Origin of the sequence: Williamsia muralis NBRC 105860, assembly GCF_001598915.1 — a bacterium.
GTDB lineage: Bacteria > Actinomycetota > Actinomycetes > Mycobacteriales > Mycobacteriaceae > Williamsia > Williamsia muralis.
The window spans coordinates 57040-100540 of record NZ_BDAP01000009.1 but is presented as its reverse complement, the minus strand read 5'-3'; the positions used below and the strand labels follow the sequence as shown (position 1 = coordinate 100540).

47 protein-coding genes (1 of these 47 cut by a window edge) are annotated in these 43501 nt (G+C 65.0%); 14 read left to right on the top strand and 33 right to left on the bottom strand.

Features of this window, described 5'->3' with window-relative positions; translation table 11 throughout:
* The first annotated feature begins 257 nt into the window (after positions 1 to 257).
* Positions 258 to 1238 (top strand): ABC transporter substrate-binding protein, encoded by a 981-nt coding sequence (locus WIMU1_RS23905; RefSeq protein WP_158599259.1) that lies wholly within the window; start codon positions 258 to 260, stop codon positions 1236 to 1238.
* Between the two features lie 117 nt (positions 1239 to 1355).
* The gene (locus tag WIMU1_RS23900; RefSeq protein WP_062800838.1) at positions 1356 to 1844 is read left to right on the top strand and encodes a beta-class carbonic anhydrase; all 489 of its coding nucleotides are present in this window, start codon (positions 1356 to 1358) and stop codon (positions 1842 to 1844) included.
* 81 nt (positions 1845 to 1925) lie between these two features.
* Here WIMU1_RS23900 and nrdF read toward each other — a convergent pair whose 3' ends face one another.
* The 5 genes from nrdF to WIMU1_RS23875 form a co-directional block, all read right to left on the bottom strand.
* Complete coding sequence (nrdF, locus tag WIMU1_RS23895; RefSeq protein WP_062800837.1) at positions 1926 to 2930, bottom strand: class 1b ribonucleoside-diphosphate reductase subunit beta; 1005 nt, start codon at positions 2928 to 2930, stop codon at positions 1926 to 1928.
* Between the two features lie 64 nt (positions 2931 to 2994).
* Positions 2995 to 5184: a class 1b ribonucleoside-diphosphate reductase subunit alpha gene (gene nrdE, locus WIMU1_RS23890; protein ID WP_062800836.1), complete on the bottom strand. Its 2190-nt coding sequence runs from the start codon at positions 5182 to 5184 to the stop codon at positions 2995 to 2997.
* The gene (gene nrdI, locus WIMU1_RS23885; protein ID WP_062800834.1) at positions 5160 to 5660 is read right to left on the bottom strand and encodes a class Ib ribonucleoside-diphosphate reductase assembly flavoprotein NrdI; all 501 of its coding nucleotides are present in this window, start codon (positions 5658 to 5660) and stop codon (positions 5160 to 5162) included. Before nrdI ends, nrdE begins: the two co-directional genes overlap by 25 nt.
* A gap of 59 nt (positions 5661 to 5719) precedes the next feature.
* Entirely contained in the window at positions 5720 to 5971 is a 252-nt protein-coding gene (locus WIMU1_RS23880) for a redoxin NrdH (protein ID WP_030163979.1), read from the bottom strand.
* Positions 5972 to 6335: 364 nt separating this feature from the next.
* Positions 6336 to 6911, bottom strand: a complete 576-nt coding sequence (locus tag WIMU1_RS23875) for an NADPH-dependent FMN reductase (RefSeq protein ID WP_062800832.1) — start codon at positions 6909 to 6911, stop codon at positions 6336 to 6338.
* A 95-nt stretch (positions 6912 to 7006) separates the two neighbouring features.
* On the opposite strand from WIMU1_RS23875, the gene WIMU1_RS23870 reads away from it, so the two are divergent.
* A complete protein-coding gene (locus WIMU1_RS23870; protein ID WP_371850314.1) occupies positions 7007 to 7756 on the top strand; it encodes a TetR/AcrR family transcriptional regulator in 750 nt (249 codons plus the stop codon).
* A 40-nt stretch (positions 7757 to 7796) separates the two neighbouring features.
* On the opposite strand, the gene eccB is transcribed toward WIMU1_RS23870, so the two are convergent.
* Positions 7797 to 9260, bottom strand: a complete 1464-nt coding sequence (gene eccB / locus WIMU1_RS23865; protein WP_062800831.1) for a type VII secretion protein EccB — start codon at positions 9258 to 9260, stop codon at positions 7797 to 7799.
* Between the two features lie 225 nt (positions 9261 to 9485).
* Between eccB and eccE the strand changes: the two genes are divergently transcribed.
* Positions 9486 to 11078 (top strand): type VII secretion protein EccE, encoded by a 1593-nt coding sequence (eccE, locus tag WIMU1_RS23860; protein WP_158599258.1) that lies wholly within the window; start codon positions 9486 to 9488, stop codon positions 11076 to 11078.
* Between the two features lie 18 nt (positions 11079 to 11096).
* Here eccE and manA read toward each other — a convergent pair whose 3' ends face one another.
* From manA to WIMU1_RS23845, 3 genes are all read right to left on the bottom strand, one after another.
* On the bottom strand, positions 11097 to 12329 hold the full coding sequence (manA, locus tag WIMU1_RS23855) for a mannose-6-phosphate isomerase, class I (RefSeq protein WP_062800827.1): 1233 nt from the start codon (positions 12327 to 12329) through the stop codon (positions 11097 to 11099).
* Entirely contained in the window at positions 12329 to 13453 is a 1125-nt protein-coding gene (locus tag WIMU1_RS23850; protein ID WP_062800825.1) for a hypothetical protein, read from the bottom strand. Before WIMU1_RS23850 ends, manA begins: the two co-directional genes overlap by 1 nt.
* Positions 13454 to 13528: 75 nt before the next feature.
* Positions 13529 to 14941: a phosphomannomutase/phosphoglucomutase gene (locus tag WIMU1_RS23845; protein WP_062800865.1), complete on the bottom strand. Its 1413-nt coding sequence runs from the start codon at positions 14939 to 14941 to the stop codon at positions 13529 to 13531.
* A 173-nt stretch (positions 14942 to 15114) separates the two neighbouring features.
* Between WIMU1_RS23845 and WIMU1_RS23840 the strand changes: the two genes are divergently transcribed.
* Positions 15115 to 16209 carry a phosphatase PAP2 family protein gene (locus WIMU1_RS23840; protein WP_245968956.1) on the top strand — a complete coding sequence of 365 codons (1095 nt, stop codon included), beginning with the start codon at positions 15115 to 15117 and terminating at the stop codon, positions 16207 to 16209.
* On the opposite strand, the gene WIMU1_RS25980 is transcribed toward WIMU1_RS23840, so the two are convergent.
* Positions 16130 to 16570 (bottom strand): DUF3499 domain-containing protein, encoded by a 441-nt coding sequence (locus tag WIMU1_RS25980; protein WP_165842413.1) that lies wholly within the window; start codon positions 16568 to 16570, stop codon positions 16130 to 16132. The genes WIMU1_RS23840 and WIMU1_RS25980 overlap by 80 nt on opposite strands.
* A gap of 74 nt (positions 16571 to 16644) precedes the next feature.
* Between WIMU1_RS25980 and WIMU1_RS23835 the strand changes: the two genes are divergently transcribed.
* Positions 16645 to 17151, top strand: coding sequence for a metallopeptidase family protein (locus tag WIMU1_RS23835; RefSeq protein WP_051406720.1), 507 nt, complete (start codon positions 16645 to 16647; stop codon positions 17149 to 17151).
* 98 nt (positions 17152 to 17249) lie between these two features.
* On the opposite strand, the gene WIMU1_RS23830 is transcribed toward WIMU1_RS23835, so the two are convergent.
* Positions 17250 to 17483: a WhiB family transcriptional regulator gene (locus tag WIMU1_RS23830; protein WP_031333673.1), complete on the bottom strand. Its 234-nt coding sequence runs from the start codon at positions 17481 to 17483 to the stop codon at positions 17250 to 17252.
* A gap of 467 nt (positions 17484 to 17950) precedes the next feature.
* Here WIMU1_RS23830 and cofD point away from each other — a divergent pair, with 467 nt between their 5' ends.
* From cofD to WIMU1_RS23815, 3 genes are read left to right on the top strand one after another with little or no spacing between them, the layout of a single operon-like run.
* On the top strand, positions 17951 to 18952 hold the full coding sequence (cofD, locus tag WIMU1_RS23825; RefSeq protein ID WP_084248532.1) for a 2-phospho-L-lactate transferase: 1002 nt from the start codon (positions 17951 to 17953) through the stop codon (positions 18950 to 18952).
* Positions 18945 to 20288, top strand: coding sequence for a coenzyme F420-0:L-glutamate ligase (locus WIMU1_RS23820; protein WP_062800863.1), 1344 nt, complete (start codon positions 18945 to 18947; stop codon positions 20286 to 20288). The genes cofD and WIMU1_RS23820 overlap by 8 nt, the downstream gene beginning before the upstream one ends.
* The gene (locus WIMU1_RS23815; protein WP_030164022.1) at positions 20285 to 20860 is read left to right on the top strand and encodes an NUDIX hydrolase; all 576 of its coding nucleotides are present in this window, start codon (positions 20285 to 20287) and stop codon (positions 20858 to 20860) included. Before WIMU1_RS23820 ends, WIMU1_RS23815 begins: the two co-directional genes overlap by 4 nt.
* Here WIMU1_RS23815 and glgC read toward each other — a convergent pair.
* On the bottom strand, positions 20857 to 22074 hold the full coding sequence (gene glgC / locus WIMU1_RS23810) for a glucose-1-phosphate adenylyltransferase (RefSeq protein ID WP_023963305.1): 1218 nt from the start codon (positions 22072 to 22074) through the stop codon (positions 20857 to 20859). The genes WIMU1_RS23815 and glgC overlap by 4 nt on opposite strands.
* 153 nt (positions 22075 to 22227) lie before the next feature.
* Here glgC and glgA point away from each other — a divergent pair, with 153 nt between their 5' ends.
* A complete protein-coding gene (gene glgA, locus WIMU1_RS23805) occupies positions 22228 to 23397 on the top strand; it encodes a glycogen synthase (protein ID WP_211339020.1) in 1170 nt (389 codons plus the stop codon).
* On the opposite strand, the gene WIMU1_RS23800 is transcribed toward glgA, so the two are convergent.
* The 11 genes from WIMU1_RS23800 to dapE form a co-directional block, all read right to left on the bottom strand.
* Positions 23370 to 24206, bottom strand: a complete 837-nt coding sequence (locus tag WIMU1_RS23800; protein WP_062800820.1) for a putative RNA methyltransferase — start codon at positions 24204 to 24206, stop codon at positions 23370 to 23372. The genes glgA and WIMU1_RS23800 overlap by 28 nt on opposite strands.
* A gap of 38 nt (positions 24207 to 24244) precedes the next feature.
* Positions 24245 to 24412: a DUF3117 domain-containing protein gene (locus WIMU1_RS25975; protein WP_023963302.1), complete on the bottom strand. Its 168-nt coding sequence runs from the start codon at positions 24410 to 24412 to the stop codon at positions 24245 to 24247.
* 127 nt (positions 24413 to 24539) lie between these two features.
* Entirely contained in the window at positions 24540 to 24860 is a 321-nt protein-coding gene (locus WIMU1_RS23795; protein ID WP_023963301.1) for a DivIVA domain-containing protein, read from the bottom strand.
* Positions 24861 to 24867: 7 nt separating this feature from the next.
* Entirely contained in the window at positions 24868 to 25605 is a 738-nt protein-coding gene (locus WIMU1_RS23790; RefSeq protein ID WP_062800818.1) for an acetoacetate decarboxylase family protein, read from the bottom strand.
* Positions 25602 to 26480 (bottom strand): SDR family oxidoreductase, encoded by an 879-nt coding sequence (locus WIMU1_RS23785; protein ID WP_062800817.1) that lies wholly within the window; start codon positions 26478 to 26480, stop codon positions 25602 to 25604. Before WIMU1_RS23785 ends, WIMU1_RS23790 begins: the two co-directional genes overlap by 4 nt.
* Before the next feature lie 146 nt (positions 26481 to 26626).
* A complete protein-coding gene (locus tag WIMU1_RS23780) occupies positions 26627 to 27643 on the bottom strand; it encodes a glucosyl-3-phosphoglycerate synthase (RefSeq protein WP_023963298.1) in 1017 nt (338 codons plus the stop codon).
* Entirely contained in the window at positions 27640 to 28452 is an 813-nt protein-coding gene (folP, locus tag WIMU1_RS23775; RefSeq protein WP_062800859.1) for a dihydropteroate synthase, read from the bottom strand. The genes WIMU1_RS23780 and folP overlap by 4 nt, the downstream gene beginning before the upstream one ends.
* 106 nt (positions 28453 to 28558) lie before the next feature.
* Positions 28559 to 30280, bottom strand: coding sequence for a long-chain-acyl-CoA synthetase (locus tag WIMU1_RS23770; protein WP_245969241.1), 1722 nt, complete (start codon positions 30278 to 30280; stop codon positions 28559 to 28561).
* A 144-nt stretch (positions 30281 to 30424) separates the two neighbouring features.
* Positions 30425 to 30964, bottom strand: coding sequence for an LOG family protein (locus WIMU1_RS23765; RefSeq protein WP_062800813.1), 540 nt, complete (start codon positions 30962 to 30964; stop codon positions 30425 to 30427).
* Entirely contained in the window at positions 30961 to 31707 is a 747-nt protein-coding gene (locus tag WIMU1_RS23760) for an LOG family protein (protein WP_030164083.1), read from the bottom strand. The genes WIMU1_RS23765 and WIMU1_RS23760 overlap by 4 nt, the downstream gene beginning before the upstream one ends.
* A 48-nt stretch (positions 31708 to 31755) precedes the next feature.
* Complete coding sequence (dapE, locus tag WIMU1_RS23755) at positions 31756 to 32859, bottom strand: succinyl-diaminopimelate desuccinylase (protein ID WP_062800857.1); 1104 nt, start codon at positions 32857 to 32859, stop codon at positions 31756 to 31758.
* A gap of 99 nt (positions 32860 to 32958) precedes the next feature.
* Here dapE and WIMU1_RS23750 point away from each other — a divergent pair, with 99 nt between their 5' ends.
* Complete coding sequence (locus WIMU1_RS23750; RefSeq protein ID WP_030164089.1) at positions 32959 to 33360, top strand: VOC family protein; 402 nt, start codon at positions 32959 to 32961, stop codon at positions 33358 to 33360.
* On the opposite strand, the gene WIMU1_RS23745 is transcribed toward WIMU1_RS23750, so the two are convergent.
* A complete protein-coding gene (locus WIMU1_RS23745) occupies positions 33342 to 34052 on the bottom strand; it encodes a helix-turn-helix domain-containing protein (protein WP_062800811.1) in 711 nt (236 codons plus the stop codon). The two genes, WIMU1_RS23750 and WIMU1_RS23745, sit on opposite strands and share 19 nt — an antisense overlap.
* 47 nt (positions 34053 to 34099) lie before the next feature.
* Here WIMU1_RS23745 and dapD point away from each other — a divergent pair, with 47 nt between their 5' ends.
* Complete coding sequence (dapD, locus tag WIMU1_RS23740) at positions 34100 to 35050, top strand: 2,3,4,5-tetrahydropyridine-2,6-dicarboxylate N-succinyltransferase (protein ID WP_084248526.1); 951 nt, start codon at positions 34100 to 34102, stop codon at positions 35048 to 35050.
* Between the two features lie 317 nt (positions 35051 to 35367).
* Here the strand turns inward: dapD and WIMU1_RS25965 are convergent, their stop codons facing one another.
* The 5 genes from WIMU1_RS25965 to fdxA form a co-directional block, all read right to left on the bottom strand.
* On the bottom strand, positions 35368 to 35616 hold the full coding sequence (locus WIMU1_RS25965) for a hypothetical protein (RefSeq protein WP_081906620.1): 249 nt from the start codon (positions 35614 to 35616) through the stop codon (positions 35368 to 35370).
* On the bottom strand, positions 35613 to 36086 hold the full coding sequence (locus tag WIMU1_RS23735; RefSeq protein WP_062800809.1) for an SCO6045 C-terminal-like domain-containing protein: 474 nt from the start codon (positions 36084 to 36086) through the stop codon (positions 35613 to 35615). The genes WIMU1_RS25965 and WIMU1_RS23735 overlap by 4 nt, the downstream gene beginning before the upstream one ends.
* Positions 36064 to 36948, bottom strand: a complete 885-nt coding sequence (locus tag WIMU1_RS23730; protein WP_084248524.1) for an MbnB/TglH/ChrH family RiPP precursor modification enzyme — start codon at positions 36946 to 36948, stop codon at positions 36064 to 36066. Before WIMU1_RS23730 ends, WIMU1_RS23735 begins: the two co-directional genes overlap by 23 nt.
* A gap of 168 nt (positions 36949 to 37116) precedes the next feature.
* A complete protein-coding gene (gene dapC / locus WIMU1_RS23725) occupies positions 37117 to 38232 on the bottom strand; it encodes a succinyldiaminopimelate transaminase (RefSeq protein WP_062800808.1) in 1116 nt (371 codons plus the stop codon).
* Positions 38233 to 38239: 7 nt separating this feature from the next.
* Positions 38240 to 38566: a ferredoxin gene (gene fdxA, locus WIMU1_RS23720; RefSeq protein WP_023963285.1), complete on the bottom strand. Its 327-nt coding sequence runs from the start codon at positions 38564 to 38566 to the stop codon at positions 38240 to 38242.
* Positions 38567 to 38901: 335 nt separating this feature from the next.
* Between fdxA and WIMU1_RS23715 the strand changes: the two genes are divergently transcribed.
* Complete coding sequence (locus WIMU1_RS23715; RefSeq protein ID WP_033335722.1) at positions 38902 to 39447, top strand: cysteine dioxygenase; 546 nt, start codon at positions 38902 to 38904, stop codon at positions 39445 to 39447.
* Between the two features lie 52 nt (positions 39448 to 39499).
* Positions 39500 to 39898: a rhodanese-like domain-containing protein gene (locus WIMU1_RS23710; protein WP_062800806.1), complete on the top strand. Its 399-nt coding sequence runs from the start codon at positions 39500 to 39502 to the stop codon at positions 39896 to 39898.
* Between the two features lie 7 nt (positions 39899 to 39905).
* On the opposite strand, the gene WIMU1_RS23705 is transcribed toward WIMU1_RS23710, so the two are convergent.
* The 4 genes in view from WIMU1_RS23705 to mshB are tightly spaced (at most 25 nt apart) and all read right to left on the bottom strand, a layout consistent with a single transcriptional unit that may run on beyond the window.
* Positions 39906 to 40658 carry a hypothetical protein gene (locus tag WIMU1_RS23705; protein ID WP_062800805.1) on the bottom strand — a complete coding sequence of 251 codons (753 nt, stop codon included), beginning with the start codon at positions 40656 to 40658 and terminating at the stop codon, positions 39906 to 39908.
* Positions 40655 to 42988, bottom strand: a complete 2334-nt coding sequence (gene cofG / locus WIMU1_RS23700; protein WP_062800803.1) for a 7,8-didemethyl-8-hydroxy-5-deazariboflavin synthase CofG — start codon at positions 42986 to 42988, stop codon at positions 40655 to 40657. Before cofG ends, WIMU1_RS23705 begins: the two co-directional genes overlap by 4 nt.
* A gap of 25 nt (positions 42989 to 43013) precedes the next feature.
* Positions 43014 to 43397, bottom strand: a complete 384-nt coding sequence (locus WIMU1_RS23695; RefSeq protein ID WP_062800801.1) for a hypothetical protein — start codon at positions 43395 to 43397, stop codon at positions 43014 to 43016.
* Positions 43397 to 43501 carry the final stretch of an N-acetyl-1-D-myo-inositol-2-amino-2-deoxy-alpha-D-glucopyranoside deacetylase gene (gene mshB / locus WIMU1_RS23690; RefSeq protein WP_030164121.1) on the bottom strand. Its footprint extends 768 nt past the window's final position, so the window shows 105 of its 873 coding nt (coding positions 769–873); its start codon lies off the right edge, out of view — the gene reads right to left on this strand; it ends in the stop codon at positions 43397 to 43399. Before mshB ends, WIMU1_RS23695 begins: the two co-directional genes overlap by 1 nt.

The following is a 43501-nucleotide window of genomic DNA, read 5'->3' as shown; positions in this document are numbered from 1 at the left end:
CCTGCGTGGCCTCTCGCCTGCGTCAGGTGCGGAAGTGTGTTCCGCGGAGGACGTTGGAGCGACGGCCATGAATGTGCGCTGATGTTGATCCTAGACCCTCATACGGCCCGCAGCCGATCGGGTCCTACGAACTGTCGTAGTCGATCCGGGGGTGGGCAAACGCGGCTTTCGACATCGGTCTCCACCCGGCGGAGCAGTGCTAGTTTGTTCGGGATTCAGCCGTCATCGGGCCGCAACCGAAGAGTGGAAGAGAACCTGTGAGCGAAGTGATCCGTCGCCGTCGCGCCCTGGCGACTCTTGCGCTTGCCGCCCTGGTCAGCGCAGGTGTGAGTGGATGCCTCGACTCGTCCGTCCCCGAGGGCGAAGGGTCGATCGTGAAGACGACGACACGCATCGCCTCGGTCGATCTCGCGGACCCCGATCGCGACAAGAACCAGACATGTCAGACACCTGCGCCGGCCGACTCCGGAGCCCCCGACCCCAGTCGCATCCTGGTCGCGGACCCGAGCCTCCTCGACGCTCTGTGTGCGCTCGGCGTACAGGGCAAAGTGGTCGCATCCACCACTGTCGGCGGCTCACTCCCCTCGTTCATGGGCGCAGCGGTGCAGGACCTTCCCACCGTCGGTGAAAAGAGCCGGCCAGACGTCGCACGGGCGGCCGCGAGCAAACCTGACCTCCTGCTGACGGTCGGCGAATCCCCACTCGACGGTGCCGTGGGCTCGGTCCGGACCGTCCAGATCGATCCGGCGCAGGACTGGCAGGAGCGGTTCTCGGCGGTCGCCGAGGCGGTGGGCCGCGGTGACGCGGGCGAGCAACGACTGCAGGCCTACGAAGACGCCGCCAAGACCACCGGCGACCGACTCGGTGCGCGATACAACCAGGCCTCTCTCGTGCGGTTCGGCAAGGACTCCGAGACGGTGGAGGGCACCGGGGGGTTCGCCGCGAGCGTCCTGACCGACATGGGTGTGCAACGTCCGCCCGGTCAGCGTGAGCCGGAGCCGACGCCGCTAGACGACAAGAACTTCGAGATTGCCGACGGAGATGTCATCTACGTCGGATTCGATGGGCCTGCCGGGCTGGAGCACGGCACCTCGGTCCTCGAGAGCGATCGATGGCGCGACATGGGTGCACCGAGCTGGGGACGCGTGCGCATCGTGGAGGACGAGGTCTGGTTCGGCTCGGGAGGACTGACGGCGGCGAACATAGTGCTCTTCAACGTCGGCAACTCACTGGTGTAAGACTCCCGTTCACCAGGTTCGACGAAGGCGTTCGGCCTGATCATGGCGGCGGACTGCGTTGGAATCTTCGTGGCTGCAACTCTGTCCGCGCGATCATGCACCCATGAGCATGAGTGCATGACCGTCACCGATGACTACCTGGACAACAATCGCGCGTACGCGGCCGACTTCTCCGGTCCCCTGCCCCTTCCACCCAGCAAGCACGTCGCCGTCGTCGCATGCATGGACGCCAGGCTCGATGTCTACGGCATTCTCGGCCTCAATCCCGGTGAGGCACATGTCATCCGCAATGCCGGCGGTGTGATCACGGACGATGAGATCCGGTCACTCGCCATCAGTCAGCGGCTGCTCGGTACCACCGAGATCATCCTGATCCACCACACCGACTGCGGCATGCTGACGTTCACCGACGACGACTTCAAACGAGCCATCCAGGACGAGGTCGGCGTGAAGCCGGCGTGGGCTGCCGAGGCGTTCGGCGACTTGGACGAAGACGTGCGGCAGTCGGTGGCGCGGATCGAGAAGTCCCCGTTCATCACCAAGACGACGTCGTTGCGCGGGTTCGTGTTCGACGTCGCCACCGGGAAACTCAACGAGGTCAGCTGAGCAGATTCGCTCCACCTACGACAAAACGCTCCGGTTGCGGCCGGAGCGTTTTGTCATAAGTGGAGCGAATTCTGGCGTGGGTCAGAACTCCCAGTCTTCGTCTTCGGTGTTGACGGCCTTGCCGATGACGTACGAGCTGCCCGAGCCGGAGAAGAAGTCGTGGTTCTCGTCCGCGTTCGGTGACAGGGCCGACAGGATCGCCGGGTTCACGTCTGTCTCGTCCCGAGGGAACATCGCCTCATAGCCCAGGTTCATGAGCGCCTTGTTGGCGTTGTACCGCAGGAACTTCTTGACGTCTTCGCTCAAGGCGACATCGTCGTAAAGCTCTTCGGTGTAATCGGTTTCGTTGTCGTACAGCTCGAAGAGCAACTCGAAGGTGTAGTCCTTCATCTCCTGACGGCGCTCTGGCGTCTGGGTTTCCAGCGCCCGCTGGTACTTGTAGCCGATGTAGTAACCATGCACCGCTTCGTCACGGATGATCAGCCGGATCAGGTCAGCGGTGTTGGTGAGCTTGGCTCGCGACGACCAGTACATCGGCAGATAGAAGCCGCTGTAGAACAGGAACGACTCGAGCAGCGTGGAGGCCACCTTGCGCTTGAGGGGATCATCGCCGCGGTAGTAGTCCATGACGATGCGCGCCTTGGTCTGCACGTACTGGTTCTCTTCGGACCAGCGGAACGCCTCGTCGATGTCCTTGGTGGAGCACAGGGTGGAGAAGATGGAGCTGTAGCTCTTGGCGTGCACCGACTCCATGAACGCGATGTTGGTGAGCACCGCCTCTTCGTGAGGGGTGGTGGCGTCCGGGATCAGGCTGACGGCGCCGACGGTGCCCTGAATGGTGTCGAGGAGCGTCAGACCGGTGAAAACCCGCATGGTGAGCTGCTTCTCGACCTCGGTGAGGGTGCCCCATGACGGGATGTCGTTGGACACCGGCACCTTTTCCGGTAGCCAGAAGTTACCGGTGAGGCGGTCCCACACCTCGGCATCTTTCTCGTCGGGAACCCGGTTCCAGTTGATCGCCGAGACCCGGCTGACCAGTTTGATCGGTGCTCCGTCGGCCGGCGAATGGCTCTGAGTGGACGTCATCGTTCCTCGCTTACGAGTTCTTCATCATGAAAGTTGTTGTCGGCCAAACACATCGAGACAGCTACTACAGCATGCAGGAGACGCAACCCTCCACCTCGGTGCCCTCGAGAGCCATCTGACGCAGCCGGATGTAATACAGCGTCTTGATTCCCTTGCGCCATGCGTAGATCTGCGCCTTGTTCACGTCGCGAGTGGTCGCGGTGTCCTTGAAGAACAACGTGAGACTCAGCCCCTGGTCCACGTGCTGGGTGGCTGCGGCGTACGTGTCGATGATCTTCTCGTAGCCGATCTCGTACGCGTCCTGGTAGTAGTCCAGGTTGTCGTTGTCCATATAGGGGGCCGGGTAGTAGACGCGCCCGATCTTGCCCTCTTTGCGGATCTCCACCTTGGCGGCAACCGGGTGGATCGAGCTGGTCGAATGGTTGATGTAGCTGATCGAACCCGTCGGCGGAACGGCCTGCAGGTTCTGGTTGTAGATGCCATGCTCCTGCACGGACGCCTTCAGCTCACGCCAGTCGTCCTGCGTGGGGATCGCGATCCCGGCCTGCCCGAACATCTCTCGGACCTTGTCGGTCTCCGGCGCCCAGGTGCGGTCGGTGTACTTGTCGAAGAACTCGCCGGTCGCGTACTTCGACCGCTCGAATCCACCGAACGCCTTACCGCGCTCCTTGGCGATGCGGTTCGATGCGCGCAGCGCGTAGAAGAGCACGGTGTAGAAGTAGATGTTCGTGAAGTCGATACCTTCGGGCGATCCGTAGTAGACCCGCTCCCGCGCCAGGTAGCCGTGCAGGTTCATCTGCCCGAGGCCGATGGCGTGTGATTCGTTGTTGCCCTTCTGGATCGAAGGCACCGACGTGATCGCGGTCTGATCCGACACGGCCGTGAGCCCGCGGATCGCGGTCTCGATGGTGTGCGCGATGTCGGGCGAATCCATCGTCTTGGCGATGTTCAGCGAGCCCAGGTTGCACGAGATGTCCTTGCCGATGTTGGCGTAGGACAGGTCGTCGTTGAACTCCGAGGCCGTGGAGACCTGCAGGATCTCCGAGCACAGGTTGGAGTGGGTGATCTTGCCGTCGATCGGGTTGGCGCGGTTCACCGTGTCCTCGAACATGATGTACGGGTAGCCCGATTCGAACTGTAGCTCGGCCAGCGTCTGGAAGAACTCACGTGCCTTGATCTTGGTCTTGCGAATACGACGGTCTTCGACCATCTCGTGGTACTTCTCGCTGACGTTGATGTCAGCGAACGGCACACCGTAGATGCGCTGCACGTCGTACGGGCTGAACAGGTACATGTCGTCGTTGCGCTTGGCCAGCTCGAAGGTGATGTCAGGGATCACCACACCCAGCGACAGCGTCTTGATGCGGATCTTCTCGTCCGCGTTCTCGCGCTTGGTGTCGAGGAAGCGGTAGATGTCGGGATGGTGCGCATGCAGGTACACCGCGCCCGCACCCTGCCGGGCACCGAGCTGATTGGCGTAGCTGAACGAGTCCTCGAGCAGCTTCATGATGGGGATGACACCCGAGCTCTGGTTCTCGATCTTCTTGATCGGGGCACCGTGCTCGCGAATGTTGCTCAGCAGCAAGGCCACTCCGCCGCCGCGCTTGGAGAGCTGCAGTGCGGAGTTGATCGAGCGCCCGATCGATTCCATGTTGTCTTCGATGCGGAGCAGGAAGCACGACACCGGTTCGCCGCGCTGCTTCTTGCCAGAGTTGAGGAAGGTGGGGGTTGCCGGCTGGAAGCGACCTTCGATGATCTCGTCCACAAGGTGACGGGCCAGCGCGGTGTCACCGTCGGCGAGGGTCAACGCCACCATCGACACTCGATCCTCGAATCGCTCGAGGTAACGCTTACCGTCGAACGTCTTCAGCGTGTACGAGGTGTAGTACTTGAACGCGCCCAAGAAGGTCGGGAACCGGAACTTCTTGCTGTAGGCGTGATCGAAGAGCCCCTTGACGAACTCGCGGTCGTACTTCGCCAAAACCTCTGGCTCGTAATAGTTTTCCTCGACGAGGTACTTGAGCTTCTCTTCCAGGTTGTGGAAGAAGACGGTGTTCTGGTTGACGTGCTGCAGGAAGTACTGGTTGGCCGCTTCGCGGTCCTTCTCGAACTGGATCTTGCCGTCTGCGTCGTACAGGTTCAGCATCGCGTTGAGCGAGTGGTAGTCCATCTCACCCGGGTTGTGCCCCGACGGGTCGGCATGTGCGCCTGACTTGCTTGCCGAGGTCTCTACTGCGGTTGCGGTTGGCGACACTGTGCTGGCTCCTGTGCGAGTTGATCGAGTGTGAATTGATGGAGGCCGGTGCGGACTCGCTCTACGTCTTCGGCGTCGCCCATCAGCTCGAACCGGTACAGGTACGGCACCTGGCATTTGTTCGAGATGATGTTGCCTGCGAGGCAGAACTCTTCACCGAAATTGGTATTCCCTGCCGCGATGACCGCGGTGATCAGCGAACGGTTGTGTTTGTTGTTCAGAAACTTGATGACCTGCTTGGGAACGAATCCGCCGGGCTCTCCTGACGCCTTCCCACCCCCATAGGTGGGGCAGATCATGACGTAGGGCTCATCGACGACGAACGTGCCCTCGGGGTCGAACAGGGGGATCCGGACCGCCCGAAGACCGAGCTTCTCGACAAATCGGTGTGTGTTCTCCGAGACGCTCGAGAAGTACACGATCAGCGGGGGGCCATCGGATCCTGCCTCCGCGGAATGTACGGGAATCTTCCCCAATGTCCCGACCTCCGCGATGGTGCTGACGGTAGAGCTAGAAAATGATGAGACGACGTGGATCAGGCTGCGGCTGCGACGAGCGCCTTGATGCGATCCGGACGGAATCCTGACCAGTGGCTGTCACCGGCGACCACCACGGGCGCCTGCAGGTAACCGAGGGCCATCACGTAGTCGCGGGCCTCGGAATCCTCGGTGATGTCGACGACCTCGTAGTCGAGACCGTTCTTGTCGAGCGCCTTGTAGGTGGCGTTGCACTGCACGCAAGCAGGCTTGGTGTAGACGGTGATCGTTGCGGTGGCCGAAGTAGTCATATCCCAGAACTCCCTGTGTGCGGACCGGTTATCGCTGCCGAAAATGTGCCTCGAGCAGCAAATCGTGTCTTTCGTATCTCGATCTGGCCGGCCTGTCAGTGCTGTTCATAAGAGTCAACCCCGTCGTGCCGTTCAGTGTTCCAAACACTACACCTAGTGTCTGACATTCGGGAGCGACACAACACGTTGCGAATCACATTCATGAAAGTCCCAGGTCGGGAGCTCCGAAAAAATCTGCATCTGGCGTGTCTCGGCGTGTCGTTCGTCACATGTCGCGCCGAACACGAACGGACCGCCGCGGCGAGTCGATCGATCTCGCCACGGCGGTCCGTCAGAGGTGTTGTCGGCTGTGCGAACCCCGCCCTCAGGCGGCGACGGGGGCGTCGACGGCATCGACCAGCACCGTGACAGCGTGCCGCAGCTGATCGACCACCTCGGGCACTTCGGCCACCGGCTTGCCGTCCAGCTTGCCGATGGTGAGGTGCAGTTCGACGTCCTCGACCACCCGGCCTCCGGCGATACCCACCGATCGGCTGGTGTCGTCGTGTGACCACTTCCCGCCGAACTGCGCGAGCGCTGCGCCCAGCACTCCGACCGGCTTACCGGTGAGGGCACCGGCGCCGTACGGCCGTGACAGCCAGTCGATGGCGTTCTTGAGCACGGCCGGAATGGTGCCGTTGTACTCAGGGGTGACGATCAGTACAGCGTCTGCCTCCCCCACGGTCCGGCGCACCCTGGCAACCTCGGCATCAACCGGTTCGATGTCGAGGTCCTCGTTGTAGAACGGCAACAGTTCCAGGCCCGAGTACACGTCCACTGCGACGTCGGCCGGCGCGTTCTCCGCGGCCACGCGCGCCAGCGCACGGTTCACCGACTCGCGTCGCAGGCTCCCGACCAGCACCACGATCTTCGTCGATTCCGTTCTGTTCTCGTTTGTCACTGCTCTTCCTCCAAGATTGATTCGACCTACAAGCGTACTCAACCGGACCATGGTCCGAATAATTCCGTCATCGCAGCACGCGTTACAGTCAAGGTGTGTCAAAGCCCGCACGGCACCCGGCAACCGGGGCGAACTCCGAGCAGTCCAGCGCCACCGGCGCCGAGCTGCCGTTGATCGATGCCCCCAACGCGCCTCGACCGCCCCTTCCCCTCACACTGACCGAACGCCACCCTGCCGCAATCCCCCTGGTCGACGACCAGGAGCCGGAACGGGCCGATGCCGCTCGCAACCGTCAGCTGCTGATGGAAGCCGCGACCCGCCTCATCGAATCGTGCGGCGCGTCGGCGGTCACCATGGACGCGGTCGCACGCGAGGCCGGCGTCGGCAAAGGCACCGTCTTTCGTCGATTCGGTAACCGGTCCGGCCTGATGCTCGCACTCCTCAACCACTCCGAGATCCAGCTGCAACAAGCCTTCCTCACCGGCCCGGCGCCACTGGGACCCGGGGACCCGGGCGAGAAGGTGGACCCGTTGGACCGGTTGATCGCGTTCGGCCGCGCCCGTCTGGCGATGGCAGCGGCGCACCTGGATCTACTGCTCGAAGCCGAGGACACCGGGCCGCAGCGGTTCAGCCATCCCACCCGGACCGTTGTGGTCACCCACACCCGAATGCTGCTGACACAGATGGGTTTTCGCGGCAATCTCGAATTGATGTGCATGGCGGTGCTGGCACCACTGGAAGCGCCTGCCATCCACCACATGCTCCACAACGACCACATGGCCCTCGGTCAGATCGGCGATCGGTGGGAAGAACTCGTGCGGGCGCTCACGCCGCCGCAACGCTGAGTTCGCTGGGCAGCATCGGGGGCATCCCGAATCGATCCGACTAGTTGCCGGGTGGTTCGAATTGCGCACCGGCCAGATTCGGCGCGATGCCATCGTGGGACACCAGTGCGTCGTATTGGTTCAGTGTCGGCCCCACAGCAAGCAGTGAGATGACCGACCACGGGGCCGGCAGCGGATCTCGTCCGAGTCCGATGACATCGGCGGTCGCAGCGTCGGGGACGCCGAAACGAACCCCCGAATCGTTGACGTAGAAAAGGGATTCGGCTCGCGTGCTGTCGGGTTCCGATCCCGTCGCCTGGATGTAGTGTCCCCGTCCGGGGGTGACGAACGCCGCGTCGAGACCCGGGCCGGGACCGTCAGCGCCACTGAGCGGAACCGGCTTGTCGCGTGGCCTCAGCGGCAGGACGGAACCGAGCAGTGTCCGTAGCGACGCCTCGTGGTCGTCCACCGACCGTGACCAGGCCGCACATACGACAGGGTCGGCCGTGGCGTCCGCGAATCGTGGCGGCGCCGTCGGAAAGTCGTCTGTGGGGAGAATGCTGACCGTCTCCACCCCTGTCAGAGCGCCGGGATTGACTGTCGGCACAGTGTCGGCACCCGATCGATCGGCCTGCCGGATGATCTCAGCGGCGACCTCACCGATCCGCTGCACTCCTTGCGCCAGAGCCACATAAAACGTCGCCTCTCCCGACAGTGCTGTCACCTTGAACACCGATCCGACGGGGGTGTCCCGACCGAGAGCCGAAGGGGCACCCCGATTCGAAATGTCGGGCACCGCAATGGGATCGGTCTCCGGGAAGGCATTGAGGACCCCCGAGCTGACCTCGCGCACCTCGGCGTGGTCGAGATCGAGAGCTCGGCGTACCGGCACGCTCTCGGTGTCGACGCGGGATCGGCGCCCGGCACCGATCAAGTGGACCTGCCCCGCGGAGGAGACGAGAACGGCCTCGTCCCCGGGTCCGTCCGCTCCGTCGGCCGAACGGATCTGTTCGCCGAGTACGGGGGCCACGCCTTGCACGGTGGTGGTGACCTGACCGGCCGACGTCGTGTCGCAGACAACCCAGTCCGAACGTTTCGTGTCGGCGGGGCCGGGCAGCGCCGCGGGCGCTCCGGGGATTCCGAGAAGCGGGCCGCGGGCGTATCCCGTCAACTTCTTCTCGCCGACCGACTTCGGGGACTCGTCGCTGCCGGTGATCAAACGCGCCGACGCGAGGTTGAGGACAGGGTGCAGACGGCCGTCCAGGACCACATACATCGCGCCGGCCTTCTTGCTGATGATGATCTGCGACTTACCAACGGAGCCTTGCGGTTTGATCAACCCGTATACCCCGAAGCCGGCGAGCACCAGTATCGCGAGTACCAATCCGACCATGAGCGACCGCAACTGCGACCGCATCGGGTCGTGCAACATCCGCACGTCCCGACGGATCAGCGCATGCTCGAGTCTGCGCAGTAAAAAGCGGTATCCGTTGACCTGAGCCTTCGTCGTCAATTGAGCCGGCATGCCGTCCCCCCATCTCCCCGGCGTGTAGCGTATAGCACCATTGGGCCGGCGGAGACGTAGCGCAGCGGAGCTCGACCAGAGTGACGGAGACGTAGCGCAGCGGAGCTCGACCAGAGCGACGGAGACGTAGCGCAGCTCGACCATATGCAGTAGACGTATCGCAACCGGGGGGATGCGAGCGGGGCTCGGCCATGACGTGCGGTGTTGATGATTCTTGGGGGGATCATGAAGGTAGTGGTCGCGATCGAAGTTCTGATCGCTGGGGCGTTGGTGTTGTCTCACGACGTGGGCGGTCTCTGGTGGGCAGGGATCGCGGCGGCAATCGCGTTGTCCGCGACGCTTGTCGCGCTGCCGGGCCGTATGTCGCTGGCGGAGCGCACCGGTTTGCGACTGGGCCTGTGGCGCAGAAGGCTCATCGGTGCAGCGGAGTCGGACGGTTCGAAACCGGATCAGGCACCGTTCGACATACCCGTATCCGGATCGAATGCGATCGGTGCACGTTGGGACGGAACGGCTCTGGTCACGGTGGTGCGCATCGACACTCCCCCACCCACCTTGAGTTTCCTCGACCCCAGCGGTTGTCGCGGCCTTCCGCCGATCCCCCTGGCTGCCCTCGCCGAATGCGTTCGCCAGTTCGACATCCGCCTGGAGTCGGTGGATGTGATCAGTCACGGGATACGCACTCACGGCACCGGGCCGGTGGCCCAGGTCTACCGGTGCACGCTGGGCCCGTTGCCTGCCACCGCATATCGGTCGGTGCTTGTTGTGCTGCGACTGGACCCGTCGCACTGTCCCGACGCCGTCGCACGTCGGGGTGGTGGTTCCGAAGGCGCTCTACGCACCGCGATGATCGCGACCCGCCGGGTAGCCAACCGGCTTGCGGGACAGGGTTTGTCGGCCAGCATTCTCACGGCGGCGCAGATCACCGCCGCGACCGGCCACCTCGCCCACGGCGCCGACACCGGTGAGGTGCGCGAAGACTGGGATGCGGTGACCTCCGATCGGTTGCGCATGCGTACGTATGCGGTCGATCCCGACCACCTCGACGAGGTCCTCGACGCGGTATGGGCCGTTCCGTCGATCTCCACGACGGTGACGATGCGATTGTCGCCGGCAGGTCCGGGCGAGGTCGCGATGCGGACGCTCGTCCGGTTCAACTCTGCGTCCCTTGATCATTCGGCGATCACCGGGTTGATCGGGTTGCCCGGCCGTCAGCGCACAGCGCTCGCGGCAAGTCTGCCGGTGGGGGCTGCCGCCGAACTACCCCCGATCGGTAGGCAGACGGTGCCGTTCGAATCCCTGTCCGATGTGACCATGTCGGCAACGGGCTGCGGTCAGCTCATCGGGGCGGACCACGCAGGCCGGGCCGTTGCGGTCGACCTGCTGGGTGGTCCCGCGCATCGGGTGTCGATCGCCGGCGGCCTACATCTGGCTCAGCAGGTGTTGTTGCGCGCCATCGCAGTCGGCGCTCGAGTCCTCGTCTACACCGATCATGGCGCCGTCTGGCAACAATTTGTCACCGCCGTCGGGGATCCGGGTCTCCTCGCACTCGCAGGAGGGCGAAACCCCCATGGTCAGTACACCGTGGCGGTCTTTCATGGAGTCGCACCGGCGCCCGTCGATGCTCCGACCGTGATCACCGTGGTTCCTCCCGGCTCACCGGGTGAACCGGCCGACGTCCGGCTGGAACAGAATGAAGCCGCTCCTCAAGACATCTGGGTTGCCACACCCACCGGCAGCGCAATGGTGACGATGGTCGCGACGCCGGATGAGATGGCATTCATCGGCAGTACGCTGCCGGTTCCTTCAAGAGTCTGACCACGTCGAACCGGACGGCTAGTGTCCGGGTACCAACCCTCGGAAGAATGTGGTGTGCGCCGATGCCGCATGCACGATGACGTCAGGATCGTTGTCACCCAGCCACGCCGCCCGACCTTGCGGCACCACCAGATGACCTGATGGACCCCTCAGTTCGATCGAACCCGTTGTACACAGCAGAATCTGCGGACCGGGAACATCGAAGAGGATTGACGACGGCCTGCGTAGACCGGTCCCGTCGAGTTCCACCTTCGACAGTCTGAACTCCGCCGCCGGTGTCTGGTAGATCAGTTCGGAGTTCAAGGTGTGGATCGAGGGAGCGATGTCGCCCGGAGCGACCGGGGTGAAGTCGAGGACGCGCAACAACTCGGGGACATCGACGTGTTTGGGGGTGAGACCACCGCGAAGGACGTTGTCGGAGTTGGCCATCACTTCCACAGCGGTGCCCCAGAGGTAGGCATGGAGATTGCCGGCCGGGAGATACAGGCCTTCCCCCGGCGCGAGCGTGACCCGATTGAGCAGGAGCACAGCGAGAACGCCAGGGTCGAGCGGGTAGTTCTCGCCGATCTCCAGCACGGTGCGGGCCTCGGCCGCGAAGCGGTCCTGCCCGGATTCGAGATACCGGATGGCCCCGGCCAGAACGGCCGGGATGAGAGTGGACAAGGCCGACTCAGGCGAGGTGATCCAGGTGGTGAACAATGCCCGCAGACCCTGCGAGTCCGGTTGGCCGGCAATCATTCCGAGGTGACTGTCCAGCTCGGGAACCTGTAACACGCGCAGCAGGTCGACGGTCTCGCGCACGTCACGGAAGCCGGCCAGGGCGTGGAATTCACTCAGTGCCACGACGAGTTCGGGCTTGTGGTTCTCGTCGCGGTAATTGCGGTCCGGTGCACCCACATCGATGCCACGCTCGTTCTCTCGCGCGAACCCTTCCTTGGCTTGTTGCAGACTGGGGTGGGCCTGCAGTGACAACGGTTCCTCGGCGGCAAGGATCTTCATCAGGAACGGCAGACGCCCGTCGTACCGTTCGGCACAGAGAGTGCCGAGTTCTGCGCGCGGATCGGCGTCGATGACTTCCAAGAGTGTGTTCTCCCGCGCGTCATCACGAACGATCGCGGGCGCTGCCGGGTGGGCCCCGAACCACAACTCGGCCTCCGGATGCGCGCTGGGTGTGGGCATTCCGCGCAGGGCCGCTATCGCAGTACGCGATCCCCAGGCATAGGGACGGACGACACCATCGAGCAGGCGCATCAACGATCCCCGACCAGCCGCAGGTAGGCACCCGCCATGTCAACCCTCAATCCCAAGATCATCAGAGGCACAACATCTTCCAGTCCGCTTGGCGCCGGCCCGTCGGCATGTGTGCCGGGCGCCGGTTGACCGCCGACCGGTGGAGACGCGGGGCCACTGGTCACCACATCGGCATCCGGCAGCACTCCGAGGCGACGACGGATCTGCCACTCGCGATCGGGAGTGGTCAATACTTGTACCCGAACCTGCGGTCCGGCGACCGGGCCGTCGATCTGCGCGTCGTGGAAGATGGGATCGAAGTCGGGCGACAATGCTCCGCCCCCTTTGGCCAGCACCGGTGCCGCCGCCAGCACGTCGCCGAGATCCGTTGCCGTACTGACGATCCCGGCACTGGCGAAGACACTCCTCGACGCATGCACGGCGAGCGCCAGCGCGGCCGGGGTGTCGGCCGCCCATACCGTGGGATGCCCGACCAACCGCGCCGCCAGTTCCTTTGCAGCATTGTGGAACAGCTCGTTGGCGGGGTGGTTACCGGCGGCTTCGGTGTCGAGCTGGTCGGCGAGCGCTTCGAGGTCGGGGTGGCGGCCGGTCACCCGGACCGATTGCAAGCCGGCGAGAACGGCCAGGTAGGCGCATACATAGTGGGTGAAGCGGAAACGCGCAGGCACCGGAACCCGCGGCGACATGTCCAGCACCCGCCCGGCCAGCGCGTCGCGCAGTGGCCCCTCCACGGGTCCGGCGACAACAACCTCGGCCTGCCGGCGTCCGGCACGGGCCGCCGCGTCGGCGAGCCTGGGATCGCCGGCATCGTCACCGGCGATCACGACCACGTCGAGAGGACCCACCCACGACGGCACCGTTTCGGACTTGATCAACGGCACGTCGATATGAGGCGCGGCCAGCGCCAGAACCAGGGCCGCCGCTCGCCCGGCCGGCCCGACGCCACAGACGATCACCACGGCCCGTGGCCGTAGGTGGCCCAGAGGCTCCAGAACTCCTTCGCTGAGGGCCGCTGACACTGCGCGACACTGCGCACCGGCCAGCGCCGAAGCGGGCAGCAGACCGTCGACGTCTGCGTCGAGCAGTGCGGTGACGTCGTCGAGGTCTGGAGCTCCGGTCAGCATGAGACCAGACTAATGGTCCACACCCGTTCGGGAGCGGAAGAATTGCCGTCCGAGCCGCCCCTCACCGCGGTCTGCTCAGCCCCGCACCACCCCGAGGATGCGATCCACCAGCTCGTTCACCCGCTCCGCGGTCGGCGCCTCGACGTTGAGCCGCAGCAGGGGCTCGGTGTTGGAGGCACGCAGATTGAACCAGGACCCATCTGCGAGATCCACGGTGACGCCGTCCATCCGGGTGGTCTCCGTGATCTCGTCACCGAAATCCGCGAGAACGGCCGCAGTACGTGCGACCTGGTCGTCGACCGTTGAGTTGATTTCTCCTGAGCTCTTGTAACGCTCGTAACGCGCCATCATCGCCGACAGCGGCTGATCTGAGGCACCAAGCGCGGCAAGCACGTGCAACGCCGCGAGCAGCCCGGAGTCGGCGTTCCAGAAGTCCTTGAAGTAGTAGTGCGCGGAGTGTTCACCGCCGAACACCGCACCGGTGTCGGCCATCTCCTGCTTGATGAACGAATGCCCAACACGGGTCACCACCGGCGTCCCGCCCAGCTCTGTGACCAGCTCGGGAACCGCGCGTGAAGTGATCAGATTGTGAATCACGATGGCGCCCGGATTCTTTGCGAGCTCGCGTTCGGCCACCAGCGCGGTCACCGCTGACGGCGACACGGGTTCACCCAGCTCATCGACCACGAAACAGCGGTCGGCGTCCCCGTCGAAGGCCAGCCCGATGTCGGCCCCGGTCTCGCGGACATACGCCTGCAGGTCCACCAGGTTCTTCGGATCGAGGGGGTTGGCCTCGTGGTTGGGAAATGTTCCGTCCAGCTCGAAGTAGAGTGAACGCACGGTGAACGCCTCAGATCCGCCGAGGACCACCGGAACTGTGTGACCACCCATGCCATTGCCCGCATCCACGGCGACCGTCAGATGCCGCAGACCGGAAAGATCGACGAGCTTGTGCAGATACGCCGCATAGTCCGCCAACACATCGCGCTCGGTCAGGGTTCCCCTGGTGCTCTCGGGGGCCGCCGTGCCGTCCACCCCGTGCACCAGCTCGCGCGAGATGGTGGCCAGTCCGGTGTCCTGACCGACAGGTTTTGCACCGGCGCGGCACAGTTTGATGCCGTTGTACCGAGCCGGGTTGTGACTCGCGGTGAACATGGCGCCGGGCCGATCCAGGAATCCCGACGCGAAGTACAGCTGGTCGGTGGACGCGAGGCCGATCATCGTGACGTCCAGCCCCTCGGCCAGTGCACCGTCCGCGAAGGCAGCGGCCAGTTCCGGCGACGACTCCCGCATGTCGTGGCCCACCACCAATCCCAACTGGCCCTCGGTGCGCATGAGGCGGCCGAACGAAGCTCCCACGCTCCTGACGAACTCCGAGTCGATCTGTTCGCCGACGAGACCACGTACGTCGTAGGCCTTGATGACGGCGCTGACCAACTCGGGGCTGAACAGCTGTGCGGGACGATCCACGGAATGGCTCCTTCTCATCGGGTGCATGTGCATCCATTGGAACTGGCGAAAAACTGCTCGGTCGACACCGGGGTCGCCGCGCAATCATGACCGAACTGCAGAGCCCCCAAAAAACTGACGCCCCTGTTACATCTTGGTACGCCCGAACCCGATTCGCCGAGTTCGCGGCGGCGCGTCTAATTTCCGAGAGAGTGAACCTGGTCCTCGTCCGTCGCGTGACGGTCACCATCTGGGCCGCCACGATCATCGTGCTCCTGGCCACCAGGACCATGTCGTTCGGCCGATCGTACGTTCTCGTGGCCCTCGCGCTCGGGCTTGCCGCGGCATCCATCGGACGACGGAACATCCTGTCGGTGGTGCGCGACTGGCTGCCGTTCGGTGTGCTGCTGGCGGTCTACGACTCCACTCGCGGTATCGCAGCCTTCCTCGGGATGCCGACCCAGTGGCACCTCGCGGTGGACGCGGACCGGTGGATGTTCCACGTCGTGCCGACCGTGTGGCTGCAAGAACACCTCAAGATGGCCGAGGCGCAGTGGTGGGAGGTGTTCACGAGCTTCGTGTACATGTCCTACTTCATCGTTCCGTACGCGGTCGCCGGCTTCCTGTGGCTCAAAGATCGTCTGCAGTGGCGTCGATTCGTCTTGCGGCTCATCACCATCTTCTTCATCGGGTTGATCGGCTACATCCTGGTGCCTGCCGCACCGCCATGGGCGGCGGCCAAATGCACCCCGGCCGAGGTCGCCGACGGATCGGCGTTCCCGCTCTGCATCACCCAGCCCGTCGAGGACGCCCCCGACGGCGGCCTGCTGGGCCCGGTGCAGCCGAGGCACGACGGCGCACAGCCGTACGTCGAGCGCATCTCCAGTCGCGGTTGGGACGTACTGCACATCGGACCCGTCCGTGAGGTGCTCGAGGTCGGGCAGAAGAAGTCGAACCAGGTGGCCGCGATCCCGTCGCTGCACGCCGGGGTCACCGCACTGCTGGCCATGTTCATGTGGGGCCGCACCCGTGCGTTCGGACGCACGATGTACACCGGATACGCACTGGTGATGGCATTCACGCTGGTGTATTCGGCCGAGCACTACGTGATCGACCTCTTCCTCGGCTGGGGCCTGGCAGCGCTCGTCATGGTTGGTTGCCACTACGGCGAGCGGGCGTGGACGAACCGCAAAGACCGACGGCTACAGGCGGATTCGCAGGCAGCGTTCAGTCGACAGGATCAGGCAGTACTCGAAGGTGCCCGCGGCGACCTGGTCGAGGACGAGGAAGCGGATCGGGTCCGCTGAGCGAACCGTTGCCGCGAGGCACGGGGCGCTCATGGGATCCGATCGACTCGCCGGCACGTACGGGCGACGAGCGGGGCACCAGTCCCCCACCGCCGGCTGCCTCACGAACAGCCTCGGCAAGAGCCGTCAGATCGTCTTCGTCCCGCAGAGGCTGGGCGAACCCGCCCTCACTGCGCAACATCTCCCACCCCCGCGGCACGGTGATCCGGGTGGCGTGCGTGTCACACAGATCCCACGAATGCGGTTCGGCCGAGGTCGCCAGCGGACCGACCACCGCGGTCGAGTCCGAATACACAAAAGTCAGAGTTGCCACCGCCGGATTGGCGCAACCGGGCCTGGAACACTGACGTGGGAGCCTCACGGAGGAAGATTATCCCGACCGACTGGCGGGTCGTAGCAGGACACACCGTCCGCGACTGCCTAGACTTGCGCTCTATGGCTCCCATTCGTCCTCCGCTGGCACGACCGCGGCGCCGGCGAACCTCACGTGGTGTGCCCCGGGTCCGTGATCGGCGGGGCCGCGGACTGCGTTCGACGTTGCTGCCCACCCACGTCCCCGCCTGGACCAGCCGGTCACAGTCGTTCGATGCGGTGGTGCTCGAGGCATTCGCCGAGATCGACGCGCGTTGGCACGCCCGGTTGACCGATCTGGACATCGCGGTGGACGACGTGCCGAGGATGCTTCCGCGCGACCCCGAGACCGTTCAATGGCCGGTGGAGGTGACGGCCGATGGCCCAATACCTCTTGCCCGGCTCATCCCGTCCGGCATGGACTCGCAGGGGCGAGCCACCAAGGCGCGCATATTGTTGTTCCGCCGGCCGCTGGAGAGCAGGGCGAAAAAGGGTGCAGATCTCCTGGACCTCGTGCACGAGGTCCTGGTGCAGCAGGTCGCTGCGCACCTCGGTGTCGACGAGGACACGATCGATCCGCCACCGACCTGAGAGGCGTTGAGCAGACCCACTCTTGCCGAGTCTGTCGACGGCTTCGGAGCAGACGCCCCGAGCTCACAGAGCGGGGGGTGCAGAGAAAAGCGAGAGACCTAGACGATCCCGCGCTTGATACGGCGACGTTCGCGCTCTGACAGGCCGCCCCAGATTCCGAAGCGTTCATCTTTGTGCAGCGCGTATTCCAGGCATTCCGGACGTACTTCACAACCCTGGCAAATGCGCTTGGCTTCCCGGGTCGAACCGCCCTTTTCAGGGAAAAAAGCTTCTGGATCGGTCTGTGCGCACAGCGCACGGTCCTGCCACTGGTCTTCGACTGCTTCGAACATATCATCGAATGCCGACGTGACCAGGCTCAGGCGAGGACGTTCAGTTTGGTTGGTTTCGGATGCATTCGATTGCGAATCGACTTGCGGTTCAAGGCTGTTGGTAGCCATGTGTTCCAGAGCCATCGTCCCGCCTCCTCATCTCACTTCGAATTGTGCAGTTGGTCAATCGGATTCGAACAAGTGATCGATCCCCGTGCCCCGCAACAATTCTCGCTGTCAAAACAGGGAATGACACTGATGTGATTAGACACGGGTTTGGGTGTCCAGGTCAAGCGCAGCGGGGAAATTGCTTTATCACCCCTCTGCCCGATTTCGTTGTCTCGACACGGCGAAGAGCGAGGAAAAGTCAGGCGAGGATATCGAATCGCCGCAAAAACCCCCAAATTGCGCGACGTCGCCGTGAGCAACGTTACGTGCACTCGGCTCACTTCGCTGGCACTCTCGGCAAGCGCCTACCCTGGTTCCCTGTGAAGGTGACGGTTCTCGTCGGAGGCGTCGGTGGCGCCCGGTTTCTGCAAGGTGTACGTGAACTCCTGGGACATACCCCGTTCCCGGAGGTTCTCGCGTCCGGTCGCGCCCCGGCCGACCATGAGGTGACGGCAATCGTCAACGTGGGAGACGACGCGTGGATGCACGGGGTCCGGATCTGTCCGGACCTCGACACCTGCATGTACACACTCGGTGACGGCATCGACACCGAGCGCGGCTGGGGCAGACGCGGGGAGACGTGGCACGCCAAGGAGGAACTGGCTGCCTATGGCGCCGACCCCGATTGGTTCGGGCTGGGTGACCGTGACCTGGCGACCCATCTGATCCGCACGCAGATGCTCGATGCGGGTTACCGGCTCAGCGATGTGACCGCAGCGTTGTGCCGACGGTGGGATCCGGGCGTTCGCCTGTTGCCCGCCACCGATGACCGCCACGAGACCCACGTCGTCGTCACCAAGGAAGAGGACGAGAAGGTCGCCATCCACTTCCAGGAATGGTGGGTGCGCCACCGGGCGCAGATCCCGACCCACGGGTTCGCGCAGGTCGGTTCGGACGATGCCAAAGCCGCGCCCGGGGTTCTCGACGCCATCGCCGATGCCGACATCGTCTTGCTGGCACCGTCGAACCCCGTGGTCAGTGTGGGCGCAATCCTCTCGGTCCCCGGCATCCGGGGAGCGTTGCGGACAACCGCCGCACCGGTCGTCGGCATCTCCCCCATCATCGGGGCCAGTCCCCTGCGCGGCATGGCAGACGAGTGTCTCTCGGTCATCGGCGTCGAGACGAGTCCCGAAGGTGTCGGTCGGCACTATGGAGCGCGTAGCGGCAACGGCATCCTCGACGGGTGGCTCATCGCACAGGGAGACACCGCCGACATTCCCGGAGTGACGGTCGCGTCTGTTCCCCTGCTGATGAGCAATCCCGAGACGACGGCCCAGATGGTCCGCGACGCATGTGATCTCGTGGGTGTGGCGCATGGATGAGGACCACGCCGCCGGTGGGACGATCCAGATCCTGCCGATCACCGGCCTGCCGCGGTTCCGGGCGGGTGACGACCTCGCCGGTGCGTTGGCAACGGCGGCCGATTGGTTGCGTACCGGCGACATCTTGGTGGTGACCAGCAAGATCATCTCGAAGGTCGAGGGCCGGATGGTGCCGGCCCCCACCGAGCCGGAAGCTCGCGACATCGCCCGTCGCGCCCTCGTGGACTCCGAAGCGGTGCGGGTGGTGGCCCGCAAGGGCCGCACACTGATCACCGAGAACAAGCTCGGCATCGTCCAGGCGGCATCGGGCGTCGACGGCTCCAACGTCGACGGTGACGAATTGGCCCTGCTTCCCACCGATCCTGACGCCAGCGCTGCGGCCCTGCGCGCGTCCCTGCGCGACCGGCTGGGCATCGACGTGGCCGTGTTGATCACAGACACGATGGGACGGGCCTGGCGGGTCGGACAGACCGACGTGGCAATCGGAGCCGCAGGTATCGCTGTCACCCACCCGTACGAGGGTTCGGTCGACGAGTACGGCAATCCGCTGATCGTCACCGACATCGCCGTCGCCGACGAACTCGCCGCTGCCGCCGATCTCGTCAAGGGCAAACTGGGCGAGATCCCGGTGGCCGTGGTGCGTGGTCTGACTCCGCGCGAAAACGGCACCACCGCAAGGGATCTCCTTCGCCCCGGCGAGGAAGACCTGTTCTGGTTGGGTACTGCCGAAGCCATCGATGTGGGTCGACGGCAAGCGCTCCTCATGCGCAGGTCGGTCCGTGATTTCACCGACGAACCGGTACCGGCCGACGTGATGAGGGCAGCGTTCGCCGACGCCCTGACCGCACCTGCACCGCACCACAGCCGTCCGGTGCGCTTCGTGTGGCTGCGCGACCGCACCCGTCGCGTTGCGTTGCTGGACGCCATGGCGCTCCAGTGGCATCACGACCTGACCGAAGACGGCAAGACCGAATCGTCGATCAGCAAGAGGGTGGCGCGCGGCCAATTGCTCTATCGGGCGCCAGAAGTCGTCATTCCCGTGCTGACAGGCGATGGGCGGCACGACTATCCGGACGCCCGGAGGACGGCGGCCGAGCACACGATGTTCACCGTGGCCGCCGGCGCCGCCGTGCAAGGCCTGCTCGTTGCCCTGGCCGTGCGTGATGTCGGGAGTTGCTGGGTGGGATCGACGATCTTCGCGCCGGACGTGGTGAGAGCCGAGCTCGGGCTCCCTGCCGACTGGGAACCGCTGGGCACGGTCGCCATCGGATTCCCCGCCGACCGGCTCGAACCGAGGTCACCCGCAAACGTCGACGACCTGGTGGTGGAACTGTGAGCGCCCAGAGCCTGCACCGGTCGACCACCGAACTGCTCACCGGGTGGCAGGCACCTGACCCGCACCAGGATTCGTTACGTCACACCGTGCTCGCGTTCCTGGCGGCCGCACCGCGCGGGTGCCTTCGCGAGAGTGCGGCGGGGCACATCACCGCGTCGACCATCGTGATAAACGCGGCCCGTACCCACGTGCTGCTCACCTTGCATCCCCGGGTCGGCAAGTGGATCCAGCTCGGTGGGCATTGCGAGGACACTGACGAGACCATCGCCGACGTCGCCACTCGCGAGGCGCGGGAGGAATCCGGGATCGCCGGCCTCGACGTCGTACCGGAGCTGGTCCAGATTCACACGCACCCGATCACCTGCTCGCTGGGTGTACCCACCCGGCACCTCGACCTACGGTTCGCGGCGTTTGCCGCCGACAATGCCGACGGCACCCTGCCTGCCATCGTCCGCAGCGACGAGTCGGTGGATCTGGATTGGTGGCCCATCGACGCCCTGCCCGAGAACACCGAACACCCCGCCATACCGGCGCTGATCGACGCAGCGCTCAGCGCTGCATCCGGTCGCTAGACCCGTACGCCCTTGCCGATGGCCACGACGCCGCCGTTGCTGAAAGCGAAGCGCTCGCGGTCACGTTGTTCGTCGACGCCGACGATCTCGCCGTCTGACACCACGACGTTCTTGTCCAGGATGGCCTTTCGCACGACCGCCCCTTTACCGATCCGCACACCCGGCATCAGCACGCTGCCTTCGACGGTGGCACCGTCTTCGACGATCACGTTGGAACTCAGGACAGAGTTGCGAACGGTGGCTGCAGAGATGATGCTCCCCGCCCCCACCATCGACTCCTGCGCGAGGCCCCCCTGGACGAACTTCGCAGGCGCCACCAGATAGTCCGCGGAGCCGTGGATGGGCCAGCGCCGGTTGTAGAGGTTGAAGATCGGGTGCACCGACACCAGGTCCATGTGGGCGTCGTAGAAGGCGTCGAGGGTGCCGACGTCGCGCCAGTATCCGCGGTCGCGGTCGGTGGCCCCGGGCACCTGGTTGTCCTTGAAGTCGTAGACGAACGCCTCACCGCGGTCGACGAAGGCCGGGATGATGTCGCCGCCCATGTCGTGGTCGGAGTCGGGGTTGTCGGCGTCGGCCTTGATCGCCCTCACCAAGGCGTCGGCCGTGAAGACGTAGTTGCCCATCGATGCGAACGTCGCGTCCGGATCGTCCGGGGTGCCGGGCGGATCGGCGGGCTTCTCGAGGAACTGGGTGATCTTGCCGCTGTCGTCGGAATCGATACAGCCGAACGCCACGGCCTCCGCACGCGGAACCCGGATGCCCGCCACCGTGCACTCGGCACCAGAAGCGATGTGGGCCTCGACCATCTGCTCGGGATCCATCCGGTAGACGTGGTCGGCGCCGAACACGACGATGTACTCGGGCTCCTCGTCGTAGACCAGGTTCAACGACTGGAAGATCGCATCGGCGCTGCCGGTGTACCAGCGGGGTCCGAGCCGTTGCTGCGCCGGCACAGGCGTGATGTATTCGCCGTTGAACCCCGATGGCCGCCAGGTCTGCGAGATGTGGCGGTCGAGCGAGTGCGACTTGTACTGCGTGAGCACGCACAGCCGCGAATACCCGGCGTTGACGAGGTTACTGAGGACGAAGTCGATGAGCCGGTATCCGCCACCGAACGGCACGGCGGGCTTGGCGCGGTCCATCGTCAACGGAAAGAGTCGTTTCCCCTCGCCGCCGGCGAGGACGATCCCGAGGACGTGGCGCTGTGAAATCACCCCTTAAACCTATCCGTCAAGTGACGTCGCGGCCAGAGACAACAGGCGAGAGTTTCGAAATCGCTTGCGCTATCGCGACACAACTTCTGATCACACGGCGGGATTGAAGTGCACCGATGGCGTTACGGCCTTCGTCCGACTAGCGTCAGACCCATGCGCGTGGCGATGATGACCAGGGAATATCCACCAGAAGTGTACGGCGGCGCCGGAGTCCACGTCACCGAATTGGTGCGCCATCTGCGCCACCTCGCCACGGTCGACGTGCACTGCATGGGCGCTCCGCGTGAGACCGCTCAGGTCCACGGAGTCGACCCCGGCCTCGAAGGCGCCAACGCGGCGATCACCACACTGTCGTCGGATCTACGGATGGCGGTGGCCGCCGAAGGTGCGTCGGTCGCCCACTCACACACCTGGTACACCGGGCTCGCCGGCCACCTCGCCGCGCAGCTGCACGGGATACCCCATGTGCTGACCGCACATTCACTCGAACCCCGCAGACCCTGGAAAGCCGAGCAACTCGGCGGTGGGTACCGCGTGTCGAGCTGGGTGGAGAAGAACGCCGTCGAATACGCGGATGCAGTGATCGCGGTCAGTTCGGGTATGCGGATCGACGTGTGTGATGCGTATCCGCGCCTCGACCCGGACAAGGTGCATGTGGTCCGCAACGGCATCGACACCCACACGTGGCACCCGGTGGACGCCGCCGACTCGACGTCGGTCCTGACCGACATCGGCGTCGATCCGACGCGCCCCATCGCGGTGTTCGTCGGTCGCATCACCCGACAGAAGGGTGTTCGCCACCTGATCGCCGCAGCCCACCACATGGACCCTGATCTGCAACTGGTGCTGTGTGCCGGCGCACCCGACACCCCTGAGATCGGTGCGGAGATCGCTGAAGCCGTGGAGCACCTGTCCGCCGCCCGCTCGGGGGTGTTCTGGGTGCGCGAGATGTTGCCCACCGAGAAGGTGCGGGAAATCCTCTCGGCTGCAACCGTATTCATCTGCCCGTCGATCTATGAGCCACTGGGAATCGTCAACTTGGAAGCCATGGCATGCGGAACCGCGGTGGTGGCCTCGGACGTCGGTGGCATCCCTGAGGTGGTCCGAGACGAGGTCACCGGCCTACTGGTGCATTACAGCGCGGACAACACCCGCGACTTCGAGCACGATCTTGCCGCGGCGGTGAATCGCGTGGTCGCAGACCCGGTTCAGGCCGCCGCCATGGGTGCAGCCGGCCGCGAACGCGCCATAGCCGAATTCTCGTGGGACTCGATCGCCGAGCAGACGCTGTCGATCTACGAAACCGTCTGCGCCACAGGCTGATACACCTGGACGGTCGTCGACACCGTCACCGACAGCGGGTCGGGCAGACCGGAGAGCTTCGCGGCGACATCGCCTGTTGTCAGATGGAATGCGGACGGACCCATCAGGACCACATCGGCTATCTCCGAGTGCGACAGCGCAACCGAGTACTCGACCAGGGTGCGTTCGATGCGGACGAAGGTGCCCGCCATGCTGTTGCCGATCCGCTCGGACTTGTCCTTGTCCACACCGATCATGCCCACGGCATCTACCAGTTCGCGCAGGTGGCGAGGTGTCGGGGTCACCACCACCAGCTTGCCGTCGGCCCTGAGCACTCGCGCGAACTCGGGTATGTTGCGTGGCGAGAACACCGACAACGCAAGGTCGATCACCTGATCGGCGACCGGAAAGGGTTGCCAGCCATCAGCGACGACGGCACCGATCTCCCCGGGCAGCCGACCGAGTTGCCGCGCCGCGATCTTCGAGAGGTCGATGCCGACGCCGCGCCCGCCCGACGCATCGACCGCGGCCGACAGGTAGTGCCCGGTACCCGCACCCACATCGAGAATCGTTGCGCCAGGCGCGCACTGATCGCGTACCGCGGAGAGAATCGGGTCGTAGAAACCCGCGTTCAAGAATCTTGTTCGGGCGCCGAGCATCTCGGCGGTGTCCGAACGAAAACTGCTCCCCCCGCCCCCGAGCAGGCTGACGTATCCCTGCTTCGAGATGTCAAAACTATGGCCGCCGGTGCACCAGAGAGTGCGGTCGGCGCACTCGAATGGTGCCCGGCACACCGGACAACACAAGAGATCGACCACTGCAGAAAGCATGGTCGATCGTCTCCTTGTTGTTGCTGCGTGTCACCGGATCAGGCGGTCACCCCACGCAGTTCTTCACCCAATGCCGCTGCCTCGTCCGAGGTCAGCTCGACAACCAGTCGGCCGCCACCCTCGATGGGGATGCGTACAACGATTCCTCGCCCTTCCTTGGTTGCTTCAAGGGGACCGTCCCCGGTCCGTGGCTTCATCGCCGCCATCTCTGCTCCCTTCAGATTCGCTGCCGCAGTCGGCGTCGAAGTCTGATCTTATTCGGTCGGTGCCAATATCCGTTGACACCGCGCGGTTATACGCTGGTCGGCTTCTATAGTACGGACTACTGACGGGTTATTCTGCCTCTTGCGCTGGGCTTTCGACCTCGTCACGCGCCTGGAGCCGGTAAAGCGCCGACCTGAGTTCATCGATTTCCCTGGCGAGCTTCTCCAGGGCCCAGTCCACTTCGCCCGCTTTGTAGCCGCGGGTCACCTGTGCGAACCGCAGGGACCGGATGTCGTCACCGGTGATCCCGGCGCGCGGCAGCCGCGTCAGTGTGGTGCCCGGTTCAAGGGGCGGAAGGTCTTCCGACCGCCCGAACACCACCCAGACAACGGCGAACACGACACCGATCACGGCGATCATGATCAGCAGGTAGAGCAGTAACGTCAGCACCCATCCACTATGACACCCGCTCGGCGTCCTCGAACGTCATCTCCAGGTGGCCGACAGACGATGTCATCAATGCCCGACGTCCCAGCTTCAGGCTTCGCAGCTCATCGGCGATCGGATGCGAACCCAGCTGCAGATCGGCGCCGCCGATGCGGGTGCGGGTGTCCTTGGTGTTGTTCAGCACCCACGGGGTCTCCCTGGTGACCCCGTCGAGATGTGAGTAGGCACGCAATACCGTGGTGGCGCCGGAATCGGGAACCTTGATGCCCGGCCGCACCGTCAACGCAGCGATCATCTGTCCGCCCTCGCTGACCACTCCCCGCTTTGTGGCGCTGCGATGGTCGACATCGAAGTCGGCCAGTGTCTTGGGGAAGCCCCAGATACCCCGGCCCGCAGCAAGAGTGAACTCGCCGTCGACGGGAAGCCGATGCACGAGCGCACGTGCCCGCCCGGCAGCCAGATCCCTCAGATTCGAAACGATCGACGCGCCACGGCGTTCCCGATCACCGACGAGCAGGCACACCCCGAATTCGTTGTAGGGACCGAGATCTCCGTCCACGTAATCGACGAATACGAGCATGCACATCGCCCGGCCCGGGCGCACCTGCATCACCTGCAGCCCTGTCTGGTCGATCGCGGCCTGCGCCGCTGACGCCGAGGCGGTGAACCCGGCAACAAAGCAACTCGCATCACGGACCTGTACCGGCATCTGCACCTCGGCGCCCAACACCTGATGTGCGGTGGTCATGACCTTGCCTCCTCTGTGTTCTCGACTGCTCGGTCACTCTCCGTGTGGACGACTCCGCGCAAGCCCTCGGCTCCGAACAAAGGCTCGAGCATGGAACTGAAGTCGGGACCACGCCGCAGCATCTGGCCCCCGTCCACGTTGATGACCTGCCCGGTGATCCAAGACGATTCGTCGCCGAGCAGGAACCTCGCCAGCGCGGCGATGTCCTCCACCTCGCCGACACGAGGCAGCGGGGTGCTCACCCGGTAGTCCTCGCTCAGCGTCGGGTCGTCCACGATCATGCCCACCAATTCGGTGCGGGTCAGGCCCGGCCGGATCCCGTTGACGCGAACGTTGCTGGCGCCCAACTCGTCTGCGGCCAGCGCAACGAGGTGATCGACGCCCGACTTGGTGACGCCGTACGCCCCGAACCATCGGTGCGTGTTGCTCGCCGCGATCGACGAGATGGCCACGATCGACCCGCCGCCGGCCCGCACAAGCTCGCGCCCGCCGTGCTTGATGGTGAACATCGTGCCGTTCAGGTTGAGGTCGATGGTGCGTTTCCACGCAGCGGTGTCCATCTGGGTGATCGGGCCGATTGTCTCGCTACCGCCGGCGCACGCGACGATTCCGTCCAAGCGCCCGGTGAGAGCCGTGGCCGCGGCCACCGCTTGCGCGACCTGATCCTCGTCGGTGATGTCACCCGCGTGAGCGTGCACCGAACCGTCCACAAGTGCTGCGTTGAATTTGTCGGCCGTCTCGCCGAGGCGCTCGGCGTTGCGACCGACAATCGTCACCTTGGCCCCCTGCTCGGCGAGTGCACCGGCGATTCCCGCGCCGATCCCACTGCCGCCACCCGTGACCAGAACGGACTTACCCGTCATCGAACCTGACATCGACCAACTCCCCGAAGTGTGAACGGACACCTTGCTAGAACATGTTCTAGTTACGGTAGCCGACCGGGGCGCTGCATATGCAAAGACGATCCACCTGCTCGGCAGGTGGATCGTCTTTGGTGCTGTGGTGACGGTTGGGTCGGCCGTTACGAGGCGCGGCGCGCTCGCGTGGTGGCCATCGGCCGCAAGGTGTTCATCGCGGGCCGATCAGCGAGGTAGACATCGGTGGTCTTGGGTGTGAAGGTGCCGTCGGGCTGGATCTTGAACTGGGTGAGCCCCACACCCGAGTCCTCGATGCCGCACCGGCCCATCAGTGTGCCGACGATCTGGCGGCTCATCACCCCGAGCTCCACAAGAGGGCGGTTCCGGTGGGTGCGAACACCCAGGTTGACCTGGCCGATGCCGGCCATCCCGTAGCGGTCGTAGGTGTCGACGAGCAACCCGATCTCCACTCCGTAACCGGGGGCGAAAGGAACGGCGCACAGCAGTTCTCGGGTGCCGGCGTATTCGCCTCCGAGAGGTTGCAGCACCGCGGTGAGATCAGGCTTGAAGGACGCGAGCAGCGGCCTGGCAACCAGTTCGGTGACTCGGCCGCCTCCGTTTGCGTCCTCACCCTGACCCGTACGGAGCGGACGTCGATAGAAGCCCTTCACCAGTTGGATGTCCTCGTTGATCAACAGCGGTCCGAGCAGTTTCGGGACGAACATCGGATCGGGATCGATGAGGTCGGAGTCGACAAAAGCGATGAGATCGCCGGTGGTGGCGGCCAGCGAACGCCACAGGACTTCACCTTTACCGCGGACCGGCTCCACCTCGGGAACCGCCTCTTCACGGGTGATCACCTGGGCACCGGCCGCGCGAGCCCGCTCGGCGGTGGCGTCGGTCGAGCCCGAGTCGAGCACGACGAGTTCATCGACCAGGGTGCCGACGAGTGGACGGATCGAGGCGATCACATCCGCGACGGTGTCTTCCTCGTTCAGCGCCGGCAGGACCACCGACACCGTGCGGCCGCGTTTTGCGGCCACCAACTCCTCGACAGACCAGTCTGGTCGGTCCCAGCTGTGATCGGCGGCCCACTCGGCCTGCGGCGAATCTTCGGGCGCGGACGCGATGGGCGTCCAGACGCGGTCGGACTTTCCAGTGACGTGTTTTCCAGCGGTCATGCCAAACCCCTTACTGTTCGGGCAGGTGGTCTGGTCCCGGCTATTGCGGCAACCATCTCGACCACCCTTCGTGTGGCGGCAACCTCGTGAACGCGAAACACTCGTGCTCCCGCCAAAGCGGCAAGTGCTGTCGCGGCCAGTGTCCCCTCCAGCCGATCTTCCAGGCCTACCCCTAGAGTCTCCCCTACAAAATCCTTGTTGCTCAGTGCCATCAGCACTGGCCAGCCGGTATTAACCAGAACGTTCACCTGGCGTAACAAAGCCAACCCGTGATGGGTGTTCTTCCCGAAGTCATGCGTCGGATCGATGACAATCGAATCACGGCGCACACCTGCGGCAGCCGCCCGGTCGGCAGCTTTGGTCACCTCCGCGAGCACGTCGGCCACCACGTCCGGGTACCGAACCCTGTGGGGGCGGGTACGCGGTACGGCTCCCCCGGTATGCGAACAAACGATGCCCGCCGACATCTCGGCGGCCACCGAGACCAGGTCTGGATCGGCCCCCGCCCACGTGTCGTTGATCAGATCCGCCCCTGCGTCCACTGCTCTGCGGGCCACATCGGCCCGCCATGTGTCGACGCTGATGATGAGATCCGGGTGCCGATCACGGATCCACTCGACCATCGGCAACACCCGGTCGATTTCCTCGGCGGCGTCCACCTCGGCACCGGGACCCGCCTTCACCCCGCCGATGTCGACGATGTCGGCACCCTCTGCGACCACCTGCTCGACTCGGGACTTCGCGCCATCGTCGGTGAAGCTGGACCCACGGTCGTAGAACGAATCAGGTGTCCGGTTGACGATCGCCATGACCAACGCACGATCCGTGGCGACCGCACGGCCACAGAGGGTCGGCGACACCGGCGCATGCGCCGACCACGCATCAGGCCTCACGGTCTGCGCGCTCGGGATCGGCTTATCCGCGGGGGACTTTGGCTCCGGCAACGTCATCGGGGTACTCATCGTAGAACTCGATGTACCCGTCCTCGCTACCGGTCAAAACATAAAGCGCATCGTCGCCGACGTCCGCATAACCCTGATCGCGCAGCTCGACCTTCCGGTTCTTGAACGTCGATGTCTGCTCGAGCTGATCAACGACCCGGAGGAACAGCGGGACCGCGTACTGGGGCAGCTCGTCGTACAGGTGTTTCGCGAGCGCCTTCGGATCCAGGTCGGCGCCCTCGCGGACGGTCACCGAGGCCATTCCGGCCTTGCCGTCACTGCCCGGCACCTCCACGCCGTAGACCACGGCCTGATCGAGAGTGTCGACGCCTGCGAGCGCACCCTCGACCTCGGTGGTCGCGACGTTCTCGCCTTTCCAGCGGAAGGTGTCACCGAGCCGGTCGACAAAGGCGATGTGCGACATACCCAGATCGCGCACGAGGTCACCGGAGTTGAACCACCGGTCACCGTCCTTGAACGCGTCGGAGATGATCTTCTTGTTGGACGCCTCTTCATCGGTGTAGCCATCGAAGGGCACTCGGTCGGAGATCTCCGAGATGAGCAGTCCCGCTTCACCTTTCGAGACCTTTGTCAGGCGGCCGTCGCCGTTGCGTTTCGGGTCGCCCGTCTCGTGGTCGTACTCGACGACCTTGTACGGCAGCGGGCAGAACCCGGCGGTGCGGGTCAGGTTGAACACGTTGATGAATGCCAGGTTGAGCTCGGAGGCGCCGTAGAACTCGACAACCCGCTCGATGCCGAAGCGTTGGGTGAATTTCTCCCAGATCTCGGCGCGCATGCCGTTACCGACGATCACCTTCACACCATGGCTGCGGTCGGTCGGCTTCTCGGGCTGGGCCATCAGGTACCGGCAGAGTTCGCCGATGTAGCAGAACGCAGTGGCCCGGTTTTGGATCACGTCGTCCCAGAAGCGGGACGCCGAGAACGACTTGCCGATGGCGAGGCATGCGCCCGACGCCAGCACCGACGACAGCGCAACTGTCAGTGCATTGTTGTGGTAGAGCGGCAGCGCCGAATACATGGTGTCGCTGTGGCGAAGCCGCACCCCCATGCCGCCGATGCCGTCCATGCTGGTCATCCAGCGATAGTGCGACATGATGCTGGCCTTCGGCATCCCGGTGGTGCCGGAGGTGAAAATATAGAACGCCTTGGTCTTTGCGGGAAGCCCGGCGGTGACCGCAGGATTCTCTTCGCTCAGACCTTCGGTGGCCTCGTTGAGCTCATCGAAATCAACTGTGACCGAGGGCAGCACGTGATCGTCGTCGATCGATTCGAGGGCCTCGCGAACCTCCGGGTCGACCACGAGAACGGTGGCCTCGAGGATCCCGAGGCTGTGGGTGAGTACCTTCCCACGCTGGTTGTAGTTCAGCATCCCCGCCACCGCACCGAGCTTCACCGCGGCGATCATCACCAGGAGCGTCTGTGGATGGTTCTTCGCGAGTACGCCTACGACGTCGCCCTGTCCCACACCGTTCTTGCTGAAGAAATCGGCGTAGCGGTTGATCCGGCGATTGGCCTCACCGTAGGTGATGGAATTGCCCTCGAACCGGATGAAAGGCCGCTCGGGGTGTTTGGCCACCAGCGAGTTGAACACCGACCCGATCGTCGACTCCGCCGACGGCCTGCGAAGGATCAGTCCCGGTGCGTGCCTGACGATGCCGGGTACATCCGGCACCATCGCAAGCGCGCCCTTCGCAACGTCGAGAAGTCCAACACTTGTCCGGGATTCACTTGCCACCTGAGCTCCGATGCTTGTCCGTTGTGCCCCCAAACGAGCTCCGTAGAGCTCCGCACGGCACGTTCGCGATGAGGTTACCGATATTCACAGATAAATATTGCACGCTGCCAAAGCGTCGCGGACCGACTTGGTGACGACAAGCCGATCGAGTGCATGCGTGGAGACGAACCCGGTTGCCGTCAGGTTGCGCAACCACCGCACGAGCGGGTCGTAATGTCCTCCGGGATCGAGCAGGACCACGGGCTTGTCGTGCATGCCGAGGTAGCCGGCCGTCCACGTCTCGAAGAGTTCTTCCAGTGTCCCGATACCTCCGGGCAGGGTGATGAACGCATCGGCCCGGTCGTCCATCTGCTGCTTGCGCTCACGCATGGTGTCGGTGACGACGAGTTCATCGGCGTCGGTGTCCGCGACTTCGCGGTGCACCAGCGCTTTGGGGATGATCCCTACGGTGTGGCCACCGGCGTCGCGGGTCGCCTGCGCCACCGCACCCATCATGGACACGTTGCCACCCCCGGACACCAGCGTGTTCCCGGTGCTGCCGATGGCGGTGCCGAGCTCGGCCGCCAGCTGCAGGTACTCGGCAGGCACCGGTCCGGACGCGCAATACACGCAGATCGCACTCATGATTTGGCCTGCCGCTGGCGCGATTCGTTTACGATCGCGACTGCTTCGGTCACCGAATCGGTCACCTGCAGGAGCTCGATGTCCGCTTCGGACACGAGGCCCTCACCGGCCATCGTCGTACGGACCCAGGCCAGGAGCGGTTCCCAGAAGTCCTTGCCCAACAAGACGATCGGAAACTGGACCACTTTGCGGGTCTGCACCAGCGTGAGAGCCTCGAAGAGCTCGTCGAGCGTTCCGAAGCCACCGGGCAAGCAGATGAAAGCCTGCGCATACTTCACGAACATGGTCTTACGGACGAAGAAGTACCGAAAATTGATGCCGAGGTCCACCCATTCGTTCAGGTTCTGCTCGAACGGCAGCTCGATGCCGAGCCCGATGGAGTAACCACCGTTCTCGCAGGCGCCGCGGTTGACCGCTTCCATCAGACCGGGTCCGCCACCGGTGATCACCGGATATCCCGCGTCGGCCAGCGCCGCACCCAGCTCGCGGCCCAACTCGTAGAACGGGGAACCCGGTTGCACGCGGGCCGAACCGAACACGGTCACCGCGGACGAGACCGTCGAGAGGGTGTCGAAACCCTCGACGAATTCGGACTGGATGCGCAGCACCCTCCACGGGTCACGTGCGGAATCGGGTGATCGCAGCAGGCGCTGGTCCGTGGTCTGAACAGGCTTGTCGTGATCCTCGCGGATCCGGGCCGCCCCGCGATAGCTGAGTCGGGTGTCTCGGTCGGGTGTTGACATGCCACGACGCTAGCAACGGTCGGCAGATGTCGGCCCCCGAGCAGGCGGTTAGGCGGTGAGATATCGCCGAAGAACGTCGGTCACCTCGGTGATCTGCGAGGTGGGCACCCGTTCATCGCGTTTGTGCGCGAGATTTGGGTCTCCCGGCCCGAAATTGACCGCCGGGATCCCGAGCGCCGAGAACCGGGACACATCGGTCCACCCGTACTTGGCCCGGAACTTTCCGCCTGCTGCCGCGACCAGGGCCGCGGCCGCCGGATGCCCGAGTCCGGGCAGCGCTCCTGCCGCCGAGTCCGTCACTTCGAAGGTCACTGCGCCCGAGGCGATCTCGTCCGCGAACAGCTGGCGGACGTGGTCGGTCGCCCGCTCCACCGACCGGTCCGGTGCGAACCGAAAATTCACGTCGACGCTCGCCACGTCGGGCACGACGTTTCCCGCGACACCGCCCTCGATGCGCACGGCCGAGAGACCTTCCCGGTATTCGCACCCGTCGATGTCCACTCGGCGCGCCTGGTAGGCGGCCAGGGTCTGGAGCACCGAACCGAGCTTGTGGATCGCGTTGTCGCCCAGCCAGGAGCGAGCCGAATGAGCGCGCACACCCGGGGTGCTCAACCTCACCCGCAGGGTGCCCTGGCAACCCGCCTCGATCTGACCGGCGGTGGGCTCACCCAGGATGGCGACGTCTCCGGCGAGCCACTGCGGCAACTCGCGCTCGATGACACCGAGGCCGTTGTATTTCGCGGCGATCTCTTCGCAGTCGTAGAAGATCAGGGTCAGATCGCAGTTCGGGTCGTCGAGTGTGGCGGCGAGGTGCAGGAAAACTGCGTCGCCGGACTTCATGTCGACGGTGCCGCATCCGTGGAGCACATCACCGTCACTGCCTGCCTTCTCACGGCGACTCGGGACGTTGTCGGCGATGGGGACGGTGTCGAGGTGGCCGGCGAGCACCACTCGACGGGCCTTTCCGCGATCGGTGCGGGCGAGCACCCGGTTGCCGTGGCGCAGCACCTCGAAACCGGAGGTCTGCTCGCGTATCGCGATCTCCACGGCATCCGCGATCGCGGCTTCGTCATGACTGACACTGGGGATGTCGACGAGCGCCGCCGTCAGGTCGATCGGGTCGGCGCGCAGGTCAAGGGCCGGAATACTCACGTGGTTCACCGTAGTCGCCCACCGCTCCCCCGCACGAGTTGTCCACGTTGTCCGAAACATTCATGACCGATGCCCGGGCACGCAAATACGTTGACGCTCATGAAAACGCCGAAGCCGATCCTCAATGCGCTGTCCATCGTGGTCGATGACATGGCCGCCTCGGTCGCGTTCTACCGAGCGTGTGGTCTCGAGTTCGCAGACGACGGGGTCGATGCCCCTCATACCGAGTCGACTGCATTCGGGGGATTCCGGATCCTGCTCGACACCGCCCACAGCATCGCCGAGTTCGACCCCGCATGGTCGGCGCTCGCAAAGGGTGGACGGATCTCGTTGGCATTCGAATGCGCTGACCCGGCCGAGGTGGATTCCAGATACGCGGAACTGACCGCTGCCGGCCACACGGGCCGGCTCGAACCGTTCGACGCGTTCTGGGGCCAGCGCTACGCGACCGTCGTCGATCCCGATGGGAACAGCGTCGACTTCTACGCCCCCTCGACCTGACCACGCGCGAAATGGGTCGGGGCCTTCCCGGTGACCGCCCGGACCTCGCGGAACATGTGCGCGTAGTCGGCGTACCCGGTCGAGTGGGCCACCTGTGTGAGCGGGGCCCCGGCCCGTAGGCCATCCAGCGCAGAATCCACCCGGAGGATCCGCGCGAGCGCCTTGGCGCCGTATCCGTAGTGGTGCCGCGACCATCGCTGGAGTTGACGAGGGCTCACGCTCACCTCGTCGGCGACCCGGCTCACCGGCTGACCCTCCGCCAACAGTGCCGTCGCCGGACGGAGCCATCGCGGGGGCGGCCTCCGGGCGAGGCTGTCGGCGGCGCATCTCTGTAGTACTGCTGCAGGATCCGCGGCGAATGCCACCTGTTCGGTGAGCAGGCGTGCAACCCGGGCCGGCCACACATCGTCGAGCGCGACCCTGCTGTTGATCAGTTCGTCTGCGGCACAACCGAAGACGACCGGGGCAATACCCGGCTCGAATCGCAAAGCGGTCATGTCTGCCGTGCGCGATCCCTCCACGACGACGGGTCCGGTGTCCGGTCCGGCGATCATCAGGTCTGTGCCCGTCCATATCAGGTCCATGCACCCATCCGGCAATATCTCGGTGGGACCTGCCGGGCCGCTGCGCCACCAGATCGTCGCGGGCACCAGCGACGAGCGACGTTCGCGGTAGGTGACGGATTCGGACACACTCTGGATTGTCCTGCGTGAAGTTGCTCCGCGTAAACTCATGACCCGTGACCAACGCATCTGGAGCCTCAGCCATCGGCATCGCCACCATCACCGATGACGGGGCGGTCCTCGACACCTGGTATCCCTCGCCCGAACTCACCGAGGTGACCGAATCCGGTACAACTCTCCTCGAAGGCGACGAGGTACCCGCCGACCTCGCCTCTCTGGTGGGCAGCGACACCGAACGCGGTGTGCGCACCGTGGCGGTCCGCACCTCGATCGTGCTGGCCGATGCACCTTCGGACGCCCACGACGCATACCTGCGACTGCACCTGCTCTCACATCGACTCGTCGTTCCCCACGGCGCAAACATGGACGGGGTCTTCGGGAAGCTGTCGAATGTGGTGTGGACCAACTTCGGCCCGTGTGCCGTCGAGGGCTTCGAGCTCACCCGCGCCAAGCTCAGGGTCCGTGGCCAGGTCACTGTCTACGGCATCGACAAGTTCCCCAGGATGGTCGATTACGTTGTGCCGAGCGGAGTCCGGATCGCGGACGCCGGCCGCGTACGCCTCGGCGCGCATCTTGCCGAGGGAACCACGGTGATGCACGAGGGCTTCGTGAACTTCAACGCCGGAACACTCGGACAGTCGATGATCGAGGGCCGGATCTCGGCCGGGGTCATCGTCGGTGACGGGTCGGACGTCGGTGGTGGTGCGTCGACGATGGGCACCCTGTCCGGCGGCGGCAAAGAGATCATCTCGCTCGGCAAGCGTTGCCTGCTGGGGGCCAACTCCGGGTGCGGTATCGCGCTCGGAGACGACTGCGTGATCGAAGCGGGCCTCTACGTGACCGCGGGCACCAAGGTCACCGGACCCGACGGCACCGTGGTCAAGGCGCGGGAGCTGTCGGGCAAGAGCAACATCTTGTTCCGTCGCAACAGCACCACCGGCGCCGTGGAGGTTGCCCCATGGAAGGGCGACGGGATTGAACTGAACGCGGCACTCCACGCGAACTGACGCGCGAGGTGGTGGTGGGGCGGCGTCGACGATCAGTCGCCTCCGCCACCACCACCACACCCCGAGCCACAGGAACTCCCGGAACTGCAGGAACTGCCCGAACTGCACGATCCTGAACTGCTGCACGAGCTGCTCGAGCTGCAGTTGTGTTGGTGGCCCGATCCGCAGCTGTTGTTATACCCACGCCCCCGGCCAGGAGCTCGATACCGATCGGCTGACCTGGACGAGCGAGAACCGACCACGGCGATGAGGGCGATCAGCGCCCCGCCGGCCAAACACGCACCGATCACGATCAGAATTGTCATCGCGTCGCCTCTCTAACCGCTGCTCCCGCAGCCACCGCCACCACTCGACGAGCCACCGCCGCCGCAACTGCTTCCACACGAACCACCGCCGGACCCACCGTCGCCGTGACCTCCCCCATCGGACCCGCCGATCCACCCGCCGCCGTCCCCGGACCAGCCACCGCGACGCCTGCGGCGGCGCCCCGGCTGCACCGATCGGGTCAGCAAGACGAACAGTAGAGCCGGTATCCCCACCGCCAGAGCTATGAACAGTGCGTTCATGACAACCCCTCCTCGTCGACAACTCTTGGACGCGACCCTGACAGATGCCATGTCGCCGAACCCATTCCGATCACCAGTTCTCGACGACCGCGGTAGCGCACCCAAGCGATCCGACGGACACCTGCGTACACCTTTTCGACCGCGAGCCAATCCGCTGCCTCGGGGTCCAGATCCTCGCGACGCTCGAGCCACAACGTGAAAGCGGCCACGTCATCATGCGCGCACCCACGAAGGGAGTTCTCTCTACCGAACTGACCGAACCGCGAACGCCAGCGCGGGAGCGCTTCGAGTTGGGGGCCTGCACGCAGCGCCGCCGAAGCTCGCTTCCCGACCAGGATGTCGCTCGTCAGCATCGATCCGACGCGGTCGAAGCCGGCGGGGACCCGGCCTGCCAGTAGGTCACCCACCACCTCGCGTTGACGGGCGGCGAGCGCCGCGCGTTCTCGGTCAAGCGCAGTGGTCGCCTTCACGGACCCGGCCTTCCTCGATCGCGGCGTCGATCGCGCGCAAGCCCGGCAACACCGTCTCGGGTCTGATGTCCGTGTCACGTTCGAGCATGATCCCGGGAACCCGAACCCGCGCCCGGTGGCATCCCGCCACGAACTGCGTGAGCAACGTCGTCACATCGTCCACAATCGGATCGCCATGGGTGTCCACATATCGACCTTGGCGATAACGCCCGCCTGCGGTGTGCACGTAGGCGATGTGCGACAACGGGAATCGCAGCAACTGTTGTAGCGGATCAGTCCCCTGCGCGACGGCGCTCGAGAAGAGGTTGGCCACGTCCAGGACCAACTGTGCCCCTGTGCGCCGGACGATCTCGGCGAGATAGTCGGGTTCGTCGAACTCATCCTCCGGCCAGGCGATCAGCGCCGCGATGTTCTCCAGTGCCAGCGGTACACCCACTGCGTCTTGGGCGCGGGAGACGTTGTCGCACAGGACTGTCAACGCCGCGCGTGTTCGGGGAGGCGGCAACAGATGACCGGCTTCCAGAACGTCGCCATGAAGAGGATCGGGCGAGTCGGCGGCCCTGACGAACGCGATGTGCTCGCTGACCACCGGCGACTCGAGTTCACGTGCGAGTTCGGCCAGTCGGCGCAAACGCCCCGGGTCGGGTACATCGGCTCCGGCGAGGCCCAGGCTGACACCGTGCGCCACGATCGTCACTCCTCGGGCGCGCAGATCGATCACTCCGTCCGGCAACGCGCCGGGCGTCATGTTCTCGGCGACCACCTCTGTGAAGCGCAGAGACCCCGCATCCGCGAGATCGCCCAGCAGGTCGGAGATCGGGGCACGCCACGCGATCGATGATCCGGTCAGCTGTGTGCTCATCACGCCTCCTCACCCGGTTCACGAGTGGACGGCGCCGGCCATTCGAATCCCTTGTAGCGGTAGCTGTTTCGACAATCGATCCAGCTGGTTGATCACAGCTTCGCCCAAAGTCGACGAAATGGGGTAACGGAACGGTCTCAGATTGGCTACAGGTGATGTATCTGCAGGTCAGGATGCCAGGCGGGTGGCCGCAGCCGTAATCCGTTCGTCGGTGGCGGTCAGCGCGAACCGTACATGGCGCACGCCACGCGGGCCGTAGAAATCGCCTGGGGCGACGAGGATGCCGCGCTCGGCAAGCCAGTCGACGGTGTCCCGGCACGGCTCGTCCCTGGTCGCCCACAAATACAGACCTGCGGCCGATTCATCGATCCTCAGCCCGGCGCTGCGAACGGCCGCCGCGAGAGTCTCGCGGCGGGCGCGGTAACGCTCCCGCTGGGCGTCCACGTGATGGTCGTCGCCGAGCGCAGCGGCCATCGCCGCCTGCATCGCGTACGGGACCATCAGGCCCGCGTGTTTGCGCACGGCCAGCAGCTCCCCGATCAGCGCCGGGTCGCCGGCGAGGAAACCAGCGCGGTAGCTCGCCAGGTTCGACGTCTTGGACAACGAATGGACCGCCAGCAGACCGGTCAGATCACCGTCGGTGACCCGGGGGTCGAGGATCGACAGCGGTTCGTCGTCCCACGCCAGGCCCAGGTAGCACTCGTCCGACACCACGATCGTCCCGCGCTCGCGCGCCCACTGGACGACCTTGCGGAGGTGCTCGAGCCCGAGGACCTTCCCGGTGGGGTTCGACGGCGAGTTCAGGTACAGGAGGGCAGGCGAACTCGGTCCGAGCTGCGTGAGCGAATCAGCGCGAACCGGCTCCGCACCGGCAAGCAGGGCACCGACTTCATAGGTGGGATAAGCGATTTCGGGAATCACCACTTGATCGCCCGGTCCGATACCCAGGGTCGACGGCAGACCGGCGATGACCTCTTTGGTGCCGATCACCGGCAAGATCATGGTCTCGTCGAGACCGGGAACCGCGTGCCGGCGCGCAAGAGCGGCCACCGCGGCGCTGCGGACCTCGAGCGTCCCGATGGTCACCGGGTAGCCGGGAAAACCCGACGACTCGGCCAGTGCCGACCGGATCAGCGGATCAACCGGGTCCACCGGCGTTCCCACGGAGAGATCGACGATGCCGTCGCGATGCTCCGTCGCCCGCGCCTTCGCGGCCGCGAGGGTGTCCCAGGGGAAATCCGGAAGCCGCCTGGAAACCGGTTCGCGGCCACGCACCACTGTCATCGGGCAGTCAGTCCTCGGTGTTCATCGGAGGCAGCGCTTTGACGAACGGCGAGTCGTACGCGACCTTGCCCACCTTGCTGGCACCGCCAGGCGAACCGAGATCATCGAAGAAGTCGACGTTGGCGTTGACATACGGTTCCCACTCGTCCGGCACATCGTCTTCGTAGAAGATGGCCTCCACCGGGCACACCGGCTCACAGGCACCACAGTCGACACATTCGTCGGGCTGGATGTAGAGCATCCGTTCGCCCTCATAGATGCAGTCGACAGGGCATTCCTCGACGCATGCCTTGTCCAACACATCAACGCAAGGCTCAGCGATGATATAGGTCACCGACCACCCTCCTCGTCTTCGCTACTCGCGCGTGGGCTGCACGCGCTCAAAAGCGGGCACGCCCTCCACCACAAAAAAGGACGGCAGACTGCCCGCTTGTCGCCTCCTAGTATCCGCGTTGCACATATCAAGTCAAAACCGGGTGATGCAAGGTGGCCTTTCTCCCCGTCGGTCGGGCCTCGATTGAAATCACGACGGTCCTAACCCTGTGCACTCCGGCGGGCGCAATCCATCCTGGGTGACGTGACCGTGCGCCAGATGCCCCTGTGGAACCGAATGTGTTGTCGCTGACCCAGCGACCACGCACCATTCGACCTTTCCCAGGAGCACCTGTCATGACCTCCACACTGAACCGTCCGCTCTCCACCGCCGCACTACCCACCCACCACCTCCCGACACGGTTGCGACCGGCCGATCTGCTGCGGTTGACCGACCAGAGCGCGAGTGACGTACTCGACGGCCGCCACGACGACCTGCTGCCCAAGTACTGGGACCGGGAAAACCGGTGGGCAACACGTCTGCACTACGACGACGACGTAGACATCTGGCTGATCAGCTGGACACCCGACGAATCAACCGACCTGCACGACCATGCCGGTTCGTTGGGCGCGCTCACCGTGCTGTCGGGCGCACTGACCGAATACCGGTGGACCGGATCCACTCTCCGGGCACGCACTCTCGACGAAGGCGACCAGGCCTCGTTCCCGCTGGGCTGGGTCCACGACGTGGTCCGCAGCCCCACCCGCGAGGTGACCAGCGAGCCGACGCTCAGCGTGCACGCGTACTCACCACCGTTGACCGCGATGTCCTACTACGAAGTCACCGACTCGCAGTCGCTTCGCCGGACCAAGACCGTCCTCACCGACGGCGGGGCAGCATGAGTTCGCAGTCACTTCGCCGGACCAAGACCGTCCTCACCGACGGTGGGGCAGCATGAGTTCTGTGGCAACACGTCTGACGATCGATGAAATGCTGGCCCGTGCGAGGGAGGCCCTGGTGCGCCTGGAAGCGGCGGACGTGCCGATCGCCGTCGAACAGGGTGGAGTGCTCGTCGACATCCGGCCAGCAGCCCAACGCGCCGCCGAGGGCGAAGTGGACGGTGCCCTCATCATCGAACGCAACGTTCTCGAATGGCGACTCGATCCCACTTCCGACGCACGCATCACCCAAGCGATCGACCACGAAGTCCAATGGATCGTGCTGTGCTCGCAGGGATACACGTCGAGCCTGGCCGCCGCGTCGCTGCAGGAACTCGGCCTCCACCGGGCCACCGACGTGGTCGGAGGATTCGAGGCACTCGTCGAAGCCGGGCTTGCCGAGCCTGCCCGTTGACCCGCGGTCAGCTGTTGTGCTGGATCTTCTCCACCGCGGAGTCCGTGGCCCGACGAAGGGCGGAGTGCTCGCCGATGAAATCGGCCACGGCGCCGATGACCGGTAGGGCACCCAGCATCCGCCAGGGTTGACGCGGCGACGGACGACGACCCAACTCACCGACGATGGCACGTGATGTGGCCAGCCTGTCCCACACCGAGGCGTGACCTTCGTCTGCGGACCGATTGCGCAGCAACGCACGCGAATCCAGTTTCCGGCGGCAGAGAACGTGGGCGAGCAGGTCGGTCTGCGCATGACGGTCGTCGATGCCGTATGCCCGTGCGACCGCGCACAGCACGACCGCCTGCTGCACGAATCCGGCGATCACCTGGATCGGCAACCGATTGGCGATCACGCCGAACACCCCGGGGTAGGCCACCAGGGCCGTGGTCACTGTTCCCATACGGCCGACCCACCAGTCGCGGCGCTGATCAGCGGTCCAGCTCTCCCATTTCGCCGTCCCCGGGAAGCCGGAAGCATCGGTGACCTTGACGAGTGAGTCGTCCAACACCGCAATCAATTTCGCGATCCCCTCGGCGGGCACCTCTGACGCCGAGATGGCCTGCTGTTCGGGTCCCCGAAACGTTCTGTGCTTGATCCCCAGGGGATCGAGGTGCTCCACCGCCCCGAGGGCGGGATCGATCAACCCGGTGGCCGTGTACAACAACCGGGCGACCTCGTGATCACTCAGGTGCTTCGCCGGTGGCAGCGGTAACTTCATGCGGCACTCGCTTTTCGGACGCCGGCGACGATTCGCTCCTGCGCTGGTCGGCCGATTGCTCCAGCCATGGACCGCATCTCTGCGGGTGTCCACGCGAGGCCATGATGCGACCCGGTTGATCGCGCGATGGTTTCCTCGATTGCCGTCCGCCCCAGATCGCTTGCGCCACTCTGCAGCATCAACTGCGCATCCGCCACCCCGAGACCGCGCAGACTGGTTCCGATCGTCGAAATCCGACCGTGCAACATCACACGCGACAGAGCGTGCACTGCCCGACTGTCGCGGATCGTCGGTTTCGTGGCGTCCACAGACGGGGCGGGGGCTCCGGCGTGTGAGAACGGAAGCGGCACGAAGTCGATGAATCCCTCGGTGCGGTCGAACATCTCGCGCACCAGGCCCAACTCACGTACCCAGTCTGAGGGTCCGTCCCCGTGGCCGTAGACCAGTGTCGCAGTGGAACGCAGCCCCAACTCATGGGCCACCGAGAGCGCGCTTGTCCCCATGCTGAGTCCTGCTGCGCCACCGATGTGGTCGAGGCCCGCGTCACGCAGTTCGGCCAGGAGCGTGTGGGCCACCGGCCCGCCCGCACGGACCGCGACGCCGATCGTCTCGGGGACCAGGAGGCTCACGTGCATGAACGGCACCCGCGACTTGATGGCGCGGATGTACTGACAGCACTCTGCGGCGGTGGCGTTGGAGTCGGTTCGAATGCAGACCTCATCCACCCCGGCGATCGATGCTTCCCAGGCCCGGTCGGCGACCTCCTCGGCCGACAGAGCCGAGTGGGTGGAGGTCGCGCAGTATCGGCAGCCGGGTTCGCACACGGACACGGTGTTGATGATGCGGCTGGACACGTAGGTGACGTCGTCGCCGACAGTCTGTCGACGTAGCGAATCAGCCAGCGCGACAAGAGCATTGAGCTCCTCGCCGTCGGCGTGCGCCAAGGTCAGGTAGTCGTCGGGACTGCAGCCGGCCGGGTCGGCGTGAGCACGGTCCAAAGCCGCGGCGAAGTCCGGCACACCCCGAGCCTGGGCTGGGCCCGCCTCACGAACCACACCCCAAGGCCGACCGCTCGGACGGATGTCGGCGGCCAGGCCGGTCGTCGGATCCGCCACCGCCTGCAAGTGGCCCGCGACAGCCGGATCAATCCACGGCGCGCCTTGCAGGACGTAACGCGGCTGCGCAGTGACGCGCTCGGTGAGGGTGTAGCCCGTGGCGGCGGTGATCTCGGCCAGGGATTCCAGATTGGGCCAGGGCCGTTCGGGATTGACGTGGTCGGGCGTCAACGGCGACACACCACCCCAATCGTCGACGCCCGCCGAGACCAGCGCCGCACACTCGGCAGGAGAGACCAGATTCGGCGGGGCCTGGATTCGCATCCGCGGCCCGAGCACGATGCGCGCCACCGCGACTGCCGCCAGGAACTCCTCGAACTCGGCGTCGGCGACCCCGCGCATCGCGGTGTCGGGCTTGGCCCGAAAGTTCTGGACGATGACTTCTTGGACGTTGCCGAAGATGTTGTGTATCTTGCCGATCTCGATCAAGGAGTCGGCACGCTCGGCGAAACTCTCCCCGATTCCGACGAGGATCCCCGTGGTGAACGGTATGGACATCCGGCCGGCGTCGACGAGTACCCGCTTGCGGATCTCCGGGTCCTTGTCCGGACTGCCGTAGTGACAGTTCCCCCGGTCCGTGAAGAGACGGCGTGCCGTGGTCTCGAGCATCATGCCCATCGATGGGGCGACCGGTTTGAGCCGCGACATCTCTGCGGCACTCATCACCCCGGGATTGAGGTGGGGCAGCAGGCCGGTCTCTTCCAGAACCCGGATGGCAGCGGCTCGGACATAGTCGAGGGTGGAGCTGTAGCCGCGTTCGTCGAGCCACTGCTGCGCTTCGGGCCACCGGTCTTCAGGCCGGTCCCCCAAGGTGAACAGTGCTTCTTTGCAACCCAATTCAGCGCCCTGCCGGGCGATCTCGACAACCTGGTCGAGTTCGAGGAACATCCCGTGGCCCGCGCGGCTGAGTTTGCCCGGCACCGTGACGAAGGTGCAGTAGTGGCAGCGATCGCGGCACAAGCGTGTGAGCGGGATGAAAACCTTGCGCGAGTAGGTGATCTGGCGGTCGCGGCCTTCTTCTGCGAGCCCGACGTCACGCAGGTCGGCGGCGATGCGACACAACTGCTGGAGCTCATGGCCTCGCACTGCAAGCAACGTCGTGGCCTGGTCCGGGCTGAGGGCGCCTTCGCGGGCCTGCTGCAACGCGTTTTGTACCGCTGCAGACACCTGCCCGTCCGTCTGCGCCTCTGAGGTCAGCTGGTCTGGGGTCACCATCAGATAATGCTCCCCGGCTGCCCGATCATTCCCTGGCCCCCGCGACCGGGGTGGCCTTGCCGGGGTCGGCGGCCGGCAACAACCCGGCGTACGACACGAATGCGGGAACTCCCACACCCAGCCCCAGCAGCGCGAATGCTCGCCAGTCCTGAGGCATCAGAGCATCACCCCCGGGGCCACTTGCGGTGGCCACGAAGAAGGCGAGACCGAACGCGATGAGAGCACCGAATCGGGCCGTGGTCTCGGCGAGCGTCGCGCAACACCACAGCAGGACACAGTTCGCAGCTGCCGCCACCACGGCGCTGATCGGAACCTGTACGGTGCCGATGGTCAGCTGGAGGAACGCCACCGAGGCGATGCCCACCAGGAATCCGTCCAGCCAGAGGAAAACCAGCAGAGCCCTGCGCATCACAGCCCCCCGAACAGGTCCGGCTCACGGCCCCCCGGCCCCGTAGGCCCCTGGACCCCGGACACCAAGATGTAGTGTTCCTCGGCGAAGATGGGCTGAATGAT

Excerpts from the sequence above, each read along its gene's own strand:
- WIMU1_RS23850 (WP_062800825.1), bottom strand. The coding sequence starts at position 13,453 with ATGCTGACCGGAGCTCCAGACCTCGACGACGTCACCGCACTGCTCGAC.
- WIMU1_RS23790 (WP_062800818.1), bottom strand. The coding sequence starts at position 25,605 with ATGACCACCGCACATCAGGTGTTGGGCGCCGAGGTGCAGATGCCGGTA.
- WIMU1_RS23765 (WP_062800813.1), bottom strand. The coding sequence starts at position 30,964 with ATGAGTGCGATCTGCGTGTATTGCGCGTCCGGACCGGTGCCTGCCGAG.
- WIMU1_RS25975 (WP_023963302.1), bottom strand. The coding sequence starts at position 24,412 with ATGGCGGCGATGAAGCCACGGACCGGGGACGGTCCCCTTGAAGCAACC.
- WIMU1_RS23780 (WP_023963298.1), bottom strand. The coding sequence starts at position 27,643 with ATGACCGCTGGAAAACACGTCACTGGAAAGTCCGACCGCGTCTGGACG.
- WIMU1_RS23845 (WP_062800865.1), bottom strand. The coding sequence starts at position 14,941 with ATGAGAAGGAGCCATTCCGTGGATCGTCCCGCACAGCTGTTCAGCCCC.
- WIMU1_RS23760 (WP_030164083.1), bottom strand. The coding sequence starts at position 31,707 with ATGTCAACACCCGACCGAGACACCCGACTCAGCTATCGCGGGGCGGCC.
- WIMU1_RS23730 (WP_084248524.1), bottom strand. The coding sequence starts at position 36,948 with ATGAGCACACAGCTGACCGGATCATCGATCGCGTGGCGTGCCCCGATC.
- dapC (WP_062800808.1), bottom strand. The coding sequence starts at position 38,232 with ATGACAGTGGTGCGTGGCCGCGAACCGGTTTCCAGGCGGCTTCCGGAT.
- WIMU1_RS23785 (WP_062800817.1), bottom strand. The coding sequence starts at position 26,480 with ATGTCAGGTTCGATGACGGGTAAGTCCGTTCTGGTCACGGGTGGCGGC.
- WIMU1_RS23695 (WP_062800801.1), bottom strand. The coding sequence starts at position 43,397 with ATGCGCAGGGCTCTGCTGGTTTTCCTCTGGCTGGACGGATTCCTGGTG.
- WIMU1_RS23710 (WP_062800806.1), top strand. The coding sequence starts at position 39,500 with ATGAGTTCTGTGGCAACACGTCTGACGATCGATGAAATGCTGGCCCGT.
- cofG (WP_062800803.1), bottom strand. The coding sequence starts at position 42,988 with ATGGTGACCCCAGACCAGCTGACCTCAGAGGCGCAGACGGACGGGCAG.
- WIMU1_RS25965 (WP_081906620.1), bottom strand. The coding sequence starts at position 35,616 with ATGAACGCACTGTTCATAGCTCTGGCGGTGGGGATACCGGCTCTACTG.
- WIMU1_RS23880 (WP_030163979.1), bottom strand. The coding sequence starts at position 5,971 with ATGACTACTTCGGCCACCGCAACGATCACCGTCTACACCAAGCCTGCT.
- eccB (WP_062800831.1), bottom strand. The coding sequence starts at position 9,260 with ATGCCGGCTCAATTGACGACGAAGGCTCAGGTCAACGGATACCGCTTT.
- nrdF (WP_062800837.1), bottom strand. The coding sequence starts at position 2,930 with ATGACGTCCACTCAGAGCCATTCGCCGGCCGACGGAGCACCGATCAAA.
- WIMU1_RS23900 (WP_062800838.1), top strand. The coding sequence starts at position 1,356 with ATGACCGTCACCGATGACTACCTGGACAACAATCGCGCGTACGCGGCC.
- WIMU1_RS23800 (WP_062800820.1), bottom strand. The coding sequence starts at position 24,206 with ATGCTTTCTGCAGTGGTCGATCTCTTGTGTTGTCCGGTGTGCCGGGCA.
- eccE (WP_158599258.1), top strand. The coding sequence starts at position 9,486 with ATGAAGGTAGTGGTCGCGATCGAAGTTCTGATCGCTGGGGCGTTGGTG.
- WIMU1_RS23835 (WP_051406720.1), top strand. The coding sequence starts at position 16,645 with ATGGCTCCCATTCGTCCTCCGCTGGCACGACCGCGGCGCCGGCGAACC.
- folP (WP_062800859.1), bottom strand. The coding sequence starts at position 28,452 with ATGGCGATCGTCAACCGGACACCTGATTCGTTCTACGACCGTGGGTCC.
- WIMU1_RS23750 (WP_030164089.1), top strand. The coding sequence starts at position 32,959 with ATGAAAACGCCGAAGCCGATCCTCAATGCGCTGTCCATCGTGGTCGAT.
- glgA (WP_211339020.1), top strand. The coding sequence starts at position 22,228 with ATGCGCGTGGCGATGATGACCAGGGAATATCCACCAGAAGTGTACGGC.
- WIMU1_RS23770 (WP_245969241.1), bottom strand. The coding sequence starts at position 30,280 with ATGGTGCCGGATGTACCCGGCATCGTCAGGCACGCACCGGGACTGATC.
- WIMU1_RS23830 (WP_031333673.1), bottom strand. The coding sequence starts at position 17,483 with ATGTTCGAAGCAGTCGAAGACCAGTGGCAGGACCGTGCGCTGTGCGCA.
- WIMU1_RS23715 (WP_033335722.1), top strand. The coding sequence starts at position 38,902 with ATGACCTCCACACTGAACCGTCCGCTCTCCACCGCCGCACTACCCACC.
- WIMU1_RS23705 (WP_062800805.1), bottom strand. The coding sequence starts at position 40,658 with ATGAAGTTACCGCTGCCACCGGCGAAGCACCTGAGTGATCACGAGGTC.
- manA (WP_062800827.1), bottom strand. The coding sequence starts at position 12,329 with ATGCGCCTGCTCGATGGTGTCGTCCGTCCCTATGCCTGGGGATCGCGT.
- WIMU1_RS23820 (WP_062800863.1), top strand. The coding sequence starts at position 18,945 with ATGGATGAGGACCACGCCGCCGGTGGGACGATCCAGATCCTGCCGATC.